Origin of the sequence: Mycobacterium sp. AT1, from assembly GCF_002043095.1 — a bacterium.
Taxonomy (GTDB): Bacteria; Actinomycetota; Actinomycetes; order Mycobacteriales; family Mycobacteriaceae; genus Mycobacterium.
Window position 1 is genome coordinate 1 of the sequence record NZ_MVOC01000041.1, and the last position, 47,764, is coordinate 47,764.

A 47,764-nucleotide genomic window follows, 5' to 3' on the forward strand; every position below is an offset into this window, starting at 1 on the left:
CGGCATGCTTCATAGTGTGACAATCGTATCTGCTGAATTTGCTGGATTGCCTATTTGCGGGGGTGTCGGCACGCCGAGGAATTCGCGGACCGACTCGGTGCCGGCGAGTTGGATGTCGCTGCGCGCAACGGTCTGCCACTGGTCTTGGTCCATCGTGAACGCCAGCATGGTGTCGGGCAGAGTGTGAATCGTGGGCCGGGGGAATGCTCTACCTGGTGATGAACCCGTCGTCGACTCCGGCGGCATACAGTTCGGCCTTCGTGTGTACGGGATGACCTACGCTGGCGTACTTGTCGCGGACACGATCGATGTACTGCTTGGCGGTACTTGGTGCGACGCCCATCCGCCGAGCCACGCTGTCGAGCTTCAGGCCGCATGCGTAGAGCCGAAGGGCCTCGAGCTCGTTGTCGGACAACTTGGGGCGGTCGGCGTCATGATCGGTGACCAAGGCTTTCGCCAATGCGGGGCTCATCCACTTCTGACCGACCAGCGCGCAATTGATGGCGCCCGCAAGGTCATCGGCGCCATCGGTCTTGGCGACGACACCCGCTACACCGGCCGCGAGCATGCGTCGCACGTGTCGCGCACTGCCCAGCGCCGACACGATGAGTACCGGAACGCCACGAGCCGTGAGCTCGGCGACGATCCGCTCGTCGGCCAGGCCGCCGGCGTCGAGGTCGAGATCGAGCAGGAGCATGTCCAGCTCGTCGTGTACGACCGCCTCGATGGTGTCAGCGGTGCGCACGTCGTGTCCAAGGCCGCGGACGATCCCGGCGAGTGCTTCCCTGACCAACACGTGGTCGTCGACCACCGCGATGTGTGCCACGGTCACCACCTGATTTCGACGAGACCATCGGAGTCCGAACACCTTACATCGACACCACCCGGGAACGATGCGGCGAGGACGTCGGGTCCGGCCGCCGTCGCGCTAGCCGGCGCCAGCAGGATCATCTCGCCACCGCCGGCGGAGCGGAACACGCCCACCGACACCGCCTCATCCGGATCGCAGGCGGCGAGGACTGCGATGACGGTTCTCGACACCGCGCGAGCGGCTACCGCATCCAGAGTGCCCTCCTCGACGTTGATGTCGAGTCGAACCCTGGCCCGCTTCGCTGCGTCGATGATCCCGACGAACGCTTCTGTGACGTCACCCGACTCGTAGGGCAATCCGATCAATGCACGCAGGTAGGACTCCTCGAGCGAGGCCGCGGCACGAACGTCCGGGTCACGGATCGACGACGGCCGTTGCGAGACGGTCCGCAAGATCTCCCGGGCGTCGTCGATGAGTCCGTCGAAACCCGTGCTGCGGATAGCGATTTCGGCTGCCAACCGTTCCTGCTGCCGGCGTCCGCGCATCTCGTCGTCGATCTGGGACGCGACGGCATCGGAGAGCCTGCGTACCTGTTGACGCATCACCACGAACGCTCCGACCACCAGGGCGTCCGCTACGAGCAACGCAACGGTGGAGCCGCCGCAGCGCGCGGCGTCCTGATGAAGGGCGACCATCGAGCCGAACGCAATGATCGCCAACGCCGGCACCACGACGCGCATCCGGCCGTCCAACAGGACCAGGGCGGCACAGATCGCTGCTGCGGCATCGCCAGCCCAGCCGAGATTGGGATGCACTCCGCACACCGACTGCGCGGGTCGCGACAGTCCGTAGATCACCATTCCGCACGCCAGCAGCAGATAGGTCGCCGCGACGACAAGGAGTGGCAATCCTGCGGCCTCGCCCGCATGCCGCAAGATCAACGTCAGGGCGGCCGCAACGATCAGCCAGAGGAGCACTGCCGGGGTGACGGCTGCGACCGACCACCCGGTGCGCAGGGTCGCCGTCACCACGATGACGGCGGCGAACTGCGCGAGCATCACCGCGGAGATCCCCGTCGCCATTCGCGAGGACGCTCGCTCGAACACGTCGGATCCCACCACCGGCGGCTGCGGGGGGACCTCGATGGCCACGGCCGTGCCCTGACCGGGGACGCTCGTGACGGTGACGTACAGGCCGGCGTCCTGAGCACGCGTCGCCATCGACGATCGCGCCGGGCCGGCGTCGCCCATGCCCGACCCGGCATCGGCTAGCACGACGCGTCCCGTCCGAGGGAAGTACTCGAGACTCGCCTCGGTCACGTTCGCATGCTTGGCCACGTTCGTGGCCGCCTCCTGGACCGTGGAGAGGATTCCACGCAGTTGCCACCCTGGTTGGTCGGCAAGCCAACGGCGCAGACCGCCGGGGTCGATCGTCCGAAGGTCGACGCCCATGGTGCGGGCGTGGACGACGATGTCGTCGATCGACGTTGCGGCCTCGTCGCGTCGTCTTTGTAGGGCGTCGACCGCCCGCACGTCGTCGGCGCAGCGTCGCGCGATGACGTCGTCCTGGCTGACGATCCGCCCCGTGGCTATCGCGCCCAACGTGTTGACGACCGTGTCGTGGAGCAGTCGCGCCCTGCGCCGTCCGGCGTCGGCCTCGAGTTTCTTGCGGGCCAGCGACCGATCGGCCGTCAGTCGTATACGAGCGCGCAGGTCGGCTTCCCTTGCGACGGAGCGTAACTCGCGTATTGCAACGCCCGCCGCGCATGCCGAGGCCAACGAGTTCAACGGCAGGAGAACGAGATAGCTGAACGCGTAAGGCGTGAGCTCAACGACCGATACCGCCAGGGATGCACAGATGGCCAGGCTGATCGCGAAGCTGCTCGATAGCGCTGCAGGCAAGCCGAGCAACAGTCCGGCGAGAATCGACGCCGAGATGCCGATGTTCAGAGCTGCCCGCAGCAGTTCGGTGGCCCCGGTCGCCGCCTGCGCGGCGACCGCGACTCCGATGACTGCCCACGTCACGAGCAGGGCCGGTGGAGCAAGTCGCTTGAGCAGGACCAGCGTCCAGACCACGGCGTGGCTGCCGAAGGCGAGCGCGATGATGGGGAGCCGGTCGAGGTCGTCGGAGTTGCCGACGATCAACAGGCATTGCATGGTGGGAGCCAAGGCTGCCCAGAACAACGCCGCGGTGATGAGTGCCCGATCGACACCGATTCCGTGGCGCTGATCCATGACCGGAGCCGGGCTGCCGGATGCCCGTGCGATCACCGAGCGCCACGACATCTGCCCGCCCATCGTCGCCCCGACATCAGCGATGTCAGGGTAACGGGTCGAGGCCTGCCGAGCCGCTCAAGGACGTCGCGTGAAACCGATGTCGTCGCCGATGACCGTCGCCGGGCCGATCGGCAATTTCTCGGCGTCCGCACCGGCGACCTTCACGAATTCGATCTTCTCCCGCCATGCCATGCGGAGCAGATCTTCGAAGGCCATGGTGGTGAGTTGTTCACCGGGACAGCGTCGATAGCCAAAGCCGAACGGAGCAAATCCGGCGTAGTCGCACACCGGGAGTGGACGATCGTCGACGACACCGAACACCGTGCCGAAGGCACTGTTGTGCAACGCCGCCTTTCGTCCGTCCTTGACGTCGAACGACGCCTTCGGGTCGAAGGGGCACTGCGCCAATCCCATTTGCTTGATGCGTGCTTCGTCGACCTGTGCACTGGTGGGTGCCTGCACGTAACGGGACGGGTCGAATGCCTCGGGATTGACCCACTGCACCGGATCCAGGCTGGTCGAGGTGTGCGGACTGACGATGTAGTTGTGCCGCTCGAAGGCCGGTGGCCGGGTCTCCTCGAGCGCGGAGATGCTGCCGCCGTTGGGTGAGATGATCCGAAAGAGCTCCATGACGAAGCGCTCCAGCGGTGGAAAGGCGCTTCCGTCCGGGGTGTCGAACGGCCCGGACATGATCTTCTGGTATTCGGCTTTGACCTGTTCGTCACCGCCCTCGCGGCCGAGCTTGGTCATCACGTTGTAGAGACTGTTACCCCACTGGCTGAACGCGACGAAGTTGTGGAAGCACTCGAAGACCACGTCCTTGTGGTTGAAGTACTCGCTCTCTTCGCCGTTCTTGAGCCAGTACCACCCGAACGTCTTCTCCGGCTGCGGCGTCTTGCCGGACTGAATGTCCTTGAGCCGGTCGTCGATCCACGACTTGAGGAACGCAAGATTCTTGCGGACGGTCATGTAATTGTCGTAGACGATCCTCTGGGTCGGATCGCGGTAGGCGAGCACGGTATTGAAGCTGGCGCCGATCTGACGCACCTCCGGCGGCAGATCCTTGCCCTTCACGCCCAGGTGCAGATCCCAGTAGAGATCCCAGAAGGTGTCGAGATAGATCCGCATCAACGGCTTGCCCGCGTTGTTCGGACTGAACAGCCCGTCGAAGAACCCGACGATCTTCTGCTGGTACATGCCTTCGTACAGGTCGGGCGTCACCGCCGACATGTAGATCCGCTTGCGCCGGTTGTCGGGTCCGCGCTTCTCCAACCCCTGCAGGAACACCGTCACGCCGTCTTCCGGTGCGGGCTTCCAGCTTTCGCTGAGCAGACCCCACAGGTCGTAGGGAAGGGCGTTCTCCTTCGTCAGGGCGACGTCGATCATCGGGAGGACGGGACGTTCACCATCGGAGAGCGTGTTCAGATACCAAGGCAGGATGGCGTGCTCGACGTAGTCGGCGTCGAATTCGGCGAGGTACTGGGCGCGCAGTTTCGCGATGGCAGCCGCCATCTGATCATCGGACGCGGCCGCGGGGGAGCTGGTGGGGGAGGAGTTCGCACAGCCGGCCATTGCCGTGAGTCCGGCTACGGCACCTGCTCCGCCTGCGATGAATGCACGCCGTCTCACGGTCGTCTCTCCTGTCGATCCAAGTCTGATCTGCCGAATACGTTTTCGCGCAGCGTATTTCGTTGCCCTTCGCGGCAGTGTGATGTCGCCAGACTAGCCGCAGCGCAGCGGCGGACGCCTGGCGTCGCAGGATCGCGGCACATTTGTCCCCCGAAGAGGGGACAGAAAGGGCGTTTACATGCTGCTGCAACATGAAATCCTGGACCTTCTGAAGCGGGACATCGCCACGCCGTCAACGATTTCGGCGGCTCGACGCCTAGGTTTCAGTTCCACTGAACCCGCCGAAATTGGGTGTTACGCTTCCGCCGACATTTGAACTGAAATGAGGGTTGACATGGTCAAAGTCATTTGGGCGTCAACGATCGTCGCTGGGGGCGTCATCGCGGCGGGGATCTCTACGGGCGTCACCGCGTGGGCTGATGGGCCTGGTGGCTATGTCGAGGACACGAGTCAAATCTCCGAGGCGGTCGGTACCGGTGTGTTCGACGGCGCTCTAGCCGGATTCCGCGCGACCGGCACCACCAATGACGAGGCTTCGGCACGTGTCGTCGCGGCGTGTGAGGCCGCCGGGGGGCAAGCGTGCACCAGCGACGAGGTCACCAACGACGATCTCTGCATCCTGTCATTGGCCGATAACACGAACAGTGTCGTTGCCGGCGGCGCCGGGGCAACCATCGAGGCCGCCCGTGGTGATGCGGTCGCGCGGGCGGCGGCCAACGGTACGCCCCTTTCGCCAGCTGCCACCATCGTGATCTCGGCGTGCCCGTAGGAGTAGAGGCCATAGACGTTGCAGTACAAGACCATTGACATCGAGTACCGGCCCGAAAGGCAGAACACGCATGACACATCGGGGTAAATCATCAACATTGTTGGTCGTGACTGCGGCAGTCGTGGCCTTGGTCTCGGCTCCGGCCGCCGAGGCTCGAGCGACCTGCCAAACTGCGGGTGGTACGACGACCACCTGCCAAACCAATGGCAGTACGTCCATCAAGGTCGTGCCGGGGACGACGGCACCTCCCGCCTACACGGTCGCCTTTCCGTGGTTTGGCCGCCGCTGGTGACGATGTCGGTGGAGGTGGCGCTCAACCTGAAGACCATTGCCGGTGCCGCGTGGCCGCGAGCCACTGATTGGGTGCCGGGTAGATAGTGGTACGAAACCCGTAGACGGCGAGTGTGGGTCGGCACCCACCGGGGACACGACGGCTGACACGGGAGGCACGCGGTGGATGTTCATGTCGATGGAGTCGCGCAGGTCGTGTCGACGGGGCACTTGCCAGGCGGGGACGAGGTCTCGTCGTTGGTCGACGACGCCCACACCCGGTATCGGCAGGATGCCAGCGGTTCAGTGGCCGACTTCATACCGGTACTCGCCCAGGCCGATCCCACCTTGTTCGGCGTGTGCGTCGCCGACGTCGACGGCGAGCTGCACGCGTCGGGTGATACCGATGTCGAGTTCTCGATTCAGTCGATCTCGAAGGCGTTCGTGTACGCGTTGGTGTGCGAGGAGTTCGGGCACGCCGTCGTGGGTGAGCGGATCGGAGTGAACAACACCGGTCTGCCGTTCAATTCGGTGGTGGCCATCGAACTCAACGACGGACATCCGATGAACCCAATGGTCAACGCCGGGGCGATCGCGACGACGGCACTGATGCCGGGGGCCACCCCGGCCGAACAGTGGAACTCCATCCACGAGGGCCTATCCCGCTTTGCGGGAAGGTCGCTGACCGTCGATGACGTTGTGTATCAATCGGAATCACACACCAATCAACGCAACCAGGCCATCGCTCGACTGCTGGAATCTTATGGCCGCATCGACCTCGACCCCCTCGCCGTCGTCGACCTCTACACCAAACAGTGCGCCCTGCGGGTCAACGTCACCGATCTTGCCGTCATGGGCGCCACCCTCGCCGATGGCGGGGTCAATCCCCGCACCGGCGAGCAGGTGGTATCCGCTCAGGTGTGTCGCGACACCCTGGCGATCCTGGCGGCCAATGGTCTCTACGAGCGCTCCGGGGAATGGCTGTTCGAGATCGGGCTGCCCGGCAAGTCCGGTGTATCGGGCGGAATCGTCTCCGTGGCGCCAGGAAAGGCGGGTATCGGTGTGTTTTCTCCACCGCTGGACTTCGCCGGGAACAGTGTGCGCGGACAACACGCCACTGCCTATTTGTCCCGAGTCCTCGGGCTCAACATCTTCGCATCCGACGTACATGCACCCGCAGTGAAAGGCCACCGGATCTGACGCCCGTGGACACCGAATTCGCCGGAATCGATCCGTCGCCGCTCAGGACGGCCGCACCGTCCACCATCTCGGCGCTGGCGGCGCCCGTGGCGCCGACCGTCACCGATCCGGCTCCCGCGGTCACCGAGGGTGCGGACGCCGGCGTCAACGGCGTTCCCCTGTCCGGAGCGCCGAGCACCAAGCCCGCGACTCAGCGCACTTGCACAGCTCGACGATCTTGGTGCACCGCGACCAGCGCGAGTGCGAGAGTGGCCCATCGCCACGGGGATCGCGGCGCGGGCCGTGCCGACGGGGCCGGCAGCTCATCGTGGGGCTGGGCGGCATGCTTCATAGTGTGACAATCGTATCTGCTGAATTTGCTGGATTGCCTATTTGCGGGGGTGTTGGCACGCCGAGGAATTCGCGGGCCGACTCGGTGCCCGCGAGTTGGATGTCGCTGCGCGCAACGGTCTGCCACTGGTCTCGGTCCATCGTGAACGCCAGCATGGTGTCGGGTCGATCGCGGCGAATCTCGCGAACCGGGCGCTGTTCGGTGTAGGGCAGCGACCTGGTGACGCGCAGTGAGGCGACGTTGTCGTGCCAGGCGCGGGTGCAAGCGGTGTCGCCGTTCAAACCGGCGAAGATCAGGTGCAGTGCCGCCTGACGCATCTCCCGGCCGAGCCCGCGACCCTGGTACCGGCGGCCGATCCACGAGCCCGTCGTCACGGTGCGGGCGGTGGGAAAGTGTTCGGCGCTGAGCGTGCAGACGCCCAAGAGGGTGCCGTCTCGGTGACGGGTCGCGAGGTTGAGAGTCCAACGCTCAGTGGTGGTGTCGGCTCTACAGCGCCAGAAGTACCGCACCGCGTCGCGCTGCAGAGCCGGCGGCGGAACGTCGGTCCACGGCTCGGAGAACGGCATGGTCTCCGGATCGTGAATCCCTTGCGCGGCCAGATCGGCGAGTTCGCCGGCAACGTCGTCGGTCACGTAGCGCAGCGACAGGCGCGGAGTCGACACGTGGAGGTCGAACAGCGGCCAGATCGCGGCGGTCACGCTGTCATCGGATCGCATCCGGGGTGACGAGCGCAACCCCTTTCGTGGCGTGGTCGACCTCCGGCGCTACCGTGGAGGGGTGTCCCGAGACAAACCTCTGGGCTTCGACCTGCAAACAGACCGGGCCACGTCGGCGCGCATGCAGCGCCAACGCCGACGTGACACGTCGATCGAGGTGGCGTTGCGGTCGCGTCTGCACGAGGCCGGGCTGAGGTATCGGATTCATCAGCGGCCGTTGCCCGGTCTGCGGCGCGAAGCCGACATCGTCTTTCGGCGAGCCAAGGTGGCGGTCTTCGTGGACGGGTGTTTTTGGCATGGCTGCCCGCTGCACTCCACGAAACCGAAGCGCAACAACGACTTCTGGGCGGCGAAGATCGAGGGGAACAGTGCGAGGGATCGGGCGACCGACGAGGCTCTGCGCGATGCCGGCTGGGTGCCCGTCCGGGTGTGGGAACACGAATCCGCAGAGGACGCCGCCGCGACGGTTCGGCAGATCGTCGAAAGCCGTTCAGGCCGAAGTTGATTCGACGAACTCGCGGAGCGGGTTCATGTCGTGTTCCCACAGGATTGTCACGCCTCGGTCTTGGGCAGTAACGAGGCAGGACAGGTCGAACACCCCGGCCAGGATCACGCCGGTGAGAGCTTGGCTGCCGAAGTGCGCACGCCAAGCGTCGGACTTGCCGCCGACCTCGCGGTTGACGCGCTTCCAGCCGTTCTTCGGGCCGTTGGACACCTTGCATTCGAGCGCGAGCAGCCGGCCGTCGAACAGTCGGGCCGGCACGTCGCACTTCGCTCCGGCGAGTCGGCGTTCCCGACTGTAGCCACCGCGTGGCATGTCGTCGATGAATTGGATTGGCGCGCGGGAGACTTCGAGCGTCAAGCCCGCATCGTCGAGTGTCTTCGCCGTCATCGTCTCCTGGCGGGACGAGGCCTCACCGCGTCGTTCCGTACCGGTCTGTTGGGCGGCCCAGAGCACTGTCGTGGCCATGATCGCCATTTCCCGCTCGTCCGGCCACGGCGGCCGCCCCTGTGCGAGCCAGGGGAACCGCACCGGGTCGACGACGACGCGAATCGCCTCCGCCGTGTCCTCGGCGTAGTCCGGCGGCACGGAGCGAAACTTCGGACCGCCGACGAGGGTCCACAGATCCTCCTGGCTGATCGGCGGCCCGCACAGATAACGGCAGGCCTGCCAGGCCTGCGGATCGGCCTTGAAGACGGCGCCGGTGAGGTTCTGGATGTCGTCGGACGCCTCGAAGACCTGCTCGACCCGTGGCCGGAGTTGGTTGTACATGCGCTGGAAGGCCTTGGGGCCCTCCTCGCGGCGGAGGTGGGTGAAGGCGTCCTCGGCGGTGTCGCGGGCGGCCTTCAATTCCGCTGCCGTCCACTGGGGCGGGGCGACGAACGTTGGCGACACCAGGCCGAGTCTGCCATTGGGCCGCCTGGCGTCCGGCCGACACGCTACTTGTCGGCGAGGATCCTGGTGCGCAGGCTTCCGTTGACCCGGTGCTCCGCCTCGGTGTAGCGAACGCGCTTGGTCAAATAGTCGGGCCACGGCGGCATCGGCGGTGGTGTGTCGGCGGGGCCGTTGCGGACCGACTCGAGCAGGGTGCGGCCGATGGCTTCCACCGCGTCGATCTGAACGGCGTTGCCGATGTGACGGAAGAAGTTGCCGGTCTTGCCGGCGAATCGCCAGTCGCGCGGAAAGCCTTGCAGCGCAGCGCATTCCTGCCACGTCAGGCGTCGAATGTCGTGGTCCTCGGGCAGCCTGATCCAGTCGGGCGTCGATGCGGTCCTGATGGTACGCGACGGCAGGCCCAGGTCGGCGAGGAACGCGTCCTGCCGGTAGCCCCACTGCCCGCCAGGGCGGTTGTTCATCACGCGGCCCTTCGTGCGGAGGCCGGTGCCAGGGGTCAGCTGCCGCAGCGCGTCGCCGTCGATTCCATTGGGTCGGACGACGGCGTCGTACTGCGCGGGCGGCAGCGAGTCGAGGAGCTCGCCGAGCGACACCCACGGTTTGAGTCCGTTCTCGCCGTATCGGTGATGGGTGGGCTCGGGGAACTCCGGAAGCTCGTGGTCCGCGGTGGCGATCAGGTAGAGACGGACGCGGCGTTGCGCGGCGCCGTAGTCGGCGGCGTTGAGCGTGGCTATGCGACTGGAGTAGCCGAGGTCGCGGAGGTCGTGCTGGATGCTGCGCAGGACCTCGCCGGGTGCGCCCTTCGGACCGACCGCGGTGACGAGCCCGCGGACGTTCTCGAACAGCACGTAGCGCGGCTGGAGTTCCTCGACGAGGCGAATCATGTGGGCGATCAGCTGGCCACGGGAGTCCTTGAGGCCCTTCTGGTGACCCGCCGAAGACCAGGGCTGACACGGTGGCCCGCCGGCCAGCAGGTCGGGGCGCCAGTCGGCGGCGGCGGTGCGTGGACGCAGCTCGTCGGCGGTCAGCGTCGCGACGTCCTTCTCGATCAGGGCGGTCTTGGCCAGGTGCTTGCCGCGTCGGCCCTTGATCGGGATGCCGGCGGCCTTGCTGGCGCGGAGGGTCTCCATGGCGTCCTGGGCGTGGTCGGTCGCGACGACGACGTCCCAACCAGCGCGTTCGAGTGCGATGTCGAAACCGCCGGCCCCGGCGAACAGGCTCACCACCTGAGCCTTGCGCGTACTACGCGGTGCCACCGCAACCCCTTCCGTGCATCGAACGGCCGTTCGACATCAGGTATACAGCCTCGCACCGACAAGAATCCCATGCCATTGTCGTCGACGGCCGCCCCGTTCGGGGGACGCGCGCCGTAACCGGGTCACCACCAGATGGCGACGGCGCACGCGATCCCGAGCGCCGCGGTGACCGCCCCCGTGAGAGCGACGGCCCACCCTGCCGGCTCGACGTCGCCGCCCGCGTCGCTCAGTCGGCTGCGGCGGACGAGGGCTGCCATCGCGGCTCCGAACAGTGCGACGAGCGCGATGATCGCGTGCCCGTGCACCAGCGTCTCCCCGGAGCGGAAGGCCAGCAGGATGCCGACGGCCATGAAGCTGAATGCAGTTCTCTCCCAACCGAGGTGAGTCCGTTGCCGTTGCAGGCTCACGGCTGGCTCAGCAGAATCATGACGAGCACCGCCACACACGTGACGAGCAGAAAGACCGTCAGCGCGACAGGCAGCCGGGTCGGCGGCAGGACGTCGTCTTCCCGCATCGCGCGCTGCACCTGCTGCCAACGGCGCACCGACGCCACCGCCATCAGCGCACCCGCGGCCACCAGCAGTGTCGCCAACCCGTGCCGACCCCACGACACCGGAAACGGGGGAAGCAACTGGGCGACCGCTACGCCACCGGCGATCAAGGCCAGCGCCGTCCTGATCCAGGCCAGGAAGGTGCGTTCGTTGGCGAGGGTGAAACGGTAGTCGGGCTCGGTCCCTCGTTCCGCGTGTGGTGCGGTCATGCGCCGTACCGTAACCAAATGGGCAGGCACTGGTCGAGTTGTTGCGCGAACTTCTCCAGGCCGACGCGGTGTTCGGTGTTTCCCGTAGGGTCCACTCGCTGACCGGGAAACGCGATGCCGATGCCGAAGAGGCCAGGGGCGACGATCCCGTTGGCGGGATTGTGCCGCAACGGACCCCACTGCGGCGCATCGACTCTGCGCGGCTCGAATCCGACGGTGTAGACCACCCGATCGCACTGCCCGAGTAGTTCCCCGAATCGGGGATCGTCGACGTGGCAACGCTTTAGGCGATCGGGTAGCCGACCGTCGACGTTGTCGCGTGCCCACTGGGCCGCGTTGCCCTTGAGCCCGGTGTCGTCGAACAACGTCCAGTCCTCGAACTCGACGGCGTAGCGCAACGGGTGTTGGTAGAAGTTCACGATCTTCGCCACCGGCTGGGCCAGCAGATTGGGCAGGGCAATCATCGTCGAGTGCGACGAGCCAAACACGGCGACCGTCGCCCCCTCGAGGCTTTCCGTCGCCAACTTCTGCGGGTCGACGACGACGTCGAGAGGGATCTCGTGAAGTCCGGGATGGGAGAGCGTGCGTGGGTCGGACCCGATGGCCATGACCACGTTGTCGGAGGTGAGGACGGACTGTTCGGTGTGCACCGCCCAACGTCGCTCGCTCAACTCCAGCCGGGTGGCCCTCGTCTTGTGAGCGGCGACCCGGCCGGTCAGCCGCCCGGTGATCCAGTGCAGCGGCTCCGCCACGGCTCCGAGCAGACACGTGTCGCGCGGATCGACCCCACGGATCTGGAAGTCTGGTGCATTGGCGAAGTCGAACGCCGGCGTCGACTCGAGGAAGCGCAGGAAGCTGCTGGTGCGGGTGTTGCTCGACACCACGGACCACTTGGTTCCGAAGTCACCCACCACGAATTCCGGATCCACCCAGGCGATCTCACGTGCAGGCACGCCGCAGTCGATCAGCCGGCCCACTGTGGCAATCCCGGCGGGGCCTGCACCGAGGACTGTCCACCGGTAATGCGTCGTAGCCATGGGGAGCGCGCCTTTCGTCGTACCTGATGTGATGCCGGACGGCGCCACGCATTCCATGGTCGACGTAGCGGGCGCTCGGCAGTAGCGGCCGCGACGTTGTGAACTCACAAGCTGGCTTTGTGAGTTCTGGGCGACCTGTCAGGTGGCGGAGGTGCCGCGCTGCAGCCGCTGCATCGTCTGGATGTGGCCAAGGAGGTCGCGAACCGCGCCCGCCGGCGGCATCCGGCCACCGACCCAAATGGCCCGAAGTTGGCGTCGCAGATCCAGTTCGGGGGTTGAGACCTCCCGCAGCCGGCCGAAGGCGAGATCGTCGGCGATCGACAGTCGGCTCATCACGGCGGGCGCCTGGCTGGACAAGACGGCCGCCCGGACCGCCGCAGCCGAGGAGAGCTCGAGGACCGGCGGCGCCTGCTGCTCGAGATCGCATCCCGCATGCTGGAGTGCGGCGATCAGCGAATCGCGGGTACCCGAACCGGTTTCACGCGAAATGAGGGGCGTCTGCGCGAGTTCGGCTGGGCCGACCGGCCGTGGGCGTCGTGCCCACTTGTGGTCGGGGGCCACCACGACCACCAACTCGTCAGATTCCACCACCTTGCTACGCAAATTCATTGGTGTGGAGGGGCTTTCGATGAATCCGACGTCCGCCGCACCGTCGGTGACGTCGGCGACGGCGTGACTGCTGTTGGTGGCTGTCAACGTCACCTCGGGGACGGGTGTCCCGCGGCGTGCCGCCGCCGTCCGCAAGGACATCAGCCAGCGTGGCAACAGCTGCTCGGCGATTGTCTGACTGGCCGATATCTTGATGCGGCTGCGGGCATCTGAGCGTAGTGACGCCAACCCGGCGTCCACGTGATGGGCGACGTCGAGCAGTTGGTGAGCCCATTCGGCGACGACCACGCCTGCGGGCGTCAGCTGGGAGCCGCGAGGCGTCCTGACGGCGAGCTGCACGCCGATGCGGGCCTCCACCGACGCCAATCGTGCCGACACCGCCTGTTGGGTCAGGCCGACCTTCTTGGCGGCCGCACCGAGGCTGCCCGTTTCGGCGATGGCCAGCAGCACCTCGAACTCGGTGAGGTCGGGCATGCGCGAACTGAGGGGCATGACGTGAATGCAAGCACAGCGCGACGCATGCCGCAGGGGCTTGCCGCTCACAACGAGCCCTTGTGGGTTCACAGGAGTGAGCCGTCTACCGGATGTCATCACGCGGGCGAAACATGAGAACCAGCACCTCACAACCCAATTCAGGAGGCACTCGACATGAAACACGTAAACGCGATCAAGGGCGGGGTCGGCTTCGCCACCGCATGTGCGGTCGCGGCGATCGGGGTCGCGATCGGGCTGGCCCCGACTGCTGGCGCCAGTACCGATCCAGACCTCCCCTACGGCGCCACCCCGACGACCTCGACCGCGCCGACGTACCACGTCGACGACCAGGACGAGGTGGATACGTCAGGAGGATTCGTCGATCGCCCATTCTGAGCCCCCGCCACCGACCGCTGACATACATCATCATCACCACGAGGAGATCGACATGAAGGTTCATCACATCGGCGCATTACTGGCCGCGGCCGCCGCGGCGACGACGATCGCCGCCGCTCCAGCCGCCTTGGCGGACGTGATCGTGGTCCAACATCCCGGCAATGCCGAGATCACCACCACACCAGGTGCGGCCGTGAAGCACGCAGCAGAGCTTCAGGAACCCTTCGGTGACGGACCGTTCTTGGTATTCCACCACTGACCCGTTGGGCCGCGGTGTGCGGTGCGACCCGGGTGCCGCACACCGGGAGACCTGGTGGAGAACAGCGTGACGCAACTCAACGTGGAGCCGATGACGGGAATCGAACCCGCGTATTCAGCTTGGGAAGCTGATGTTCTGCCATTGAACTACATCGGCCTGACCAGCCGGGCTGGTGATCACGAAGGTTAGCACCCCCGGTCACCGGGCTTGATCGGAGTAGTGGCCTGCAGCCCTGGCGGCTGCAGGCCGAGTGTGAAGTTGTGTGACGGTTGAGTGCGGAATGTGGTGAACAACTGCACGTTCGGCGGCCGCGCGGTTCGCCGTCAGGCCAGCGGCGTGAACGCCTCGGCCAGCGCCCGGTAGGCGTCCAGGCGCTCAGGGCCCCTGGGCATCCCGAAGTCGGGGACGATCACCTCGTCGACGCCCTCGTCGCGCCACGTCGCGGCGGCCTCGGCGATCCGCGACGCCGGCCCGTAGACCACCGGTTGCGGCATCGACTCGGCGGCGGCTTTGGCCTTGGCTTCGGCCTCCGCCGAATCGGTGACCATCACCACGGCCTGCGTCGAGCGCCACACGGTGGCCGGATCGCGGCCCTCCTTCTCGCATGCCGCGTCCAGCACCACCGAGCGCTCGCCGAACTCACCCGGCGCGGACCACTGATTCCACTCCTGGGCGTGCCGCGCGATCAGCCGCAGCATCCGCGGGCCGGTCCCGCCGACCAGCAGCGGCAGCGGCGCCTGCACCGGCTTCGGCTCGCACAGCGCGTCGGTCAACTGGTAGTACTGCCCGTCGAACGTCGTCGTCTCGTTGGTCAGCAGCCCCGAGATGACCTCGAGCCCCTCGGCGAAGCGGTCGACCCGCTCCTTGGGGGCGCCCAACGCCAAGCCGTACTGCTCGTGCTCCGTCTCCTGCCAGCCCGCGCCGAGCCCAAGGGTGAAGCGGCCATTGCTGATTCGGTCGATCGTCACCGCGAGATTGGCCACCACGGCCGGGTGCCGGAACGTCATCGACAACACCAGGTTGGCCAACCGGACCTGCGACGTGACCGTGGCCAGCGCGGCCATCACGGCGGTGGCTTCCAGCCAGTCGCTCGTCTGGCCCGTTTTGTCGCCAGGGGACATGAAGTGATCGGCAACGTAGACCGAATGCCAGAACCCGTCGTCGGCGAACTGCGCGAGTTCGAGCATGTCGTTCCACGGTTGAGTCGTCGATGGCCACACGGAAAATCGCACGCCGCGAGTTTAGGGACGAACGCCGAGAGCCCGCTGGGAACGGCCCGCCCGCTAGGCTCGTCGGGTGCTGCTCTCCGATCGCGACATTCGGGCCGAGATCTCCGCAGGCCGCCTGGCAATTGACCCGTTCGACGACAGCCTCATCCAGCCCTCGAGCGTCGACGTTCGGCTCGACAACCTGTTCCGGGTCTTCAACAACACCCGCTACACCCACATCGACCCCGCGCTGCGGCAGGACGACCTGACGACCCTGGTCGAGCCGAAGGAAGACGAACCCTTCGTGCTGCATCCCGGCGAGTTCGTGCTCGGGTCGACGCTGGAGCGCTGCGCGCTTCCCGACGACCTCGCAGGCCGACTGGAGGGCAAGTCGTCACTCGGCCGCCTTGGCCTGCTGACCCACTCGACGGCCGGTTTCATCGACCCCGGGTTCAGTGGCCACATCACCCTCGAGCTGTCCAACGTGGCCAATCTGCCGATCACGCTGTGGCCAGGGATGAAGATCGGCCAGCTGTGCCTGTTGCGCCTGACCAGCCCCGCCGAACACCCATATGGCAGCGCGAAGGTCGGCTCGAAGTATCAGGGCCAGCGCGGTCCGACCCCGTCGAAGTCCTACCAAAACTTCCTCAGGCACTGACCCGGCGGCCGCGGGTAGGGTCGAAAACGCGGGTTGAAGCCCGCCGCGTCCGATGTAACGATTGCAGCGGTGACGGCGATGGAACGTAGGGCGCGCTACGCGCGTTTTAGCCTCTGTGGAAACAGAATACGACGGCACAGCTAACACTTTGGAGGGGTTCGTGGACATCGTACTTGGTGTGTCCTTGACGCCAAAGACAGTGCGACTCGTGCTGGTCGAGGGCAACGAAGCCGACGGCGAGATCGTCGACCACGACACCTTCGACGTCACACCGTCCGACGGCTCGGCAACGCCCAGCGCGTCCGCGCAGGTGGTCGCCGCCGTCCAGGGAACGCTGGAAAGCGCCCGCGAAGGCGGTCACCAACTAAAGGCCATCGGCGTCACCTGGAGTGACCACGAAGAGGCCGCGAAGCTGCGCGACGCGCTGGCCGCCGCGGGCGTCGACGACGCGATCCTGGTCTCCGAACTCCACGCCGCGGGAGCCCTCGCCCAAACCGCTGGCCGTGCGGTGGGCTACGAGACCACCGGCCTGCTCTTCCTCGACCGCGACACCGCGACGCTGTCGGTCGTGCGCACCGACGACGGCTCCATCGTGAAGGTGCTCAGCAGGAGCCTGCACAGCACCGACGCCATGGCAGTGCTGTCCGACATGGCCTCGGCCGCCGCCGCGCAGGACTCTCCGCCGCAGGGCATGTTCGTCGTCGGGTCCGGCGTCGACGTCGCGTCGGTCAAGGCTCACCTTCAAGACCTGGTCGACGTGCCCGTCAACGCCCCCGAGGAGTCGGGTCTGGCGCTGGCCCGCGGTGCGGCGATCGCGGCGGCCAACGCCCCGATCTTCGACGCGTCGACGGTCGGCCTGGCCTACTCGCAGGACCCCGATGGCGTCACCGCGGGCAACGACTACCCAGGGCTGTCCGGTGCCGCCACCGAGATGCGCCTGGTCGGGGTGGACGCCCCGCTGGGCTCCGACGACCTCGGTTTCCCCGACGAAGCGCCGGCCGAAGAGGGCCGCAAGCCGTTCCTCCTGGTGGGCAGCGCGCTGACGTCGGTGTTCGTCATCGGTGTCATCGCCCTGGTCATCTCGTTGGCCGTGAGCATTCGCCCGACCGCCGATCAGCGCCCCGATCCCGGTCAGAGCGCGATCGTGCCGAACGCCGCGGCGCCGGCGGCACCCCTGCCGGAGATCGCGCCGCAGCCAAGCGCCGCTCCTGCCCCGCCCGTCGCCGCGCCTCCAGCGGAGACCATCAAGGCGCCGATCCCGGTCGTCCAGCAGGAGCAGGCTCCGAAGCGTCAGGTCTACGTCGCGCCGCCGGAGGCACCACCCGCGCCGGCTCCCGATCCGCCTGCCGCACCGCCCGCGCCGGAACCCGCCCCGGTGGTCGCCCCGCCGGTCCCCGCGGTGATACCGCCGTTGCTGCCCAACGTCTTCGCTCCGCCGGTGCAGCAATATCCGCAGTACAACCAGTATCCGCAGTACAACCAGTACCCCCAGTACAACCAGTACCCGCAACAGCAGGCGCCGTGGCAGCCGCAGCGTCCGCCGTGGCAGCAGCCGCAGAATCCGTGGCAGCCGCCAAGCAACCAGGGCCCGTCGAATGACGACGACTGGCCCGGCTCCGGCGGTCACAACGGCTGGCCGGGCTCCGGTGGCAACGACGGCCGACCGGGTCGCGGGGACGACGGTGGACCCCGTGGCGGGGGTGGCGGGGGCGGTAAGAACTGCTTCCTCATCTTCTGCGCGCCTGCGGGCCGCTAGCCGGGACACCCCGACTCGTCACCTAGCGTTGGTCTGCCGCTCGGTGTCACGTTGCGGTTAGCTCATCGCACAGGCCTACTCAGGCACTATGCGATGCACTGTGTTCGGTACGGGGTACCTCGGCGCGACCCACGCGGCCGGCATGGCCGAACTCGGTCACGAGGTCATCGGCATCGACGTCGACCCTGGCAAGGTGGCCAAGCTCGCCTCGGGTGAGATCCCGTTCTACGAGCCCGGGCTGCGAAAGGTGCTGCGCGACAACCTCGAAGCGGGCCGTCTGCAGTTCACCACCGACTACGACGCGGCAGTCGACTTCGCCGACGTTCACTTCCTCGGCGTCGGAACGCCCCAGAAGAAGGGTGAGTACGGCGCCGACCTGCGCCACGTGCACGCGGTCGTGGACACGCTGGTGCCTCGGCTCAAGCGGTCCGCGGTGATCGTCGGCAAGTCGACGGTGCCGGTCGGCACTGCGGCGGACCTCTCCGAGCGAGCCCGGCTGCTGGCGCCGTCGGGAGTCAGCGTGGAGATCGCCTGGAACCCCGAATTCCTCCGGGAGGGCTTCGCCGTGCAGGACACCCTGCACCCCGATCGCATCGTGCTTGGCGTGCAACCGGATTCACGTCTGCCCGAGGCCGCGATGCGCCAGCTGTACGCCCCCATCCTCGAGACCGGTGTGCCGCTGCTGGTGACCGACCTGCAGACCGCCGAGCTGGTCAAGGTGTCGGCGAACGCCTTCCTCGCCACCAAGATCTCGTTCATCAACGCCATTTCCGAGGTGTGCGAGGCGGCGGACGCCGACGTGACCATGCTGGCCGACGCGCTCGGCTACGACCCGCGGATCGGGCGGCGATTCCTCAACGCCGGCTTGGGTTTTGGTGGCGGGTGCCTGCCGAAGGACATTCGGGCGTTCATGGCCCGCGCCGGTGAATTGGGCGCCAATCACGCGCTGACCTTCCTTCGCGAGGTGGACAGCATCAACATGCGCCGTCGCACCCGGATGGTGGAGTTGGCGACCACGGCGTGCGGCGGGTCGCTGCTAGGGGCCAACGTCGCCGTCCTCGGCGCGGCCTTCAAGCCGGAATCCGACGACGTGCGTGACTCGCCCGCACTGAACGTCGCCGGCCTGCTTCAACTCAACGGCGCCGCCGTGAACGTCTACGACCCCAAGGCGATGGACAACTCGCGGCGCGTCTTCCCCACGCTGAACTACTCCGCGTCGGTACTCGAGGCGTGCGACCGGGCCGACGCCGTCCTGGTGCTCACCGAGTGGCAGGAGTTCGTCGACCTCGACCCGGCCGAGCTCGCCGCGACGGTCCGCTCGAGGGTCGTCGTCGACGGCCGCAACTGCCTCGACGTGGAGAAATGGCAGTCGGCAGGCTGGCGGGTGTTCGCGTTGGGCCGCCGGATACCGGAGCCGTTGGCGTCCTGGCGTCGTAGCGTGGAGGCATGACCGTCTACGCGCTGAACCTGTTCGACGTCGCCGATCGCGACGAGTACCTGGCCTACTCCAAGCGGTCGGTCGCCGAGGTCGCCAGGTACGGCGGCAAGGTCGTGGCGTTGGGCAAGTTCCGCGAAAACGTCCAAGGCGAGGTCGCAGGTCGGCAGGTGCTGATCCTGGTGGAGTGGCCCGACCAGGGTGCCTTCGACGGCTATTGCAACGATCCGACGCTGGCCGATCTGCACGCGCACCGCGAGAACGGAACGTCGGCGTACGTCTGGCAACTCTTCGACCGGTTGGACGATTTGCGACCGGTGCTTAAGCTCGGGTCATGACGCGGGCAACCAGGCCGAAGATCAGACAGCGACTGCACTGGTTCGCGCTGCACGGGGTGATTCGTGGCCTGGCGTCCTACGGTGCCAAGCACGGCGAGATGCAGGGCAGGTTGATCGCCGACCCCGCGGTGCGCGCCGATCCCGGTGGCTTCGCCGACGAACTCCGCGAGCACGGCACGATCGTCCGCGGTCGCGCGGCGTGGTTGACCGCCGATCATGCGGTGGCGCACCAACTTCTGCGATCCGACGACTTCTCCGTCACCGCGATCGGCAAGACCCTGCCGGGCCCGTTGGGGTGGCTGGAGCAGAAGACCACCGTCAAGGGCAGGTTGCACCCGTTGCTTCCGCCGTCGATGCTGTCGGTCGAACCGCCGGAGCACACCCGCTACCGCAAGACCGTGTCGTCGGTGTTCACCACCAGAGCCGTTGCGGCACTGCGGGAGCGAGTGGAGCAGGCGGCGGTCGCCCTGCTCGACGGCATCGAAGCCGGCCCCGCCGATCGCGTCGACGTCGTGGACGCCTACTGCGCCCAACTGCCGGTCACCGTCATCGGGGACATCCTCGGAGTGCCCGATCACGACCGTCCTCGCATCCTCGAGTTCGGCGAGCTGGCCGCCCCGAGCCTCGACATCGGGCTGTCGTGGGACCAGTACCTGCGCGTGGAGCGTGGCCTCGACGGCTTCAACACGTGGCTCGCGCAGCACCTTGGTCACCTCAAGCGACACCCCGGTGACGACCTGATGAGTCAGATCATCGCCGCCGGCGACGACGGCACGCGGCTCGACGACGAAGAGCTGCGGGCGACCGCGGGTTTGGTGCTCGCCGCGGGGTTCGAGACCACGGTCAACCTGCTGGGCAACGGAATTCGGATCCTGCTCGAGCATCCCGATCAGTTGGCCATGCTGCGCGACGACCCCGAACTGTGGCCGGGTGCGGTCGAGGAGATTCTGCGGCTGGAGTCGCCGGTGCAGTTGAGTGCCCGCCTCGCGCGCGTCGACACCGAGGTTGCGGGCCGGGCGGTCGAGGCCGGTGAGCTCGTCATCCTGTACCTGGCGGGCGCCAACCGCGACCCCAAGGTGTTCGACGACCCGCACCGGTTCGACGTCACCCGCGGTAACGCGGGCAAGCACCTCTCCTTCTCGGGGGGCAGGCATTTCTGCCTCGGCGCGGCGCTGGCCCGCGCGGAGGGCGAGGTGGGGCTCCGGGCTTTCTTCGACCGCTACCCGGACGCACGACTGGCCGGGGACGGCAGTCGTCGCGACACCCGGGTGCTGCGCGGATGGGCGACGTTGCCGATCACGCTCGGCGAGGCCCGCGCGGCGGTACCGTCTTAAGCGTGGACTTCCGCGCAACGCTGCTCGGGGAGACCCGGGCCCTCGGTGACGTCATCCGAACCGCAGACCCCGAGACTCCGGTGCCGTCCTGCCCTGGCTGGACGATGAATCAGCTGCTCAAACACGTCGGTCGTGGCCACCGCTGGTCGGCACAGATCATCGCCGAGCGCCGGCGGGAACCCCTCGACCCCCGCGAAGTGCGCGACGGAAAGCCGCCGGGGGACGTCGACGGCGCGGTCGACTGGCTGAACACCGGTGCCCAGGCGGTCATCGACGCCGTCGACCGGGTCGGGGCGGATGCCAGGGTGTGGACGTTCATCGGGGCCAGACCTGCCGGCTGGTGGATCCGCAGGCGCGTCCACGAGGCGACCGTGCACCGCGCCGACGCCGTCCTGGCCGTCGGCGGTGAGTACGAGTTGCCCGCCGAACTCGCAGCCGACGGCATCAGCGAATGGGTCGAACTCGCCGTCACCGGCGCCGACCGCCACCACCCGCCGCTGCAGCGCAGCCAAACGCTGCACCTGCACGCCACCGACGAGGGACTCGGCCCCACGGGGGAGTGGACCATCACCAACGACGAGGACGGCGTGCAGTGGTCCCACAATCACGCCAAGGGCGAGGCGGCCGTGCGCGGCAGCGCGGTCGACTTGTTCCTGGCGTTGACCCGTCGCCGCACCACGGCCGAGGCGGGCCTCGAGGTGTTCGGCGACGAGGCGGTCTGGGACGCCTGGCTCACCGGAACGCCGTTCTAGGTCCTTTGGGGCTGGGGTGTCGCGAGCACGGCGGCGATACCCGTCGTCAGCGGCACCGACAGGGCCAGAGCGATGCCGCCGACCGCGGACCGCGCGACCTCGATGGCCACGCTTTCGCTGGTCAGCACGTCGCTGAGCGACCGGTTCGCGACGCTGAAGAGCAGAAGCAGCGGTAGGGCGCTGCCGGCGTACGCCAGCACCAGCGTGTAGACGGTGCTGGCGATGTGGTCACGGCCGACGCGCATCGCCCCGGTGAAGATGGCCCGCCGGGTGGCGCCGTGCTCGGCGATCTCGAAGGCGGTCGACGCCTGGGTGACCGTCACGTCGTTGAGCACGCCGAGTGACCCGATGATGAACCCGGCGAGCAGCAGGCCGGTGATCGAGACGTTGCCGAGGTAGGCGGCCACCTCGTTGTTCTGGTCCTCGGACAAGCCGGTGAGGTGAACCAGTTCGATTGTCGCCCAGGACAATAAGGCGGCAAGGAGCAGCGCGGTCAAGGTGCCGAGGAGGGCGGCGCTGGTACGCAGGCTCACCCCGTGCGCCAAGTAGATGACGGCGTACAGGATCGCCCCCGAGGCCACCAGCGACACCGGGACGGCAGGGGCCCCGTCGCGCAACGCGGGCAGCAGGAACATCATCAGGACGCCGAACGCGACCACGATGCCGACGATCGCACGCAGTCCACGCCACCTCGCCACCGCGACGACCACGACCGCGAACAGGGCGGCCACGATGCCGAGCGGCCAGCTGCGTTCGAAGTCGTAGAAGGCGTAGGTCGTGGTGCCGTTCTGGTCGACCTGCCTACTGATCCGGACCTCGTCGCCGACCGCGAGGCTCGGCTGGCCGGGGCCGCCGCTGAACTCCAGCAGCGTGTCGGCGCCCGTGTTGGGACCCGAGCCGATCTCGACGAGGGATTGAACGCACTCGCCACCGCCGGGCTGAGCGGCGACGGGGGCCGACGTCAGCACCCCGCCCGCCGACGGGCTGCCGCACGGTCCCTGGGCGCTGGAAATCACGCGGCCGGACTCCGTGGTGACGGCGCCACCCGCGGCGTTTTGAAACGGCAGCGGCACGTCGACGCTCTGGTGGCTCGGCCACAGCAGGGCCATGCCGGCGATCACCGCCACGCCGATCGCGACGAGCAGTCCTACGACGATCTTGGCGGCCATCGGGCCGAGTGGCGCCGGGCCGGAGGACATGGAGTGCGAGTGCGAATGCGCCACCCGCACAGGGTAGAGGTGACGCTCGTGCGCGGTGTGTGCGGAAGGATCACACCGGGCGGTGACTATTGACGGTAGCTGGCCAGGAAGTTGCCGAGCCGGTCGATCGCGTTGGTGAGATCACGTGCCCACGGCAGCGTCACGATGCGAAGGTGATCGGGTGCGGGCCAATTGAATCCGGTGCCCTGCACCACCAGGATCTTCTCCTGCAGCAGCAGGTCGAGCACCAACTGCTCGTCGTCGTGGATGTCGTGCACCTCGGGGTCGAGGCGGGGGAACGCATAGAGCGCCCCCTGGGGCTTCACGCAGGACACCCCGGGGATCTCGTTGAGCTTGTTCCAGGCGACGTCGCGCTGTTCGAGCAGGCGCCCGCCGGGCAGAACCAAGTCCTCGATGCTCTGATGGCCGCCGAGGGCCACCTGAATGGCGTACTGCGCAGGCACATTCGGGCAGAGTCGCATGTTGGACAGCAGGTTGATGCCCTCCAGGAAGCTGGCTGCATGCTCCTTGGGCCCGGTGATCGCCAGCCAGCCGGAGCGGTAGCCAGCCACGCGGTAGGCCTTGGAGAGTCCGTTGAACGTCAGGCACAACTGATCGGGTGCCACCGACGCCATCGCAATGTGCTCGGCGTCGTCGTAGAGGATCTTGTCGTAGATCTCGTCGGCAAGCAGCAGCAGTTGGTACTTGCGAGCCAAATCGGCAATCTGCTCGAGGTTTTCGCGGGTGTAGACCGCACCGGTCGGGTTGTTCGGGTTGATCACGACGATCGCCTTGGTGCGTTCGGTGATCTTCGACTCGATGTCGGCGACGTCCGGCATCCAGCCCTGCGTCTCGTCGCACAGGTAGTGCACGGGCGTGCCGCCGGCCAACGCCGTCGACGCGGTCCACAGCGGGTAGTCGGGTGCCGGTATCAGCACTTGGTCGCCGTTGTCGAGCAGCGCCTGCAGCGTCATCGTGATGAGCTCGGAGACGCCGTTGCCGAGGTAGACGTCGTCGACGTCCAGGTACGGGAACCCGTCCACCAGTTCGTATTTGGTGACCACTGCCCGGCGGGCGGAGACGATGCCCTTGGAGTCGGAGTACCCCTGGGCGTAGGGGAGCGCCTGGATCATGTCGCGCATGATCACGTCGGGTGCCTCGAAGCCGAACGGGGCGGGGTTGCCGATGTTCAGCTTGAGGATGCGATGGCCGTCCGACTCGAGCCGTGCCGCGTGTTGGTGCACGGGGCCACGGATCTCGTAGAGGACGTCCTGCAGCTTGGTGGACTGCGCGAACGTGCGTTGCCGCGGCTGGTTACCGGTATGCCACGGCACCTGGTGGGTACTCACGCCGTCAAGTCTCCCATGGCTGTTCAAGCGCATTTCTCGCCCGCCGCCGTCGGCGCAGGTCGAACGGGGAGTCGGTTCGCCATCGTTTTCACGACAGGTCGGACACGTTCGTGCAAATCCTGGCTACGATCCCGTGATTTGCGCCGGGGTGGCGGTTAACTTGCTGAGTCCGTATCGGTCGGAAGGCGCAGAGATGAAGCTGGTAGTCACACGCACGTTGGCCGCGGCCTCGGCGATCACGGCCGTTGCCGTGGGCCTGGCAGCGCCGGCCCTGGCCGATCCGCCGTTGCTCAACGGAACATACGCCGGTGGCGACGTCCTCAACCTCTGGACGATTGCGACGACGTGCGGAACCTCGGGGTGCGCGGGCACCGTCTCCAGCAATCAAGGCTGGGCCGTCCCCGCGACTCTCGTCGACGGGAAGTGGTCATTCAAGATCACGAAGCCCGACGGTGCCATCTGCGCCGACGGCAGCTACGCGCCTGCCTACATCTCGCTGACCCTCGACCCCGCGACGCTGGCAGGCACGATCACCACCGACTCGAACTACGACTGCCCCGGCGGCACGATCACCCAGGCCCCGTTCCAGCTTCACCAGGTGAGCTGACGCACTCGGGTTCCTAGCCGGCTATCGCTTTCCGGGACGACGGACGCCCGGCGCGATGCCGAGGCCCTTCACCGGGGCCTCGGGTTCGGCTGGCGTCGCCGCGACGACGGGTTCGCTCGCCGGCTCCGGCTCCGGCTCCGGCGCCGATTCGTCGGCCGCGGGGGTCGCTTCCAATTCAGGTTGCGGCGCAACGTCTTCCGAGGGCTTCGGGGCGGCTGCCCTCTTGCTCCCCGGGCGACGGGCGATGGCCAGACCCTTGACGGGCGGTTCTGGCTTCTCGAGACCGAGATCCGAATCGGCCGACTCCGCAGGGTCGGTGCCCGCCTCAGCTTCGTCGGGAGCGACGTTTGCCGGTTGCACGACCGTTGCGGACGTCTGGGCGGCGGGGGCTGCCGCCTTCTTGCTGCCGGGGCGCTTGGCGATCGACAACCCCTTCACCGGCGGCTCGGCCTTGGCCGGCTCGGACGCAGCGGGAGCGGTTTCGGCCGCCGGGGCCGCCGGCGCTTCAGAGGCCTCAGAGGCCTCAGAGGCAGCGGGGGCAGCGGCCTTCTTGCTGCCCGGGCGCTTGGCGATGCCGAGTCCCTTCACGGGAGGTTCGGCGGCTGCCGGTGCCGTCTCGGTCTCCGTCGTCGCCGCGGGTGTCGTCGGGGCGGTCTTCTTGGCACCTGGCTTCTTGGCGATGGCGAGACCCTTGACCGGGGCTTCGGCGGCGGGTGCCTCGGGAGCGGCGTCTGGTGCGGGCTCGGCCTTGGCGGCGGGCTTGCGGCCCGGCTTCTTGGCGATGGTGAGACCACCCTTGGCAGGTGCCGCGGCGGCTTCCGTCGTCGCCGTCTCGGCCGTGGCCACCGGTGCGGCCTCTTCCTCGGCGACGACCGGCTCGGCCTCGGCGGGAGCCTGCTCCTCGCGCTCGGCGACCCGGGCGGCGAAGGCCTTTGCCGCCGCGCCCTTCTCCGGCAACGAGACCGAGTCCTTGTCCAGCGACGCCAGCAGCAGCTGCGCGACGTCGAGGACTTCGGCCTGCTTGCCCGTCTCCTCGGCGAGGTCACCGACACCGTCGGTCATCATGACGCGGCAGAACGGGCAGCCGGTCGCGATCTTCGACGCGTTGGTGTTCAGGGCCTCTTCGGCGCGTTCGTGGTTCACGCGCTTGCCGATGTGCTCTTCCATCCACATCCGCGCTCCGCCCGCGCCGCAGCACAGGCCGCGGTCGGCGTGGCGCGGCATCTCGGTCAGCGTGGCGCCGGAGGCTCCGATGAGCTCACGCGGGGCCGAGTACTCCTTGTTGTGGCGGCCGAGGAAGCACGGGTCGTGATAGGTCACGTCCTGGCTGACCGGGCTGACGGGCACCAGTTTCTTGTCGCGGATAAGGCGGTTGAGCAGCTGGGTGTGGTGCACCACGGTGTAGTTGCTGCCGAGCTGCGGGTATTCGCGGCCGATGGTGTTGAAGCAGTGCGGGCAGGTCGCGATGATCTTGCGGTCGACGGTCTCGACGCCCTCGAAGACGCCGTTGATGGTCTCGACGTTCTGCGCTGCCAACTGCTGGAACAGGAACTCGTTGCCCGCGCGGCGAGCGGAGTCGCCGGTGCAGGTCTCGCCGCTGCCGAGGACGAGGAACTTCACGCCCGCGGTCGCAAGCAGTTCGGCGACGGCCTTCGTGGTCTTCTTTGCGCGGTCTTCCAGCGCTCCGGCGCAGCCGACCCAGAACAGGTACTCGAAGCCGTCGAAGGAGTCGACGTCCTCGCCGTAGACGGGCACGTCGAAGTCGACCTCGTCGATCCACTTGGTGCGTTCCTTGGGGCTCTGACCCCACGGGTTGCCGTTGCGTTCGAGGTTCTTGAACAGACCGTTGAGCTCGCCGGGGAACTCCGACTCGACCATGACCTGGTAGCGGCGCATGTCGACGATGTGGTCGATGTGCTCGATGTCCACCGGGCACTGTTCAACGCACGCGCCACAGTTGGTGCAGGACCACAGGACGTCGGGGTCGATGACGCCGCCCTGCTCCAGGGTCCCGACAAGCGGGCGGGTGGCCTGGTCGGGGCCGGAGCCGAGGATGCGTTCGAACCCGGATTCGGGCACGTGGTGGTGATCCCCGTGGTCGGCGTCCTTCACCAGGGTTTCGGTGGCACCGCCCTCGGCGGTGTTCTCGGCCGGGGTCTCCTGGCCGCCGATGATGTAGGGCGCCTTGGCGAACAGGTGGTCGCGCAGGTTCATGATGACGAGCTTGGGAGACAGCGGCTTTCCGGTGTTCCAGGCTGGGCACTGCGACTGGCAGCGGCCACACTCGGTACACGTCGTGAAGTCGAGGTAACCCTTCCACGTGAAGTCTTCGATCTTGCCGCGACCGAGGACCGCATCCTCGGCGGGATCCTCGAAGTCGATGTACTCGCGGTTGTACTCCATGGGCAGCAGCGGGCCGAGGCCGTTGGGCAGGCGCTTGAACGTCACGTTGACCGGGGCGAGGCCGATGTGAAGGTGCTTGGAGTGCAACACGATCAGCAGGAACACCAGCATGATGCCGATGTGCAGCAGCAGCGCGACGGTTTCGATGTATTCGTTGGCGTGCTGTCCGAAGACCTGCATCCACGCGCCCATGCCGTGGGAGAAGAACGCGCCCCAGCCGTAGGGCAGATTCTCGGTCACCACTGCCGCCCCGCGGAAGAACGCGTAGCTGAGGATGACGAGGAAGATCATGAAGAGGATCAGCCAGGCGCCGCCGGTGTGAGAACCGTAGAAGCGGGAGTCGCGGCCGTATTCCTTGGGCTCCGAACGGAGTCGGATGATCGAGAAGACGACGATGCCGAGCAAGACGGCGAGGGCGAAGAAGTCCTGGAGGAACCCGAGCGCGTCCCAGTGCCCGACGAACGGGATGGCGAACTTCGGGTCGAACAGGACGCCGTAGGCCTCGAGGTAGACGGTGGACAGGACGAAGAAGCCCCACATGGTGAAGAAGTGGGCGATGCCGGGGATGGACCAGCTCAGCAGTTTCTTCTGGCCGAGGACCTCGGTGAACTGCGTGGTGATGCGCGCCTTGAGGTTGTCCTTGCGGGCGTCCTCGTCGATCGTGGGCTGCCCCGAGCTGATCAGGTTCACCAGGAAGAGCACACGTTTGGCGGCGAACCCCAAAACGATTGCCGTCAACAGAAGGCCAAGGGTCAGCCTGATTAGGGTTTGCGTGTCCACGCGCGCCTCCCGGGTTGAAGTTACCGCGCAGTAAGATAGCCGGTTACTGGTCGGTAACTTACGCTAGATGCCAGCTCATAGTGGCATCCGTGGCTTTCGTATCGCTACGAAGGCTGACCTAACCTACCGGTTGGTTGCCTGAGGGGTTGGTGTTAGTTCGCTAGTCGTGAACCCCGACCCCGCCTTCGCTGTGGCAGTGGTCACATTCGCCGAAACCGCGCTGCGGGGGTCTGAAATTGGCAAATCTCAACTCGGCGCGCCCAGCATCGCCCGCAGCATCGAGATCAGTTCCGACCGCGACTCCGCCCCCAGCCGACGTCGGATCCGCGCCACGTGGTGCTCGACGGTCTTCGCCGAGATGAAGAGCTGGCTGCCGATGTCCCGGTACGGCATGCCCTGCAGCAACAGTTCCGCCACCTCGCGCTCACGATCGGACAATCGGGATTCCCGCGTCGTCGACGAACCAGGCCGTGGCGCCGCCGCCGCAGGCGCTTCGGCGACGTCTTCGGTGCCCGCGGTGGTGAGCTTCAGGTCGCGAGCCAGCTGGAGCATGGCCCCGGACACCTTGCCGTCGGGGGTGTGCAGCGCCGCCTGGCTGGCCAGTCTGGTGGCGTCCCAGGTCAGCCCGAACTGCGTCAGCGAGCGGGCCGCGGCGGTCACCTCGCCCGCGTCGACGTGGTTGGCAAGCACCCGCAGCCAGGTGCGGCCTGCGGTCGCCAAGGCCCGCGCGAAGGAGCTGTTGGCGGCCGCCGCGGTCAGCGCCTGGCCGTGCGGTGCCACCGCCGCGGGCGAGTTCGCCAGAATGCCTGCGTGCACCCCCGACCAGTGCAGCGGCACCGACCACAGGGGCGGATTGCCAAGGGCGCCAAGCAGAGTGAAGGCCTCGTCGAGTGCGGGCTTGACGAGGTCGACCTGCCCAAGCCGGGCCGCGGCCACCCACAGTTCGCCGAGCGGAAGCAACGCATAGAGGTCCATGGAGTACTCCGTGAGCACCTCCATCGCCGCGTACCAGTGCTTGTGCACGGCACCACTGTCGCCGGCGCGACGGGCCACCGCGGTCTGCAGCGCGGCGGCCCACAACGCGTCGCGCCGGTGCTGATTCGCACCGTCGGCGGAGGCGGCGTCGGCCGCGGCGGCGGACAGTTGCCCGTCCAGCATGCGGGCCCAGCCCAGCAACAGGGTGTGTCGGCGGGCGACGAAGCCCTCGTCGTCGCCGGTGCCGCGGACGGCCCTGCCGATCACGCTGCGGGCTCGGACGGAGTCACCGCCGTGCATCGCCACCAACGTGACCAGAGCGGCCGGGGTGTCGGGAGTGACGGTGGCCGAGACCTGCTCCGTCATCGACTGCGCCAATCGGGCGACGGCCGCCGGGTAGCCGCCGTCGACCGTCAGCAGCAGTCCCTCGGCGATTCCGCGAGCCGCCCGGGCGGTCGACGTCGGCGGGCCAGAGACCTCGGCGCTCAACGCGGCGCGCGCCGACGCGACGTCGCCAACACCGAGGGTGGCCACGACCGCGGCCGACCCCACGACGGCGTCGGGATACGGACCAAGCCAGCGGAAGAGTTCCGCCGCCTGAGCGGCGCTGCCGTCGTGCAGGGCGACACTCGCCGCGATCCGGACCGCCGCGGCCCGATCGCCCGCGTTCTCGGACCCGAGCAGCTCGTCGGCGAGACGGCCTGCGGTGGCACAGTCGCCGGTCAAGGCCAGCGCGTCGGCCAGTTTGGCGTTGAGCTCGCTGGCCCCCACCTTCGTGGCCGCGCGGTACAACCGGGCGGCGTTGGCAGGGCGATCCTGATTGCGGGCGGCGAGATCGGTCAGTGCCGATGCCAGCCGCGGGTCGCGAAGGCCGTGCTCGGCGAGTCGCAGCGCCAGGTCGGTGGACAGCGTCGACTGCTCGAGTTGTGTTCGCAGCAAGGATGTTTCGACCTGATGATGGCGCGCCGCTCCGATGATCTGGGCGACGTTCTGATGCAGTGCGGCGGTGAACGCCTGGCTGAGCGACGGGGCGATTAGCCCGCTGGCGCGCGCGACGTCGACCAGCCGCTGCGCCTCGTCCTGGTCAACACGCAGGGCGGCACCGACGTCGTCGGGGCCGAGCTCCTGGCTGAGCGACGACAGGAGAAGGGTGTCGAGCACCGGTTCCTCCACCCGACGCAACCGCTCGATCAACGCCACCTTGGCGGCCCCCGCGACGGCGTCCGCCGCGGACCCGCCGTCCGCGGACACCACCGCGACCAACGCGGCATTGACGAGGAAGGGCAGGCCGGCGCTCGCCGCCATGGTGTCCCTGACCAGTTCGGCCGAGGGCGGCACACCGAGGATCTCGGCGGCGAGCCGGTGCACGTCGGACGGCGCCATGGGGGTCAGCGACAGCACGGGCGCCTCGCGGGTCATCACCGTGCGGAGGGAGTTCAGTGTGGGCTGGTGCGACAACGGTTCGGCCGCGATCACGATCGTCGCGGCGGGGTCGCCGATCAGCTCGACCAGCCGCTCCAGATCCGCGGTACCCAGCAGGTGGGCGTCGTCGATGACCACCGCCGCGTCCGGCGGGTCACCAGGCCTAGGAGGGCGTGCGACGACGGTGACGCCCGCCGCGCGCAACGCGGCTCTGATCTCGGCCAGCGTGGTGGTCTTCCCGGTGCCGACGCCACCCGAGACCAGAAGCTTCATCGGCTCGGTCGGCGACGAAAGCCAGGTCGCGACCGCGTCGCTGACGGCCATTAATTCTCGGGTGTGTCCGGCTCGATGACCGGGGTCGTCGGCGTGTCCGGCGGTGGCGCCACCGTGGTCGTCGGCGGGGCTGGGGGTTTCGTCGTCGTCGTGACCGGAGGCTGGGTCGTCGTCGTGACCGGAGGCGGCGTCGTGGTGGTGGTCGTCGTCGGCGGGGTCGTCGTCGTGGTCGTCGTCGTGGTGGTCGTGGTGGTGGTCGTCGTCGTGGTGGTGGTGGTGGTCGTGGGCGACGTCGTGGTCGTGGTGGTCGTCGGCGACGTGGTCGCCGTGGTGGTCGTTGGTGAGTTCGAGACCGTCGAGGTGTCGCTCGGCGCGGAGCTCTCCTGAGTCGACGTCCGGGTGGAAAGGCTGGTGGTCACCACCCCGTTGGCGCCCGTCGACGAGATGGTGACGACCTCGGTGACGGTGCCGCTGTCGGACGAGCTGCCGGTCAACTGCACCGCGGCGAACCCACCGACGGCAAGCAGGGCTGCAGCTGCGGCGGCGCCGAACAGGACGGGCGGCCGCTTGTACCAAGCCAACGGCTCGGAATCCGGGAGGTCGTCCTCTTCTTCGTGCGCGAAGGCCATCTCGGGCCTGGCCCCGGTCGAGGAGTAGTCCGAGCTGTACTCGTCCCCGGCGTAGGGCATCGGCTCACCGGTTAGCGCGTCGTCGTCCTGCGACCATGCCAAGGATCCGGAGTCGCCGGCGTTCGGTGGGCCGGGGAGCGGCGTTCCCGCTGCCCACCCCATCGTCGGCGCAAGGCCCGTCGGGGCGTCGGCGGCAGGCGCCATGCCCGTCGGTGCCATGCCCGTCTGCGCGTCGTCGAATCCGAGGGCACCGACGACCGCGGCACCCGCGGCGGTCGACAGCATCGGCAGCGGCGCCGTGACGACCGGCGCGCGGAACTGCTCGGAGAGCCGCTGGGTAACCAGTGGAATGGCGGCGCCACCGCCGACCGTCGCGATCGCCGAGATGCTCGCCAGCGGAATTCGGTAGCGCTGCAACGTCTCCGAGATGGTCGACAGCAGCCCCGCAAGCGGTGCGTCGACGAGTCCCTCGAGTTCGGGCCGCGTGACGCGGACGTCCGACTTGTAGCCGGGGACCTCCGCCTGAATCACGGTGGCGGTGTCGGCGGACAACCGTTCCTTGGCGCTTCGGCACTCGTCGCGAAGGCGGCTGAGCGACCCGACCGCGGCGGTGCTGGCGGGATCGGCGGAGTTGGCCTCCGCGATGCCCGTGACGACGTGGTTGAGCAGCGCCTGGTCGACGAGGTCGCCGGAGAAGTCCTGGTACCTGACCGTGCCGCCGATGACGGCCAGCCCGGCACCCGCGTCGGCCAGCGTGATGCTCGTTCCGCTGCCGCCGAAGTCGCACAGCACCACGACCCCGTCGGACGGAAGCCCCGGCGCGGCCCGCAGGCCTGCGAGCGCGGCGACGGAGTCCGGGACGAGCGTGGGCGGCACCCCGCCGGGGGACAGCCCGGGCTTGTTGCGAAGTGCGCTGCGCAGGGCACCGACGACCCCGGGACCCCAGTGCGACGGCACGGCGATCGTGACCGGTTCGCCGCCGCCGACCCCGCGGGCGATCGCGTCGAGCGCTTCGACCAGGACGATCTCGCCGCGGTGGGAGGAGCCGTCCGCCGCCACCAGCGGCACCGGGTCGCCGACCCGCTCGACGAACCCGGTGAGGACCAGTCCCGGCTGATTGGGGCCGGGGAACACCCCGACCTCGGGGGCACGGTCGTCGAACACCACGAGCACCGACCGCCGTGTGACGGGAGCGGACCCGACGCGGGCCGCCACCAGGTTGGTGGTGCCGACGGACAGTCCGAGTGGTTGTGTCATGTCCCGTTTTCCTCGTGAAGACGCGCATCCCAGGGGGATCGGAGAAGATCAGCACTCACCATAGCGGCGCACCACCCGGCGGTGGGTTACATCCCCCTAACGATTGGGAACCCCTAATGCGTCGGCCCCTAATGCCCACCGGGCGCGGGTGGTCTCAGCACCGATTCCCGCGGCCCCCGGCGCCGATAACATTCGAGCTGAACCATGGCCGCCGCACCTTCGCGGCGCCTGAGCACGGTCCCGCGAGCAGAGCAGAGGAGGTACGTCGTGGCGAACTCACTCCTCGACTTCGTGATGTCGTTGGTGCGCGATCCGGACGCTGCAGCCCAGTACGCGGCCAACCCCGCCCAGACCATTGCCGACGCCAACCTGACCGACGTCACCCACGTGGACGTCGACAATCTGATCCCCGTCGTCGCGGAGTCGATGTCGACCGTCGTGCCGTCGGGGGGCGTCCCCGCCAGCGCCGATACCTTGCTGGACTCGGCCCACAACGTGTGGGCAAGCGGTGCGGCCACCGCGGCCTTCGACGCCTTCGACGCCCACCTCCCGATCCAGGGGAGCGACGTCGTCGCAGATCACGTCCCCATGGTCGCCAACGTCATCGAACTGCCGGAGGATTCGACACCGACCATCGTCGACCACGGTTTCGACGAGCTGAGCGTACCGACGGTCGACGCGCCCGTCGTCGACGACCTTCCGGTGGACGACGCAGCCGGCTCGCCGGATCTCGGCCAGCACGACGTCTCCGACCTCCTCGACGGTCATCTGGACCATCCGCACGATCCGGGTTTCGACATCTTCACGTGACCCGACGGCACCAGCCCCACCCGATTCGCGACAGCGCGGCCAGCAATGGCCGCGCTGTCGTCGTCTTTGGGCCTGACCAGCCGCTCGCGGCCGAGCCCCAGGGGAATCCCCTAATCCCCTAACGGACACCCCCGGATCGCCCCGTAACGGCCCCCGGGAGCAAGGGGTTGCGTCCCCGTTTCCGGGGTTCCGACGGCCCCATAACGTAGTGAACAGATCGCCGGAGGCACGGCGACACGACCTAGACACCCACGATCGGAAGGCACTCCCATGACGAACCTCCTCGACTACATCCTCGACCTGTTCCGCAGCCCGGCAGTCGCCGCCAACTACATCTCCGATCCCGAGGGCGCGCTGCGCTCCGTCGGCCTGCAGAACGTCAGCGCCTCCCAGTTCGCCGCCGTCGCCGCGTCCGCGGCGCCCGCCGGTGTGCTGCTCGGCGGCGGCGACCCGGTCTACGGTCTGCAGAGCGCGGTGGCCAGCTACCACAACATCCCCACCGCGTTCTCCCCGCAGACGGCCTTCGCGCCGCAGACGGACTTCGCCAGCAACAACGACACGCAGCTCGCCAGCAACAACGACACCTCGTTGCTCAGCCCCGACCAGCACGCGGGCTCCAACGCTCAGCAGGGCGCCTTCAACCTCGGCTTCGGCGACATCACCCTTGGCAACAAGACGTCCGCCACCGACGGCGCCGTCGTCAACACCGGCACCGCCGGCGACATCGACACCACCAGCGTCAAGGGCAACGGCAACGTCGTCGGCGAAGGCAACAGCGCCAACACCGGCTACATCGACGGCGGCAGCCACTCGCCGATCATCATCGGCGAGGGCAACGACACGAAGGTCACCGACACCTCGCAGCACTCCGGCGGCGACATCATCACCGGCAACGAGGGCACCGTCATCAAGGACAACGACATGTCCGGCGGCCACGGTGGCAGCGCCGGCGCCAGCGGTGGGTCCAGCGGTGGCGGCCTGCTCGGCATCGGAATCGGCAACGGGGGCAACGAGGCCAACGCAGGCAACGGCGGTGGCGGCGGGTCGATCATCGTCAACGACACGTCCTCGCACTCCACCAGCTCGACCGTGGGCGGCAACCAGACCACCGCCGGTGGCGACCTGGGCAGCGGCAACCACACCGACAGCTCGGTCAACACCCACGTCTCGACCGAGACCGAGACCCACTCGAACGTCGACAACACCGTCGACGACCACAGCTTCACCAGCAACGTGGCCTCGGGCAACTCGACGGACCTCGCGTCGCACAACGACACGGATCTGGCGTCGCACAACGATTCGCACCTCGGCTTCTAGCCGATCACCACGACTGGCGGGGACTCCCTTGGGGGTCCCCGCCAGTTCCACGCCTACCGTTGACCGCGGCGGAAGAGGATGAGATGACCCAACCGAACGACCCTCGCAAAGTGAAGGTCATCGTCGAGTTGATCGACCACAGCACCAAGATCGCCGAGGCATATGAGCGCGGCGACCTCGTCGAGCGACTCGCCAGGGCCAAGGAGCGGATCAGCGACCCCCAGGTCAGGGTGGTCATCGCGGGACAGCTCAAGCAGGGCAAGAGTCAACTGCTGAATTCGCTGCTCAACGTTCCCGTCGCGCGCGTCGGCGACGACGAGACCACCACGCTGGCGACCGTCGTCTCCTACGGCGACCAGGCGTCGGCCCGGTTGATCGTCTCGCGCGGCGAGGGTGCCGAGCCGGAGGAGGTCGAGATCCCGATGGCCGACGTCCGCAACGACCTGCGCCGCGCGCCGCAGGCCGGGGGCCGCGAGGTGCTGCGCGTCGAGGTGACCGCGCCAAGCCCGCTGCTGAAGAACGGGCTGGCGTTCGTCGACACCCCGGGGGTGGGTGGGCACGGTCAGCCGCACCTGTCGGCGACGCTGGGTCTTCTGCCCGACGCCGACGCGGTGCTGATGGTGAGCGACACCAGCCAGGAATTCACCGAGCCCGAGATGACATTCATTCGCCAAGCCGTCGAAATCTGCCCAGTCGCAACGATTCTCGCCACCAAGACCGACCTCTACCCGCACTGGCGCGAAATCGTCGCGGCCAACGTCGGCCACCTGCAGCGGGCTGGCGTGGCGGTCCCGGTGACCCCGGTGTCCTCGGTCCTGCGCAGCCACGCCATCCAGATGAACGACAAGGAACTCAACGAGGAGTCGAACTTCCCTGCGATCGTCAAGTTCCTCAGCGAGAAGGTCCTCGGCCGGGAGAACGACCGCATCCGCGACCAGGTGCTCGCCGAGGTTCGTTCCGCGGCAGAACACCTGACGATGACCGTCGAGACGGAGCTGTCGTCGATCAACGACCCCGAGGCCCGCGACGCCCTCAACGCCGACCTCGAGCGGCGCAAGCAGGAGGCGCAGGATGCGTTGCAGCACACCGCGTTGTGGCAGCAGGTGCTCAACGACGGCATCAACGACCTGACCGCGGACGTCGACCACGATCTGCGGGCCCGGTTCCGCGCCATCACCCAGCACACCGAGCATCTGGTCGACGGGTGCGACCCCACTCAGCACTGGGCCGAGATCGGCGCCGAGCTGGAGGACGCCGTCGCCACCGCCGTCGGCGACAACTTCGTCTGGGCCTATCAGCGGGCCGAAGCACTTGCGCAAGAGGTGGGCAGGACCTTCATGGAGGCCGGGTTGGACGCGGTCAAGATGCCGCAGATCAACGCCCGCGACATGGGCGCCGGGCTCGGTGAGATGAAGTCGCTCAGCCGACTGGAGGCAAAGCCAATTGGCAAGGGGCACAAGGTCGTCACTGGCATGCGTGGTTCCTACGGCGGTGTCCTGATGTTCGGCATGCTCACCTCGTTCGCCGGCCTCGGGATGTTCAACCCGCTCTCGCTCGGCGCGGGCCTGGTGCTGGGCCGCAAGGCGTACAAGGAGGACATGGAGAACCGCATGCTCCGCGTGCGCAACGAGGCCAAGACCAACGTCCGCCGCTTCGTCGACGACGTGTCGTTCATCGTCAGCAAGGAGTCCCGCGACCGTCTCAAGGGCGTGCAGCGCCAGCTCCGCGACCACTACCGCGACATCGCCAACCAGACCACCCGATCGCTGAACGAGTCCCTCCAGGCGTCGCTCACCGCGGCCAAGATGGAGATGGACGAGCGCGACACCAGGGTGCGCGAACTGGAGCGTCGGCTCAACATCCTGCGCCAGGTCACCGAGCACGCCGTGAACCTCTCGCCACGGCCGGAAAGCGTCGCTGGGTAACTTCGCAGCGGCGGTCACTAAGCTGGGCAACCGACATGAGCACCAGCGATCGAGTGCGCGCGATCCTTGGCGGCACCATGCAGGCCTACCGCAGCGACCCGGCCTACCGTGAGCGCCCCGACGTGCACAACGAACTGGACTGGATCGGCAGGCGGCTCAACCAGCCCATCCGCGTCGCGCTCGCCGGCACGCTGAAGGCGGGTAAGTCGACGCTGGTCAACGCCCTGGTCGGCGAGGACATCGCCCCGACCGACGCGACCGAGGCCACCCGCATCGTCACCTGGTTCCGCAACGGCGCCACCCCGAAGGTCACCGCCAACCACCGCGGCGGCCGACGGTCGAACGTGCCCATCGCCCGCGACCCAGGGGATCGGGGGCTGACGTTCGACTTCGCCAGCCTCGACCCCGACGACGTCGTCGACCTCGACGTCGAATGGCCAGCCGCCGAACTGGTCGACACCACCATCATCGACACGCCCGGCACGTCGTCGCTGTCACGCGACGTCTCCGAGCGCACGCTGCGCCTGCTGGTCCCGGAGGACGGCGTCCCCCGCGTCGACGCCGTCGTCTTCCTGCTGCGCACGCTCAACGCGACGGACATCGGCCTGCTCAAGCAGATTGGCACCCTCGTCGGAGGCTCGTCGGGTGCGCTCGGCGTGATCGGCGTCGCGTCGCGGGCCGACGAGATCGGAGCCGGTCGGATCGACGCCATGCTGTCGGCCAAGGACGTCGCCACCCGGTTCACCGCGGAGATGGACAAGACGGGCATCTGCCAGGCCGTCGTCCCCGTGTCGGGGCTGCTCGCGCTGACCGCGCGGACGTTGCGGCAGAGCGAGTTCGTCGCGCTGGAGAAGCTCGCCGGGGTCGACGCCGGCGAGCTGGCCAAGTCGATGCTGTCGGTGGACCGCTTCGTCCGCGAGGACCAGGAGGGAAGCCAGGCCCTGCCTGTTGACGCCGCCACCCGCGCAGCCCTGCTGGAGCGGTTCGGGATGTTCGGCATCCGGATCTCGATCGCGGTGCTGCGCGCGGGTATCTCCGATTCGGTGGCGCTGGCCGACGAGCTCCTCGAGCGCAGCGGGTTGATTGCCCTACGCGACGTCATCGACCAGCAGTTCGCGCAGCGGTCGGATCTCCTGAAGGCGCACACGGCGCTGCTGTCCCTGCGCCGGGTGGTCGAGGACAACCCGATCTACGCCACCCCGTACATCCTCGCCGACATCGAACCGTTGCTCGCCGACACCCACGCGTTCGAAGAGCTGCGCCTGCTGAGTCAATTGCGCTCGCGCTCAACGACGTTGAACGACGACGAAATGGCGTCGCTGCGGCGAATCATCGGCGGCTCGGGAACCGACGCCGCCAGCCGCCTCGGCCTGCAACCCGACGCGCCCTACGACGGCCCGCGGGCGGCGTTCTCCGCGGCGCAGCGGTGGCGCCGGCGCGCCGATCACCCGCTCAACGACCCGTTCACCACCAGGGCGTGCCGCGCGGCTGTCCGCAGCGCCGAGGCAATGGTGGCCGACTTCGCCGCCCAGGGCCGCTGACTGCGCCCGAGACGCGCCGACCGCACGGTTGCTTACGGGGTTACTCGGGGCGAACTCGGGCGATGCGTACGACAAGCGTGCACTCGGCGAGGTCAGGGCCGGGGGTACAGCGTCCGTGTCTCGTTGAGCCGCGGTCGCTGACGCCCGTCACCGTAGGTCGTCGACGTCCTGGTCCTCGGGAGGTTGGACGGGTCGAACGACGTCGTGGTCGGAGACGTCGAGGTGGTGTCGGTACCGCTGGTCGTCGTGTCGCCGGGGTCGATGTCGGTGGTGACCGGGGGACTGGTGCTGGTGATGGTCTCGGTGCTGGAGCTGGACGTCGTGGCCGCGGAGCTGCGGTCGGAGAAGCTGGGATCCGGGTAGTACTGCGACGTCGTCCCAGGCTCGTCGGAACCGCCGACGACGTAGGAGATGAGCAGCCACAGCAGTCCGATCACCGCAATCGCGCCGACACTGGCTCCGACGACGGTCGACGTGCGCTCGTGCCACGGCGGCTCGTCCTCGTCGTGGTCGGCGTCCGTCACGGGCTTGATGGTAGCCGCGGGCGCTCGTGACGGGCGGGGTCAGCCCAGTTGCGGGATGACCTCGGCCGCGAAGAACTCGACGTGGTCGAGATCGGACTGGTCGAGGACCTGGAGGTAGACGCGCTGCACGCCGGCCTCGGCGAACGGATCCAGCTTGTCGGCGATCTCGCCGGGCGTGCCAACCAGCGGTGAACTGCTGCGCAGATCGTCGACGTCGCGGCCGATCGCCGCGGCGCGGGCGGCGACCTCCGCGTCGTCCCGGCCGGCGCACACCACGAACGCCGCCGAGTACGTCAGCGAGTTCGCCGCGCGGCCGGCCGCCTCGACCGCCGCGTCGACGCGGGCGTACTGCGTCTTGAGGGTCTCGAGGTCGACGAACGGGATGTTGAACTCGGAGGCGTACTTCGCCGTCAGGGCGGGTGTGCGCTTGGGCCCACCGCCGCCGATGATGATCGGCGGGTACGGCGACTGGGCGGGCTTGGGCAGCGCAGGGGACTCCTTGATCGAGTAGTGCTTCCCGCTGTAGTCGTAGGTCTCACCCACCGGCGTGCTCCACAGCCCGGTGAGGATGTCCAACTGCTCTTCGAGCCGGTCGAATCGCTCGCCGAGTGGCGGAAACGGGATCGCGTACGCGTCGTGCTCGGCCTCGAACCAGCCTGCGCCGAGTCCCAGGTCGACCCGGCCGCCGCTCATCTCGTCGACCTGGGCGACGGAGATGGCCAGCACGCCGGGGTGGCGGAAGGTGGCCGAGGTGACCATGGTGCCGAGCCGGATGGTGGACGTCTCGCGGGCGATGCCGCCGAGGGTCACCCAGGAATCCGTCGGCCCTGGCATGCCGTCACCGGACATCGCCAGGTAGTGGTCGGACCGGAAGAAGGCGGAGTAACCCGCCGCCTCCGCGGTCTTGGCCACGGCCAACTGGTCGGCGTAGGTGGCGCCCTGCTGCGGTTCGACGAATACGCGGAAGTCCATGCGGGTCAGCCTAGTTGCTTATGCCTAGAGGCCTCGATCGCCGTCGCGCACCGCGCTCACCGCGGCGTCGTCACCGGTGAAGGTCAGCTTGGCTTGGTCGCGGCCGGAGATGAACATCAACAGTTCGCCGGGTTCGCCCGTCACCGTGACGGCGGGGCCCTTGCCGACGGTGGTCACCGTGGTGCCGTCGGGCGTCTTCAGCGTTACCCGCGCCGGGGTCTTCGACATCGTCATCCGCGACATCAGACTGACCTGCCGCGCCAGCGACGACGTCGTCGCCTCGTCGAGTTCCCTTGGTTCCCAGCCGGTTACGGCACGCCGGACGTCCTCGTGGTGGATGAACATCTCGGCGACGTTGACGAAGGGGTCGAGCAACTTGAACGGCGAGAACAGCGGCGGGCCCGACGCGATCTGGTCGAGCAGCACGTTCCAGTCGTTCTCGGCGGCGACCTGGTTCTGCACCCGTTCGGTGTAGCCGGCGAACTTCGGCACCATGATGCCCGGTGCGGCGTCGAGCCGGCGTTCCCTGATGACCAGGTGGGCGGCCAGGTCGCGGGTCGTCCAATCTCCGCACAGCGTCGGCTGTTCCGGGCCGACGCCGCGCATGGTGGTGACGAGCGCGGCGCGCTCCTGCTGGGCGACTGTCATGACTTGTCTCCTGTGTCGAGTGCACGATCGAGGTTGATCGCCGCGCTGATGAGCGCGAAGTGGGTGAAGGCCTGCGGGAAGTTGCCGACCTGGTCGCCGGTCGCGCTGACTTGTTCGGCGTATAGGCCGACGTGGTTGGCGTAGGTGAACATCTTCTCCAACGCCAGCTGGGCGTCGTCGAGGCGGCCCGCCCGCGTCAGCGCCTCCACGTACCAGAACGAGCACAGCGAGAAGGTGCCCTCCTCGCCGTCGAGACCATCGGTTTCCGGTGAGTACCGGAACACCAAGGTGTCGGTGACCAGGTCCTTCTCGACGGCCTCGAGCGTCGACAGGAACTTCGGATCGGCGGGCGAGAGGAACTTCACCATCGGCATCAGCAGCACCCCGGCGTCGAGCTCGGTGCCGCCCTCGGTCTGTGTGAAGGCCTGCAAGTCGTCGTTCCAGGAGTGCGACATGATGCGGGCGTAGATCTCGTCGCGCGTCTTCGACCACGCTCCGACGTCGCCGGGCAAACCACGCTGGCGGGCGATGCGGATGGCGCGCTCGAGGGCGACCCAGCAGAACAGCCGCGAGGTCGTGTACGCGCGGTGACCGCCACGGACCTCCCACATGCTTGCGTCTTCGCGGTCCCAGTTTCCCATCAACCAATCGATGACTTCGACGACGTCGTCCCATGCGTCGCTGCTGATTCCAGCGCCGTACTTGTTGAACAGGTACACCGAATCGATGAGCTCGCCGTAGATGTCGAGCTGCAGTTGGTCGACCGCGGCGTTGCCGATCCGGACCGGACGAGAGTCGCGGTACCCCCGCAGATGAGTCAGCTCGGTCTCGTCGACCGGGCGGTTGCCGTCGATGTCGTAGAGCACCCGGAGCGGTCCGAGGTTCTCCGGGCCGTCGCCCTGCTCGCGTTCCTCGCCGAGCCGTTCGGAGAGCCAGCCGACGAACGCACGGGCCTCGTCGGTGAAGCCGAGCCGGAGCAGGGCGTACAGGCTGAAGCCGGCGTCGCGGACCCAGACGTAGCGGTAGTCCCAGTTGCGGCTTCCCCCAATGAATTCCGGGATGCTGGTGGTCGGTGCGGCGATGACGGCGCCGGTCGGCTCGTGGGTGAGCAGCTTGAGGGTGATTGCCGACCGGTGCACCGTCTCGCGCCAGCGGCCGACGTAGCGCGACTGGCGCAACCACGACCGCCAGTACGACGTAGTGGCGTCCAGCAGGTCGTCGGTCATGTCGACTGCGTTGCTCGAAGGCACGTCGTCTCCGGTGAGCATCTCGAGCACGAACAGTGCGCTGTCACCTTGGGACAGTTCGACTTCCGCGCTGACGCGGGTGTTGTCGTCGCCCGGCTCGATGGACAGGTCGACGGACGCGACGAGGCCAAGGCGGACGCCGTCACCGGTGATGAGCACGCCGTCACCGCTCTCCTCGGCGACGCACCGCTCGCGCCCGTAATCCGGTCGGGCGTCGACGCACGTCCGCATGGTGATCGTGCCCCGCACACCGCTGACTCGTCGGACCAGCCGTTGGCGATGCTCGGGGTCGCCCGCCCCGAGGACGGGCATGAAGTCGTGCACCTCGGCGACGCCGTCGGGGGTGAGGAACCGGGTGATCAGGACGGCGGTGTCGGGGAAGTAGAACTGCTGGGTGCGGGAGACCTCGCCCGTCGGCGAGAGCGTCCATTTGCCGCCCCGCTCGGTGTCGAGGATCGCACCGAACACGCTCGCGGAGTCGAAACGCGGTGCGCAGAACCAGTCGATTGTGCCGTCGGTGGCAACCAGGGCGCAGGTGCGCAGGTCGCCGATCAGTCCGTGGTCCGCTATGGCGGGCCAGTCGTCAGGCATCGGGCAGGTGCCACCCTTCCGGGCCTGCCAACTCGATCGCCTCGTCGGGGCCCCACGAACCGCGAGCGTACGGCAGCGTCGGCGGTGGGGTGTCGAGAACCGGCTGACAGATCTCCCACAGCCGGTCCACTTCGTCGGCCCTGGTGAACAGCGTCTGGTCGCCGCGCATCACGTCGAGCAGCAACCGCTCGTAGGCCTCAAGCGGGACGTCGTCGGGATCCTCTTTCGCGATGTCGAGGTTGAACGTCAACGGCACCAAGTCCATTCGTGGACCGGGCCGCTTGGCCATCAGGCTAACCTCGAACTCCGGCGAGTCGCTGAGCTCGATCACCAGCTGGTTGGGGCCGTACTCGCTGTCACCGAACCGTCCCATCGGTGGGGTGCGGAACGTCAGGGTGACGGTGCGTCGGGTGGCGCCGAGGGACTTGCCGGTGCGCAGCAGGAACGGCACGCCCTGCCAGCGTTCGGTGTCGACGAAGGCCTCCAACGCCACGAACGTCTCGACCTTCGAATCGTCGGCGACGCCGTCCTCGTCGCGGTAGCCCTCGTACTGCCCGAACACGACGCGGTCGGGGTTCAGCGGCTGCATCGCGGCGAAGACCTTCGCCTTCTCGTTGCGCAGTGCCGTCGGGTCGAGGTGCACCGGAGGCTCCATGGCGATGAAGCCGAGCACCTGGCACAGGTGGGTGGAGATCATGTCGCGGAAGCAGCCCGTGGACTCGTAGAACGCGCCCCGCCCTTCGGCCGTCAACGTCTCCGGCACGTCGATCTGCACCGACATCAGGTGGTCGCGGTTCCAGGCGGGCTCGATGAGGCCGTTGGCGAAGCGCAAGGCCAAGATGTTCTGCACCGCTTCCTTTCCCAGGAAGTGGTCGATGCGGAACACCTGATCCTCGCTGACGACCTTCTTCAGGGCGGCGTCGAGCTCGCGGGACGACTCCAGGTCGGTCCCGAAGGGCTTCTCGACGACGACGCGGGCGTCGTCGGTCAGGTGCTCGTGGCCGAGCATGCCGATCATCGACTCCATCGCCGTTGGCGGTACGGAGAGGTAGATCAGCGTGCGCGAATCGTCGCCGAGGCCGTCGTGCGCCTCGCGGACGGCGGCGGCGAGGTCCTTGCCGCCGTCGTCCTCACTGGCATCGGAGGTCTGAAAGGTCAAGCGGCTCAACAGGTCTTCGAGTACGTCGGAGTCGAGGTCGTCGACCGACTCCTGCAGGCCGCTGCGAATCTTCTCGCGGAATTCGTCGTCGGAACCGGGGGAGTGCCGACCCGACCCGATAATCGCGTAGTCCTCGGGTAGCCGTGACGCTGCCGCCAGCCGGTACAGGCCGGGAAAGAGCTTGCGCTTTGCCAAGTCTCCGGTAGCACCGAAGAGGACGAAGACGTGTGGACCCGGGCGCTCCTCGCGATGCTTCACCGGTGGGTTCTTCCCGTAACGGCGCCCTGGCTAAACGTCTAGAAGGCGTCTACACCGCCGATGGCGACGAACATTCCGTGGCTGGTGCCGTCGTTGGTGAACTTCGTGCCGTCCTCGCTGGCGACGATCGTCCACCCCTGCGCGGTGTAGGTGCGGTAGTCGATGGGGACGACGGGGATGTCGCCGAGGTTGCCGAGCACCCACTTGAGCTGACCGTCTGCGGTAACTCGCACGCCGTTGGCCGGGGCACCGTCGACCACCGGCGAGCTGGTGAAGGGGGCCTCGCAGGCGACTTCGGTCGTGTTGATCTGGCACCGGGTCTGGCCGGACTTGGTGGTGATGAACACGTAGCCGTTCTGCGGCGGCAACGCCTCGGCCGCCGGGGGAGGTGCGGCGACGGGGGTGGTGGTCGTCGTCGTGGTCGTCGGTGTCGGGCTGGAGCGCGACGGCGTCGACGTGGGAAACGTCGGTTCGGTTGGGTTCCCGGCGTTGCGCTCGGGGCTACCGGAAATCGTCGACTGGCAACCGACGAGGAGCGTGCCCGCCGCGAGCACGCTCAAGACCTTCCACCGCACGTCCATCGCCGTCCAGGCTACGCACCTCGTGACGGATGTGACGGCAGTGACTCGCTCAGTCGAACAGGTCGGGCTGCTCCCTGGTGATCTTGGCGAACAGCGGCTGGAAGCTGAACCACCCGGCGAAGTGGCTGCCGACCTGCCCACGGGTCAGCGCGGCCATCTGGTCGTCGATGAGGACGGGGGTGCCCGCAGCCTCCGCCATCAGCTGCGCCTGACACGACCGCTCCATGGTGATGAACCACCAGGCGGCCTCCTCGACGGAATGACCGACGGTCAGCAGCCCGTGGTTGCGCAGGATCGCCGCCTTGCCGTCGCCTAGCGCGTGCGCGATGCGCTTGCCTTCCTCGAGATCGAGGACGACGCCCGAGTACTGGTCGAACAGCGCGTGATCCTGGTAGAACGCACAGGCGTCCTGCGTGATCGGGTCGAGCAGCTTGCCGAGCGTCGACCACGTCTTGCCGTACACCGAGTGGGAGTGCGCGGCCCCGATCACGTCGGGACGGGCGGCGTGAACCTGCGAGTGGATCGCGAACGCCGCCTGGTTGACCGGGCGGTCCCCGTGCACGATCTCGCCGTCGTGCCGCACCAGCAGAAGATCGCTGACGCGGATGTGGCCGAAGTGCATGCCGAACGGGTTGACCCAAAAGTGGTCGGTGAGTTCGGGATCGCGGGCGGTGATGTGCCCGGCCACGCCCTCGTCGAACCCGAACCGGCTGAACAGTCGGAAGGCGGCCGCCAGGTTCTGCTTGCGGTGCAGCCGCTCCTCCTCGACCGTGCGGTCGGTGCGGGGAAGCAGGGCGGCGACGTTACCGCCTGCGAGCTTCGTGGCGTCTTCGGCTCCGGTGTCGACCATGACTCGATCGTACGACCGCTACCCGAGCGGCAACAGGATGTTCTTCACGCTGGGATCGGTGGCCAGGAACTGTTGCACCGCCGGATCCTGGAACGTCTCGACGAGCTTCTTCACGTTGTCGGTGTCGGCCCACTTGCTGCCGATGGTGAGCTGGCCCGCGAACTCGTCCGGCGCGGGCGGCGCGAAGATCTGCTGAGTCAGCGGAATCTTCGCGGCCAGGTAGTACTCGGTGTAGCCGACGGCGGCGTCGAGGTCCGGCAGCGACCGGGACTGCGCGGCGAAGTCGAGCAGGGTGAACTTCAGGTTCTTGGGATTGCCGACGATGTCCTTCTGAGTGGCCTGGAACTTGTCGACCGCCGGGTTCAGCGTGATCAGCCCCGCCCGCTCCAGCAGCCACAGCCCTTGGGCTTCATTCGCCGGATCCGAGTAGAGGGACACGTTGGCGCCGTCGGGCAGCTGCGACGGATCGGTGTACTTGTCCGACCAGATGCCGAAGCCCCACCGGAAGACCGGCGTCGCGGCCGTCTCGCGGAAGTCCGGATTGGCCTCGAGCACCTGGCTCAGCCAGAGCTTGTGCTGATAGATCGTTCCGGCCACCTCGCCGTCGCTGACGGCTCGGTTGATGGTGTTGCTGTCGGTGAGGCCGCGGAAGGCGACCTTGATGCCGTGCCGCGGCGCGACGTCCTTGGCGATGTATTCGATGAGCGACTGCTCGGCGGCGTTGCCCTCGTTGGTGGCGACGACCAAGGTCGCGCCGGCGATCTCGTTGGCGGACTTGGTCTCTCCGAAGAAGACGAACTTCACGGCGACGGCCGCGACGACGACCACGACGAGTCCGAGCGCGGGCCAGATCCACCTGGGCCGTCGGCGCAGTTCGAAGCCGTGGTCGTCGGCCTCCGGTGATGCGGTGGGTGTGGTTGTCATGGTGAGCCTTTCGAATTAGACGGCGGGTGCGCGTCTGCGGAGCGGGCGGGCCGCGACGGAGGACAGTCGGCGGTGCGGTGTGGTCAGGCGGACGAGGGCGTCGCCGATCAGCTGGACCGCGGCGACGGTGATCACCAGGATCACGATGGTGGCGAGCATGACGCCCTGGTCGAATCGCTGATAGCCGTACGTGACGGCGACATAACCGATTCCGCCGGCGCCGATGGTGCCCGCGATGGCCGAGTATTCGATCATGGCGATGACGTTGATGGTCAGCCCGCCGATGATCGACGGGACGGCCTCGCCGAGTTGCACCGTGCGGATGATCTGCAGGGGCGACCCACCCGAGGCGCGCGCCACCTGTACCGCCGACGGCGGAACCGAGCGCAGCGAGTTCTCGACGATCCTGGTGAAGAATGCGATGCCCGCCAACGACATTGGCACCACTGCTGCCGCGATGCCGATGTTGGTGCCGGTGACGAATCTGGTGAACGGCATGATCGACGCCATCAGGATCAGGAACGGCAACGACCGGCCGACGCTGATGACCCAACTCAGTACGGTGTGCAGGCCGGGGTTCTCGAACAGCCCGCCCGGCGCCAGGTTGTGCACCAGGGCACCCAGTGGGACGCCGACCACCACGACGATCGCCATCACGATCCCGACCATGATCAGGGTGTCCACCAGCGCCGGAAACAGCAGCCCGGGGAGTTCACCGACCGGGACCTTCGCGTTGGCGAGCAGTGTCTCGGTCATGCGACGCCCTCCAACGCGCGAGCAGGTGGCGAGTGCTCGGCCAGATCTGCCGAGAGCCCGTAGCGCGCGAGCGTGCCGCGCACGTCGTCGCCCAATTCCGCGGGAACGCCGAGGGTCACCCCGCCGACGCTGACGCCGGCCACCACCTGAACCGACGCCCCGAGGACCGACAACGGCACGCCGAGGTCCTTGGACGCCGCGGCGATCCAATCGGCGGGCACGTCGGTTCCGTCGTACACGACGTTCCAGATCTGTTGTCCTACAGCCGGTCGGGCGTCGGATCGCTGCGGACGCAACTCGGCACCCAGCGACGACCGCGGGTTGGTCAGAAGGTCGACGATGCGACCCGACTCGACGATGCTGCCGTGGTCCAACCGCGCCACCGAGTCGGCGATCTTCAGCACGGTGTCCATCTCGTGGGTGATGAAGACGATGGACAGGTTCAGGTCGTCACGCAACTCGCGGAGCAGGTCGACCACCGAGTCGGTGGTGACGGGATCGAGCCCGGCCGTTGCCTCGTCGGACAGCAGCACCGACGGCCGCAGCGCCAACGCACGTGCGATGCCGACCCGCTGTCGTTGACCCCCGGAGAGCTGGAACGGGTAGTGCCCGGCGCGATCGGCGAGGCCTACCCGGTCCAGCAGTTCGGCGACGCGGCGCTTCGTCTCCGACGCCGTGACGCCGAGGTAGTCCAGTGGCAGTGCGACGTTCTCGGCCGCCGTGCGTCGCTCCAGCAGCCCGGCGGCCTGGAAGACGGTACCGATGCGTCGGCGGGCCACCCGCAACTTGCCTGCCGACAGCGTCGTCAGGTCCTCACCGTTGACCACGACCGAACCCGACGTCGGCGGCGTCAGCAGGTTGATGCACTGCGCCAGCGTGCTCTTGCCCGCGCCGCTCGGGCCGACGACGGCCAGGATTTCGCCGGCGTCGACGCGGAAGGTGACGCCGTCGAGCACCACCGTCCACTGGTCACCGCGGCCGTAGGCCTTGGTCAGGTTGGTCAGTTCAATCACCGGTGAAGGCTCGCAGAACGGCTTGTCACCGAACACCTTTGCGATCAGCGTGAGTGCAGCACCGGGAAATACATCAGGCCCTCC

Annotated in this window: 43 protein-coding genes and 1 tRNA gene; 17 read left to right on the forward strand and 27 right to left on the reverse strand. The window is 67.8% G+C overall.

The features are described from left to right. Positions 1 to 208 precede the first annotated feature (208 nt). The 3 genes from B1790_RS19265 to B1790_RS19275 all read right to left on the reverse strand — a co-directional run bounded on the left by B1790_RS19265 (position 209) and on the right by B1790_RS19275 (position 4,716). A complete protein-coding gene (locus B1790_RS19265; protein ID WP_233165205.1) occupies positions 209 to 826 on the reverse strand; it encodes a response regulator in 618 nt (205 codons plus the stop codon). Positions 827 to 828: 2 nt separating this feature from the next. Then, positions 829 to 3,045, reverse strand: a complete 2,217-nt coding sequence (locus B1790_RS19270) for a hypothetical protein (RefSeq protein ID WP_142271397.1) — start codon at positions 3,043 to 3,045, stop codon at positions 829 to 831. Between the two features lie 117 nt (positions 3,046 to 3,162). Then, the gene (locus tag B1790_RS19275) at positions 3,163 to 4,716 is read right to left on the reverse strand and encodes a hypothetical protein (RefSeq protein ID WP_079924882.1); all 1,554 of its coding nucleotides are present in this window, start codon (positions 4,714 to 4,716) and stop codon (positions 3,163 to 3,165) included. A gap of 334 nt (positions 4,717 to 5,050) precedes the next feature. On the opposite strand from B1790_RS19275, the gene B1790_RS19280 reads away from it, so the two are divergent. From B1790_RS19280 to B1790_RS19295, 3 genes are all read left to right on the forward strand, one after another. Continuing rightward, positions 5,051 to 5,485, forward strand: a complete 435-nt coding sequence (locus tag B1790_RS19280) for a hypothetical protein (RefSeq protein WP_079924921.1) — start codon at positions 5,051 to 5,053, stop codon at positions 5,483 to 5,485. Positions 5,486 to 5,971: 486 nt separating this feature from the next. After that, positions 5,972 to 6,955, forward strand: a complete 984-nt coding sequence (gene glsA, locus B1790_RS19290; protein WP_233165206.1) for a glutaminase A — start codon at positions 5,972 to 5,974, stop codon at positions 6,953 to 6,955. Between the two features lie 5 nt (positions 6,956 to 6,960). Further along, positions 6,961 to 7,293: a hypothetical protein gene (locus B1790_RS19295; protein WP_079924885.1), complete on the forward strand. Its 333-nt coding sequence runs from the start codon at positions 6,961 to 6,963 to the stop codon at positions 7,291 to 7,293. Here the strand turns inward: B1790_RS19295 and B1790_RS19300 are convergent. Beyond that, positions 7,283 to 7,984, reverse strand: a complete 702-nt coding sequence (locus tag B1790_RS19300; protein WP_233165207.1) for a GNAT family N-acetyltransferase — start codon at positions 7,982 to 7,984, stop codon at positions 7,283 to 7,285. The genes B1790_RS19295 and B1790_RS19300 overlap by 11 nt on opposite strands. 79 nt (positions 7,985 to 8,063) lie before the next feature. On the opposite strand from B1790_RS19300, the gene B1790_RS19305 reads away from it, so the two are divergent. Next, positions 8,064 to 8,507 (forward strand): very short patch repair endonuclease, encoded by a 444-nt coding sequence (locus tag B1790_RS19305; RefSeq protein WP_255407285.1) that lies wholly within the window; start codon positions 8,064 to 8,066, stop codon positions 8,505 to 8,507. Here B1790_RS19305 and B1790_RS19310 read toward each other — a convergent pair. The 6 genes from B1790_RS19310 to B1790_RS19335 all read right to left on the reverse strand — a co-directional run bounded on the left by B1790_RS19310 (position 8,493) and on the right by B1790_RS19335 (position 13,552). Next, a complete protein-coding gene (locus B1790_RS19310) occupies positions 8,493 to 9,398 on the reverse strand; it encodes a XamI family restriction endonuclease (protein ID WP_158083844.1) in 906 nt (301 codons plus the stop codon). The two genes, B1790_RS19305 and B1790_RS19310, sit on opposite strands and share 15 nt — an antisense overlap. 44 nt (positions 9,399 to 9,442) lie before the next feature. Further along, on the reverse strand, positions 9,443 to 10,654 hold the full coding sequence (locus B1790_RS19315; RefSeq protein ID WP_079924888.1) for a DNA cytosine methyltransferase: 1,212 nt from the start codon (positions 10,652 to 10,654) through the stop codon (positions 9,443 to 9,445). A 122-nt stretch (positions 10,655 to 10,776) separates the two neighbouring features. Then, positions 10,777 to 11,004 (reverse strand): hypothetical protein, encoded by a 228-nt coding sequence (locus tag B1790_RS19320; protein WP_079924889.1) that lies wholly within the window; start codon positions 11,002 to 11,004, stop codon positions 10,777 to 10,779. 53 nt (positions 11,005 to 11,057) lie between these two features. Then, positions 11,058 to 11,414: a YidH family protein gene (locus B1790_RS19325; protein ID WP_079924890.1), complete on the reverse strand. Its 357-nt coding sequence runs from the start codon at positions 11,412 to 11,414 to the stop codon at positions 11,058 to 11,060. Further along, entirely contained in the window at positions 11,411 to 12,451 is a 1,041-nt protein-coding gene (locus B1790_RS19330) for a pyridine nucleotide-disulfide oxidoreductase (protein ID WP_079924891.1), read from the reverse strand. Before B1790_RS19330 ends, B1790_RS19325 begins: the two co-directional genes overlap by 4 nt. Positions 12,452 to 12,589: 138 nt before the next feature. Next, positions 12,590 to 13,552 (reverse strand): LysR family transcriptional regulator, encoded by a 963-nt coding sequence (locus tag B1790_RS19335; RefSeq protein ID WP_079924892.1) that lies wholly within the window; start codon positions 13,550 to 13,552, stop codon positions 12,590 to 12,592. A 156-nt stretch (positions 13,553 to 13,708) separates the two neighbouring features. On the opposite strand from B1790_RS19335, the gene B1790_RS19340 reads away from it, so the two are divergent. Then, positions 13,709 to 13,930, forward strand: a complete 222-nt coding sequence (locus B1790_RS19340; RefSeq protein ID WP_079924893.1) for a hypothetical protein — start codon at positions 13,709 to 13,711, stop codon at positions 13,928 to 13,930. A gap of 52 nt (positions 13,931 to 13,982) precedes the next feature. Then, the gene (locus tag B1790_RS19345) at positions 13,983 to 14,189 is read left to right on the forward strand and encodes a hypothetical protein (RefSeq protein ID WP_079924894.1); all 207 of its coding nucleotides are present in this window, start codon (positions 13,983 to 13,985) and stop codon (positions 14,187 to 14,189) included. 82 nt (positions 14,190 to 14,271) lie between these two features. Here the strand turns inward: B1790_RS19345 and B1790_RS19350 are convergent. Both B1790_RS19350 and B1790_RS19355 read right to left on the reverse strand, forming a co-directional pair. After that, positions 14,272 to 14,345 (reverse strand) — tRNA-Gly (locus B1790_RS19350). A gap of 167 nt (positions 14,346 to 14,512) precedes the next feature. After that, complete coding sequence (locus tag B1790_RS19355) at positions 14,513 to 15,421, reverse strand: LLM class flavin-dependent oxidoreductase (RefSeq protein WP_079924895.1); 909 nt, start codon at positions 15,419 to 15,421, stop codon at positions 14,513 to 14,515. 64 nt (positions 15,422 to 15,485) lie between these two features. On the opposite strand from B1790_RS19355, the gene dcd reads away from it, so the two are divergent. The 6 genes from dcd (at position 15,486) to B1790_RS19385 (ending at position 21,670) form a co-directional block, all read left to right on the forward strand. Next, a complete protein-coding gene (gene dcd / locus B1790_RS19360) occupies positions 15,486 to 16,055 on the forward strand; it encodes a dCTP deaminase (protein ID WP_079924896.1) in 570 nt (189 codons plus the stop codon). 160 nt (positions 16,056 to 16,215) lie between these two features. Next, positions 16,216 to 17,811 carry a hypothetical protein gene (locus tag B1790_RS19365; protein WP_079924897.1) on the forward strand — a complete coding sequence of 532 codons (1,596 nt, stop codon included), beginning with the start codon at positions 16,216 to 16,218 and terminating at the stop codon, positions 17,809 to 17,811. A gap of 88 nt (positions 17,812 to 17,899) precedes the next feature. Beyond that, entirely contained in the window at positions 17,900 to 19,261 is a 1,362-nt protein-coding gene (locus tag B1790_RS19370) for a UDP-glucose/GDP-mannose dehydrogenase family protein (protein ID WP_079924898.1), read from the forward strand. Further along, complete coding sequence (locus B1790_RS19375) at positions 19,258 to 19,584, forward strand: DUF1330 domain-containing protein (RefSeq protein WP_079924899.1); 327 nt, start codon at positions 19,258 to 19,260, stop codon at positions 19,582 to 19,584. The genes B1790_RS19370 and B1790_RS19375 overlap by 4 nt, the downstream gene beginning before the upstream one ends. Positions 19,585 to 19,604: 20 nt before the next feature. Then, positions 19,605 to 20,918 carry a cytochrome P450 gene (locus B1790_RS19380; protein ID WP_198952055.1) on the forward strand — a complete coding sequence of 438 codons (1,314 nt, stop codon included), beginning with the start codon at positions 19,605 to 19,607 and terminating at the stop codon, positions 20,916 to 20,918. Between the two features lie 2 nt (positions 20,919 to 20,920). After that, a complete protein-coding gene (locus tag B1790_RS19385; protein WP_079924901.1) occupies positions 20,921 to 21,670 on the forward strand; it encodes a maleylpyruvate isomerase family mycothiol-dependent enzyme in 750 nt (249 codons plus the stop codon). Here the strand turns inward: B1790_RS19385 and B1790_RS19390 are convergent. Beyond that, the gene (locus B1790_RS19390; protein WP_142271399.1) at positions 21,667 to 22,893 is read right to left on the reverse strand and encodes a YibE/F family protein; all 1,227 of its coding nucleotides are present in this window, start codon (positions 22,891 to 22,893) and stop codon (positions 21,667 to 21,669) included. The two genes, B1790_RS19385 and B1790_RS19390, sit on opposite strands and share 4 nt — an antisense overlap. Before the next feature lie 62 nt (positions 22,894 to 22,955). Continuing rightward, the gene (locus B1790_RS19395; RefSeq protein ID WP_079924903.1) at positions 22,956 to 24,251 is read right to left on the reverse strand and encodes a pyridoxal phosphate-dependent aminotransferase; all 1,296 of its coding nucleotides are present in this window, start codon (positions 24,249 to 24,251) and stop codon (positions 22,956 to 22,958) included. 160 nt (positions 24,252 to 24,411) lie between these two features. On the opposite strand from B1790_RS19395, the gene B1790_RS19400 reads away from it, so the two are divergent. After that, positions 24,412 to 24,825 (forward strand): hypothetical protein, encoded by a 414-nt coding sequence (locus B1790_RS19400; RefSeq protein WP_079924904.1) that lies wholly within the window; start codon positions 24,412 to 24,414, stop codon positions 24,823 to 24,825. A gap of 21 nt (positions 24,826 to 24,846) precedes the next feature. Here B1790_RS19400 and B1790_RS19405 read toward each other — a convergent pair whose 3' ends face one another. The 3 genes from B1790_RS19405 to B1790_RS19415 form a co-directional block, all read right to left on the reverse strand. Next, positions 24,847 to 28,008 carry a heterodisulfide reductase-related iron-sulfur binding cluster gene (locus B1790_RS19405; protein ID WP_079924905.1) on the reverse strand — a complete coding sequence of 1,054 codons (3,162 nt, stop codon included), beginning with the start codon at positions 28,006 to 28,008 and terminating at the stop codon, positions 24,847 to 24,849. A 246-nt stretch (positions 28,009 to 28,254) separates the two neighbouring features. After that, the gene (gene iniR, locus B1790_RS19410; RefSeq protein ID WP_079924906.1) at positions 28,255 to 30,729 is read right to left on the reverse strand and encodes an isoniazid response ATPase/transcriptional regulator IniR; all 2,475 of its coding nucleotides are present in this window, start codon (positions 30,727 to 30,729) and stop codon (positions 28,255 to 28,257) included. Beyond that, the gene (locus tag B1790_RS19415; protein WP_079924907.1) at positions 30,729 to 32,564 is read right to left on the reverse strand and encodes an Hsp70 family protein; all 1,836 of its coding nucleotides are present in this window, start codon (positions 32,562 to 32,564) and stop codon (positions 30,729 to 30,731) included. The genes iniR and B1790_RS19415 overlap by 1 nt, the downstream gene beginning before the upstream one ends. Before the next feature lie 267 nt (positions 32,565 to 32,831). On the opposite strand from B1790_RS19415, the gene B1790_RS19420 reads away from it, so the two are divergent. The 4 genes from B1790_RS19420 to B1790_RS19435 all read left to right on the forward strand — a co-directional run bounded on the left by B1790_RS19420 (position 32,832) and on the right by B1790_RS19435 (position 38,157). Beyond that, positions 32,832 to 33,374, forward strand: coding sequence for an IniB N-terminal domain-containing protein (locus B1790_RS19420; protein WP_079924908.1), 543 nt, complete (start codon positions 32,832 to 32,834; stop codon positions 33,372 to 33,374). A gap of 270 nt (positions 33,375 to 33,644) precedes the next feature. Beyond that, positions 33,645 to 34,691 carry an IniB N-terminal domain-containing protein gene (locus B1790_RS19425; protein ID WP_079924909.1) on the forward strand — a complete coding sequence of 349 codons (1,047 nt, stop codon included), beginning with the start codon at positions 33,645 to 33,647 and terminating at the stop codon, positions 34,689 to 34,691. Between the two features lie 83 nt (positions 34,692 to 34,774). Further along, positions 34,775 to 36,616, forward strand: a complete 1,842-nt coding sequence (locus B1790_RS19430) for a dynamin-like GTPase family protein (protein ID WP_079924910.1) — start codon at positions 34,775 to 34,777, stop codon at positions 36,614 to 36,616. Positions 36,617 to 36,651: 35 nt separating this feature from the next. Beyond that, positions 36,652 to 38,157 carry a dynamin-like GTPase family protein gene (locus B1790_RS19435; protein ID WP_079924911.1) on the forward strand — a complete coding sequence of 502 codons (1,506 nt, stop codon included), beginning with the start codon at positions 36,652 to 36,654 and terminating at the stop codon, positions 38,155 to 38,157. 92 nt (positions 38,158 to 38,249) lie between these two features. On the opposite strand, the gene B1790_RS19440 is transcribed toward B1790_RS19435, so the two are convergent. The 10 genes from B1790_RS19440 to B1790_RS19485 are packed head-to-tail and all read right to left on the reverse strand — an operon-like array spanning position 38,250 to position 47,680. Then, positions 38,250 to 38,681 (reverse strand): hypothetical protein, encoded by a 432-nt coding sequence (locus B1790_RS19440; RefSeq protein WP_079924912.1) that lies wholly within the window; start codon positions 38,679 to 38,681, stop codon positions 38,250 to 38,252. A 39-nt stretch (positions 38,682 to 38,720) separates the two neighbouring features. Continuing rightward, a complete protein-coding gene (locus tag B1790_RS19445; protein ID WP_079924913.1) occupies positions 38,721 to 39,653 on the reverse strand; it encodes an LLM class F420-dependent oxidoreductase in 933 nt (310 codons plus the stop codon). 24 nt (positions 39,654 to 39,677) lie between these two features. Next, complete coding sequence (locus B1790_RS19450; RefSeq protein WP_079924914.1) at positions 39,678 to 40,301, reverse strand: TIGR03085 family metal-binding protein; 624 nt, start codon at positions 40,299 to 40,301, stop codon at positions 39,678 to 39,680. Continuing rightward, the gene (locus B1790_RS19455; protein ID WP_079924915.1) at positions 40,298 to 42,139 is read right to left on the reverse strand and encodes a glycoside hydrolase family 15 protein; all 1,842 of its coding nucleotides are present in this window, start codon (positions 42,137 to 42,139) and stop codon (positions 40,298 to 40,300) included. The genes B1790_RS19450 and B1790_RS19455 overlap by 4 nt, the downstream gene beginning before the upstream one ends. Next, entirely contained in the window at positions 42,132 to 43,556 is a 1,425-nt protein-coding gene (zwf, locus tag B1790_RS19460) for a glucose-6-phosphate dehydrogenase (RefSeq protein WP_079924916.1), read from the reverse strand. The genes B1790_RS19455 and zwf overlap by 8 nt, the downstream gene beginning before the upstream one ends. 38 nt (positions 43,557 to 43,594) lie before the next feature. Continuing rightward, on the reverse strand, positions 43,595 to 44,137 hold the full coding sequence (locus B1790_RS19465; protein WP_142271400.1) for a hypothetical protein: 543 nt from the start codon (positions 44,135 to 44,137) through the stop codon (positions 43,595 to 43,597). A gap of 49 nt (positions 44,138 to 44,186) precedes the next feature. Beyond that, the gene (locus tag B1790_RS19470; protein WP_079924917.1) at positions 44,187 to 44,987 is read right to left on the reverse strand and encodes a class II aldolase/adducin family protein; all 801 of its coding nucleotides are present in this window, start codon (positions 44,985 to 44,987) and stop codon (positions 44,187 to 44,189) included. Positions 44,988 to 45,005: 18 nt separating this feature from the next. After that, positions 45,006 to 45,911 (reverse strand): MetQ/NlpA family ABC transporter substrate-binding protein, encoded by a 906-nt coding sequence (locus tag B1790_RS19475; protein ID WP_079924918.1) that lies wholly within the window; start codon positions 45,909 to 45,911, stop codon positions 45,006 to 45,008. A 15-nt stretch (positions 45,912 to 45,926) separates the two neighbouring features. Next, positions 45,927 to 46,667, reverse strand: coding sequence for a methionine ABC transporter permease (locus B1790_RS19480; RefSeq protein ID WP_079924919.1), 741 nt, complete (start codon positions 46,665 to 46,667; stop codon positions 45,927 to 45,929). Next, positions 46,664 to 47,680, reverse strand: a complete 1,017-nt coding sequence (locus B1790_RS19485) for a methionine ABC transporter ATP-binding protein (RefSeq protein WP_079924924.1) — start codon at positions 47,678 to 47,680, stop codon at positions 46,664 to 46,666. Before B1790_RS19485 ends, B1790_RS19480 begins: the two co-directional genes overlap by 4 nt. Between the last annotated feature and the right edge of the window lie 84 nt (positions 47,681 to 47,764).

Excerpts from the sequence above, each read along its gene's own strand:
- B1790_RS19270 (WP_142271397.1), bottom strand. The coding sequence starts at position 3,045 with ATGGATCAGCGCCACGGAATCGGTGTCGATCGGGCACTCATCACCGCG.
- B1790_RS19280 (WP_079924921.1), top strand. The coding sequence starts at position 5,051 with ATGGTCAAAGTCATTTGGGCGTCAACGATCGTCGCTGGGGGCGTCATC.
- B1790_RS19320 (WP_079924889.1), bottom strand. The coding sequence starts at position 11,004 with ATGGCCGTCGGCATCCTGCTGGCCTTCCGCTCCGGGGAGACGCTGGTG.
- B1790_RS19325 (WP_079924890.1), bottom strand. The coding sequence starts at position 11,414 with ATGACCGCACCACACGCGGAACGAGGGACCGAGCCCGACTACCGTTTC.
- B1790_RS19330 (WP_079924891.1), bottom strand. The coding sequence starts at position 12,451 with ATGGCTACGACGCATTACCGGTGGACAGTCCTCGGTGCAGGCCCCGCC.
- B1790_RS19335 (WP_079924892.1), bottom strand. The coding sequence starts at position 13,552 with ATGCCCCTCAGTTCGCGCATGCCCGACCTCACCGAGTTCGAGGTGCTG.
- B1790_RS19340 (WP_079924893.1), top strand. The coding sequence starts at position 13,709 with ATGAAACACGTAAACGCGATCAAGGGCGGGGTCGGCTTCGCCACCGCA.
- B1790_RS19345 (WP_079924894.1), top strand. The coding sequence starts at position 13,983 with ATGAAGGTTCATCACATCGGCGCATTACTGGCCGCGGCCGCCGCGGCG.
- B1790_RS19370 (WP_079924898.1), top strand. The coding sequence starts at position 17,900 with ATGCGATGCACTGTGTTCGGTACGGGGTACCTCGGCGCGACCCACGCG.
- B1790_RS19375 (WP_079924899.1), top strand. The coding sequence starts at position 19,258 with ATGACCGTCTACGCGCTGAACCTGTTCGACGTCGCCGATCGCGACGAG.
- B1790_RS19395 (WP_079924903.1), bottom strand. The coding sequence starts at position 24,251 with ATGCGCTTGAACAGCCATGGGAGACTTGACGGCGTGAGTACCCACCAG.
- B1790_RS19400 (WP_079924904.1), top strand. The coding sequence starts at position 24,412 with ATGAAGCTGGTAGTCACACGCACGTTGGCCGCGGCCTCGGCGATCACG.
- iniR (WP_079924906.1), bottom strand. The coding sequence starts at position 30,729 with ATGGCCGTCAGCGACGCGGTCGCGACCTGGCTTTCGTCGCCGACCGAG.
- B1790_RS19415 (WP_079924907.1), bottom strand. The coding sequence starts at position 32,564 with ATGACACAACCACTCGGACTGTCCGTCGGCACCACCAACCTGGTGGCG.
- B1790_RS19425 (WP_079924909.1), top strand. The coding sequence starts at position 33,645 with ATGACGAACCTCCTCGACTACATCCTCGACCTGTTCCGCAGCCCGGCA.
- B1790_RS19430 (WP_079924910.1), top strand. The coding sequence starts at position 34,775 with ATGACCCAACCGAACGACCCTCGCAAAGTGAAGGTCATCGTCGAGTTG.
- B1790_RS19435 (WP_079924911.1), top strand. The coding sequence starts at position 36,652 with ATGAGCACCAGCGATCGAGTGCGCGCGATCCTTGGCGGCACCATGCAG.
- B1790_RS19445 (WP_079924913.1), bottom strand. The coding sequence starts at position 39,653 with ATGGACTTCCGCGTATTCGTCGAACCGCAGCAGGGCGCCACCTACGCC.
- B1790_RS19450 (WP_079924914.1), bottom strand. The coding sequence starts at position 40,301 with ATGACAGTCGCCCAGCAGGAGCGCGCCGCGCTCGTCACCACCATGCGC.
- B1790_RS19455 (WP_079924915.1), bottom strand. The coding sequence starts at position 42,139 with ATGCCTGACGACTGGCCCGCCATAGCGGACCACGGACTGATCGGCGAC.
- B1790_RS19465 (WP_142271400.1), bottom strand. The coding sequence starts at position 44,137 with ATGGACGTGCGGTGGAAGGTCTTGAGCGTGCTCGCGGCGGGCACGCTC.
- B1790_RS19470 (WP_079924917.1), bottom strand. The coding sequence starts at position 44,987 with ATGGTCGACACCGGAGCCGAAGACGCCACGAAGCTCGCAGGCGGTAAC.
- B1790_RS19475 (WP_079924918.1), bottom strand. The coding sequence starts at position 45,911 with ATGACAACCACACCCACCGCATCACCGGAGGCCGACGACCACGGCTTC.
- B1790_RS19480 (WP_079924919.1), bottom strand. The coding sequence starts at position 46,667 with ATGACCGAGACACTGCTCGCCAACGCGAAGGTCCCGGTCGGTGAACTC.